This window comes from Kitasatospora sp. NPDC058184, assembly GCF_042883725.1.
Classification (GTDB): Bacteria; Actinomycetota; Actinomycetes; order Streptomycetales; family Streptomycetaceae; genus Kitasatospora.
On the sequence record NZ_JBHVVE010000008.1, the window covers coordinates 158953 to 213888 of the forward strand.

52 protein-coding genes are annotated in these 54936 nt (G+C 74.2%); 23 read left to right on the forward strand and 29 right to left on the reverse strand.

Features of this window, described 5'->3' with window-relative positions; genetic code table 11:
• Nucleotides 1–162: 162 nt before the first annotated feature.
• The 4 genes from ACFVXH_RS17660 to ACFVXH_RS17675 all read right to left on the reverse strand — a co-directional run bounded on the left by ACFVXH_RS17660 (nucleotide 163) and on the right by ACFVXH_RS17675 (nucleotide 3767).
• The gene (locus ACFVXH_RS17660; protein WP_387824973.1) at nucleotides 163–1152 is read right to left on the reverse strand and encodes a bile acid:sodium symporter family protein; all 990 of its coding nucleotides are present in this window, start codon (nucleotides 1150–1152) and stop codon (nucleotides 163–165) included.
• Nucleotides 1153–1304: 152 nt separating this feature from the next.
• Entirely contained in the window at nucleotides 1305–1655 is a 351-nt protein-coding gene (locus ACFVXH_RS17665) for a hypothetical protein (RefSeq protein WP_387824570.1), read from the reverse strand.
• Nucleotides 1652–2539, reverse strand: a complete 888-nt coding sequence (locus ACFVXH_RS17670; protein ID WP_049652485.1) for an oxaloacetate decarboxylase — start codon at nucleotides 2537–2539, stop codon at nucleotides 1652–1654. Before ACFVXH_RS17670 ends, ACFVXH_RS17665 begins: the two co-directional genes overlap by 4 nt.
• A gap of 271 nt (nucleotides 2540–2810) precedes the next feature.
• Nucleotides 2811–3767, reverse strand: a complete 957-nt coding sequence (locus tag ACFVXH_RS17675) for a PhzF family phenazine biosynthesis protein (RefSeq protein ID WP_387824573.1) — start codon at nucleotides 3765–3767, stop codon at nucleotides 2811–2813.
• 390 nt (nucleotides 3768–4157) lie between these two features.
• Here ACFVXH_RS17675 and ACFVXH_RS17680 point away from each other — a divergent pair, with 390 nt between their 5' ends.
• Nucleotides 4158–4463 carry a hypothetical protein gene (locus ACFVXH_RS17680; protein ID WP_387824576.1) on the forward strand — a complete coding sequence of 102 codons (306 nt, stop codon included), beginning with the start codon at nucleotides 4158–4160 and terminating at the stop codon, nucleotides 4461–4463.
• 112 nt (nucleotides 4464–4575) lie between these two features.
• Here ACFVXH_RS17680 and ACFVXH_RS17685 read toward each other — a convergent pair whose 3' ends face one another.
• Together ACFVXH_RS17685 and ACFVXH_RS17690 are read right to left on the reverse strand one after the other, a co-directional pair.
• Nucleotides 4576–5448, reverse strand: coding sequence for a class I SAM-dependent methyltransferase (locus ACFVXH_RS17685; protein ID WP_387824579.1), 873 nt, complete (start codon nucleotides 5446–5448; stop codon nucleotides 4576–4578).
• 365 nt (nucleotides 5449–5813) lie between these two features.
• A complete protein-coding gene (locus ACFVXH_RS17690) occupies nucleotides 5814–6368 on the reverse strand; it encodes a PadR family transcriptional regulator (RefSeq protein WP_387824582.1) in 555 nt (184 codons plus the stop codon).
• A 183-nt stretch (nucleotides 6369–6551) separates the two neighbouring features.
• On the opposite strand from ACFVXH_RS17690, the gene ACFVXH_RS17695 reads away from it, so the two are divergent.
• Nucleotides 6552–7958 (forward strand): MATE family efflux transporter, encoded by a 1407-nt coding sequence (locus ACFVXH_RS17695; protein ID WP_387824585.1) that lies wholly within the window; start codon nucleotides 6552–6554, stop codon nucleotides 7956–7958.
• On the forward strand, nucleotides 7909–8436 hold the full coding sequence (locus tag ACFVXH_RS17700) for a DinB family protein (RefSeq protein WP_074003529.1): 528 nt from the start codon (nucleotides 7909–7911) through the stop codon (nucleotides 8434–8436). Before ACFVXH_RS17695 ends, ACFVXH_RS17700 begins: the two co-directional genes overlap by 50 nt.
• A gap of 32 nt (nucleotides 8437–8468) precedes the next feature.
• On the opposite strand, the gene ACFVXH_RS17705 is transcribed toward ACFVXH_RS17700, so the two are convergent.
• Together ACFVXH_RS17705 and ACFVXH_RS17710 are read right to left on the reverse strand one after the other, a co-directional pair.
• Entirely contained in the window at nucleotides 8469–9983 is a 1515-nt protein-coding gene (locus ACFVXH_RS17705; protein ID WP_387824588.1) for an MFS transporter, read from the reverse strand.
• The gene (locus tag ACFVXH_RS17710; RefSeq protein WP_074003527.1) at nucleotides 9980–10570 is read right to left on the reverse strand and encodes a TetR/AcrR family transcriptional regulator; all 591 of its coding nucleotides are present in this window, start codon (nucleotides 10568–10570) and stop codon (nucleotides 9980–9982) included. The genes ACFVXH_RS17705 and ACFVXH_RS17710 overlap by 4 nt, the downstream gene beginning before the upstream one ends.
• Nucleotides 10571–10645: 75 nt before the next feature.
• Between ACFVXH_RS17710 and ACFVXH_RS17715 the strand changes: the two genes are divergently transcribed.
• Nucleotides 10646–10801 carry a hypothetical protein gene (locus ACFVXH_RS17715; protein ID WP_158077730.1) on the forward strand — a complete coding sequence of 52 codons (156 nt, stop codon included), beginning with the start codon at nucleotides 10646–10648 and terminating at the stop codon, nucleotides 10799–10801.
• Nucleotides 10802–10876: 75 nt separating this feature from the next.
• On the opposite strand, the gene ACFVXH_RS17720 is transcribed toward ACFVXH_RS17715, so the two are convergent.
• Complete coding sequence (locus ACFVXH_RS17720; RefSeq protein ID WP_049656309.1) at nucleotides 10877–11053, reverse strand: antitoxin; 177 nt, start codon at nucleotides 11051–11053, stop codon at nucleotides 10877–10879.
• A gap of 153 nt (nucleotides 11054–11206) precedes the next feature.
• Between ACFVXH_RS17720 and ACFVXH_RS17725 the strand changes: the two genes are divergently transcribed.
• Nucleotides 11207–12844 carry a M28 family peptidase gene (locus ACFVXH_RS17725; RefSeq protein WP_079272314.1) on the forward strand — a complete coding sequence of 546 codons (1638 nt, stop codon included), beginning with the start codon at nucleotides 11207–11209 and terminating at the stop codon, nucleotides 12842–12844.
• Between the two features lie 266 nt (nucleotides 12845–13110).
• Nucleotides 13111–14517, forward strand: a complete 1407-nt coding sequence (gene lpdA / locus ACFVXH_RS17730; RefSeq protein ID WP_074003526.1) for a dihydrolipoyl dehydrogenase — start codon at nucleotides 13111–13113, stop codon at nucleotides 14515–14517.
• Between the two features lie 106 nt (nucleotides 14518–14623).
• Here lpdA and ACFVXH_RS17735 read toward each other — a convergent pair whose 3' ends face one another.
• Both ACFVXH_RS17735 and ACFVXH_RS17740 read right to left on the reverse strand, forming a co-directional pair.
• Nucleotides 14624–15373 carry a sigma 54 modulation/S30EA ribosomal C-terminal domain-containing protein gene (locus ACFVXH_RS17735; RefSeq protein WP_387824594.1) on the reverse strand — a complete coding sequence of 250 codons (750 nt, stop codon included), beginning with the start codon at nucleotides 15371–15373 and terminating at the stop codon, nucleotides 14624–14626.
• 293 nt (nucleotides 15374–15666) lie between these two features.
• Entirely contained in the window at nucleotides 15667–16932 is a 1266-nt protein-coding gene (locus ACFVXH_RS17740; RefSeq protein ID WP_387824597.1) for an AI-2E family transporter, read from the reverse strand.
• Nucleotides 16933–17190: 258 nt separating this feature from the next.
• Here ACFVXH_RS17740 and ACFVXH_RS17745 point away from each other — a divergent pair, with 258 nt between their 5' ends.
• Nucleotides 17191–17427 (forward strand): DUF6296 family protein, encoded by a 237-nt coding sequence (locus ACFVXH_RS17745; protein ID WP_074003523.1) that lies wholly within the window; start codon nucleotides 17191–17193, stop codon nucleotides 17425–17427.
• Between the two features lie 109 nt (nucleotides 17428–17536).
• Here the strand turns inward: ACFVXH_RS17745 and ACFVXH_RS17750 are convergent, their stop codons facing one another.
• Both ACFVXH_RS17750 and ACFVXH_RS17755 read right to left on the reverse strand, forming a co-directional pair.
• On the reverse strand, nucleotides 17537–17761 hold the full coding sequence (locus ACFVXH_RS17750; RefSeq protein WP_049656887.1) for a hypothetical protein: 225 nt from the start codon (nucleotides 17759–17761) through the stop codon (nucleotides 17537–17539).
• Nucleotides 17762–17898: 137 nt separating this feature from the next.
• Nucleotides 17899–18384: a DUF6343 family protein gene (locus ACFVXH_RS17755; RefSeq protein WP_387824600.1), complete on the reverse strand. Its 486-nt coding sequence runs from the start codon at nucleotides 18382–18384 to the stop codon at nucleotides 17899–17901.
• Between the two features lie 260 nt (nucleotides 18385–18644).
• On the opposite strand from ACFVXH_RS17755, the gene ACFVXH_RS17760 reads away from it, so the two are divergent.
• Nucleotides 18645–20645, forward strand: coding sequence for a LamG-like jellyroll fold domain-containing protein (locus ACFVXH_RS17760; RefSeq protein WP_387824603.1), 2001 nt, complete (start codon nucleotides 18645–18647; stop codon nucleotides 20643–20645).
• 147 nt (nucleotides 20646–20792) lie between these two features.
• Here ACFVXH_RS17760 and ACFVXH_RS17765 read toward each other — a convergent pair whose 3' ends face one another.
• The gene (locus ACFVXH_RS17765) at nucleotides 20793–21503 is read right to left on the reverse strand and encodes a TetR/AcrR family transcriptional regulator C-terminal domain-containing protein (RefSeq protein ID WP_387824606.1); all 711 of its coding nucleotides are present in this window, start codon (nucleotides 21501–21503) and stop codon (nucleotides 20793–20795) included.
• An 85-nt stretch (nucleotides 21504–21588) separates the two neighbouring features.
• Here ACFVXH_RS17765 and ACFVXH_RS17770 point away from each other — a divergent pair, with 85 nt between their 5' ends.
• Nucleotides 21589–22992: an FAD-dependent oxidoreductase gene (locus ACFVXH_RS17770; RefSeq protein ID WP_387824976.1), complete on the forward strand. Its 1404-nt coding sequence runs from the start codon at nucleotides 21589–21591 to the stop codon at nucleotides 22990–22992.
• A 108-nt stretch (nucleotides 22993–23100) separates the two neighbouring features.
• On the opposite strand, the gene ACFVXH_RS17775 is transcribed toward ACFVXH_RS17770, so the two are convergent.
• Both ACFVXH_RS17775 and ACFVXH_RS17780 read right to left on the reverse strand, forming a co-directional pair.
• Nucleotides 23101–23274, reverse strand: a complete 174-nt coding sequence (locus ACFVXH_RS17775; RefSeq protein ID WP_082346046.1) for a CsbD family protein — start codon at nucleotides 23272–23274, stop codon at nucleotides 23101–23103.
• A 131-nt stretch (nucleotides 23275–23405) separates the two neighbouring features.
• The gene (locus ACFVXH_RS17780; protein ID WP_387824609.1) at nucleotides 23406–24044 is read right to left on the reverse strand and encodes an SRPBCC family protein; all 639 of its coding nucleotides are present in this window, start codon (nucleotides 24042–24044) and stop codon (nucleotides 23406–23408) included.
• A gap of 177 nt (nucleotides 24045–24221) precedes the next feature.
• Here ACFVXH_RS17780 and ACFVXH_RS17785 point away from each other — a divergent pair, with 177 nt between their 5' ends.
• The 3 genes from ACFVXH_RS17785 to ACFVXH_RS17795 all read left to right on the forward strand — a co-directional run bounded on the left by ACFVXH_RS17785 (nucleotide 24222) and on the right by ACFVXH_RS17795 (nucleotide 26981).
• Nucleotides 24222–24884: a TetR/AcrR family transcriptional regulator gene (locus ACFVXH_RS17785; RefSeq protein WP_387824612.1), complete on the forward strand. Its 663-nt coding sequence runs from the start codon at nucleotides 24222–24224 to the stop codon at nucleotides 24882–24884.
• 250 nt (nucleotides 24885–25134) lie between these two features.
• Nucleotides 25135–26658 carry a threonine/serine exporter ThrE family protein gene (locus tag ACFVXH_RS17790; protein WP_074003516.1) on the forward strand — a complete coding sequence of 508 codons (1524 nt, stop codon included), beginning with the start codon at nucleotides 25135–25137 and terminating at the stop codon, nucleotides 26656–26658.
• Nucleotides 26659–26825: 167 nt separating this feature from the next.
• Nucleotides 26826–26981, forward strand: a complete 156-nt coding sequence (locus ACFVXH_RS17795; RefSeq protein ID WP_143204583.1) for a DUF6131 family protein — start codon at nucleotides 26826–26828, stop codon at nucleotides 26979–26981.
• 75 nt (nucleotides 26982–27056) lie between these two features.
• Here ACFVXH_RS17795 and ACFVXH_RS17800 read toward each other — a convergent pair whose 3' ends face one another.
• Nucleotides 27057–27398, reverse strand: a complete 342-nt coding sequence (locus ACFVXH_RS17800) for a hypothetical protein (RefSeq protein WP_049660132.1) — start codon at nucleotides 27396–27398, stop codon at nucleotides 27057–27059.
• Nucleotides 27399–27627: 229 nt separating this feature from the next.
• On the opposite strand from ACFVXH_RS17800, the gene ACFVXH_RS17805 reads away from it, so the two are divergent.
• From ACFVXH_RS17805 to ACFVXH_RS17815, 3 genes are all read left to right on the forward strand, one after another.
• On the forward strand, nucleotides 27628–28269 hold the full coding sequence (locus ACFVXH_RS17805; protein ID WP_387824617.1) for an L-threonylcarbamoyladenylate synthase: 642 nt from the start codon (nucleotides 27628–27630) through the stop codon (nucleotides 28267–28269).
• A gap of 213 nt (nucleotides 28270–28482) precedes the next feature.
• Nucleotides 28483–30198 (forward strand): cytochrome c oxidase subunit I, encoded by a 1716-nt coding sequence (ctaD, locus tag ACFVXH_RS17810; protein ID WP_387824620.1) that lies wholly within the window; start codon nucleotides 28483–28485, stop codon nucleotides 30196–30198.
• Nucleotides 30195–30590, forward strand: coding sequence for a cytochrome c oxidase subunit 4 (locus ACFVXH_RS17815; protein WP_049660513.1), 396 nt, complete (start codon nucleotides 30195–30197; stop codon nucleotides 30588–30590). The genes ctaD and ACFVXH_RS17815 overlap by 4 nt, the downstream gene beginning before the upstream one ends.
• Here the strand turns inward: ACFVXH_RS17815 and ACFVXH_RS17820 are convergent.
• The gene (locus tag ACFVXH_RS17820; protein WP_387824623.1) at nucleotides 30556–32265 is read right to left on the reverse strand and encodes a cytochrome bc complex cytochrome b subunit; all 1710 of its coding nucleotides are present in this window, start codon (nucleotides 32263–32265) and stop codon (nucleotides 30556–30558) included. The two genes, ACFVXH_RS17815 and ACFVXH_RS17820, sit on opposite strands and share 35 nt — an antisense overlap.
• A 360-nt stretch (nucleotides 32266–32625) precedes the next feature.
• On the opposite strand from ACFVXH_RS17820, the gene ACFVXH_RS17825 reads away from it, so the two are divergent.
• Nucleotides 32626–33825 carry an enoyl-[acyl-carrier-protein] reductase FabV gene (locus tag ACFVXH_RS17825; RefSeq protein ID WP_387824626.1) on the forward strand — a complete coding sequence of 400 codons (1200 nt, stop codon included), beginning with the start codon at nucleotides 32626–32628 and terminating at the stop codon, nucleotides 33823–33825.
• Between the two features lie 41 nt (nucleotides 33826–33866).
• Here the strand turns inward: ACFVXH_RS17825 and ACFVXH_RS17830 are convergent, their stop codons facing one another.
• From ACFVXH_RS17830 to ACFVXH_RS17855, 6 genes are all read right to left on the reverse strand, one after another.
• A complete protein-coding gene (locus tag ACFVXH_RS17830) occupies nucleotides 33867–34316 on the reverse strand; it encodes a MarR family winged helix-turn-helix transcriptional regulator (protein WP_049659418.1) in 450 nt (149 codons plus the stop codon).
• Entirely contained in the window at nucleotides 34313–36100 is a 1788-nt protein-coding gene (locus ACFVXH_RS17835) for an MFS transporter (protein WP_387824978.1), read from the reverse strand. The genes ACFVXH_RS17830 and ACFVXH_RS17835 overlap by 4 nt, the downstream gene beginning before the upstream one ends.
• A gap of 221 nt (nucleotides 36101–36321) precedes the next feature.
• Entirely contained in the window at nucleotides 36322–36909 is a 588-nt protein-coding gene (locus tag ACFVXH_RS17840; RefSeq protein ID WP_387824629.1) for a hypothetical protein, read from the reverse strand.
• Nucleotides 36910–37086: 177 nt separating this feature from the next.
• On the reverse strand, nucleotides 37087–38295 hold the full coding sequence (locus tag ACFVXH_RS17845; RefSeq protein ID WP_387824632.1) for an NAD(P)/FAD-dependent oxidoreductase: 1209 nt from the start codon (nucleotides 38293–38295) through the stop codon (nucleotides 37087–37089).
• Nucleotides 38292–38489: a ferredoxin gene (locus ACFVXH_RS17850; RefSeq protein ID WP_049654383.1), complete on the reverse strand. Its 198-nt coding sequence runs from the start codon at nucleotides 38487–38489 to the stop codon at nucleotides 38292–38294. The genes ACFVXH_RS17845 and ACFVXH_RS17850 overlap by 4 nt, the downstream gene beginning before the upstream one ends.
• Before the next feature lie 94 nt (nucleotides 38490–38583).
• Nucleotides 38584–39783 (reverse strand): cytochrome P450, encoded by a 1200-nt coding sequence (locus ACFVXH_RS17855; RefSeq protein WP_387824635.1) that lies wholly within the window; start codon nucleotides 39781–39783, stop codon nucleotides 38584–38586.
• A gap of 190 nt (nucleotides 39784–39973) precedes the next feature.
• Here ACFVXH_RS17855 and ACFVXH_RS17860 point away from each other — a divergent pair, with 190 nt between their 5' ends.
• Together ACFVXH_RS17860 and ACFVXH_RS17865 are read left to right on the forward strand one after the other, a co-directional pair.
• On the forward strand, nucleotides 39974–40579 hold the full coding sequence (locus ACFVXH_RS17860) for a MarR family winged helix-turn-helix transcriptional regulator (protein ID WP_387824637.1): 606 nt from the start codon (nucleotides 39974–39976) through the stop codon (nucleotides 40577–40579).
• Nucleotides 40580–40610: 31 nt separating this feature from the next.
• Nucleotides 40611–42044 (forward strand): PTS transporter subunit EIIC, encoded by a 1434-nt coding sequence (locus tag ACFVXH_RS17865; RefSeq protein ID WP_387824640.1) that lies wholly within the window; start codon nucleotides 40611–40613, stop codon nucleotides 42042–42044.
• Between the two features lie 42 nt (nucleotides 42045–42086).
• Here ACFVXH_RS17865 and ACFVXH_RS17870 read toward each other — a convergent pair whose 3' ends face one another.
• On the reverse strand, nucleotides 42087–43103 hold the full coding sequence (locus ACFVXH_RS17870; protein WP_387824643.1) for an FAD-binding oxidoreductase: 1017 nt from the start codon (nucleotides 43101–43103) through the stop codon (nucleotides 42087–42089).
• Nucleotides 43100–44770 (reverse strand): hydroxylamine reductase, encoded by a 1671-nt coding sequence (gene hcp, locus ACFVXH_RS17875; protein WP_387824646.1) that lies wholly within the window; start codon nucleotides 44768–44770, stop codon nucleotides 43100–43102. The genes ACFVXH_RS17870 and hcp overlap by 4 nt, the downstream gene beginning before the upstream one ends.
• A gap of 331 nt (nucleotides 44771–45101) precedes the next feature.
• Between hcp and ACFVXH_RS17880 the strand changes: the two genes are divergently transcribed.
• The 4 genes from ACFVXH_RS17880 to ACFVXH_RS17895 all read left to right on the forward strand — a co-directional run bounded on the left by ACFVXH_RS17880 (nucleotide 45102) and on the right by ACFVXH_RS17895 (nucleotide 51926).
• Nucleotides 45102–48203 carry a SpaA isopeptide-forming pilin-related protein gene (locus ACFVXH_RS17880; protein ID WP_387824981.1) on the forward strand — a complete coding sequence of 1034 codons (3102 nt, stop codon included), beginning with the start codon at nucleotides 45102–45104 and terminating at the stop codon, nucleotides 48201–48203.
• Nucleotides 48204–48302: 99 nt separating this feature from the next.
• On the forward strand, nucleotides 48303–48659 hold the full coding sequence (locus ACFVXH_RS17885) for a metalloregulator ArsR/SmtB family transcription factor (RefSeq protein ID WP_049654374.1): 357 nt from the start codon (nucleotides 48303–48305) through the stop codon (nucleotides 48657–48659).
• Nucleotides 48660–48827: 168 nt separating this feature from the next.
• On the forward strand, nucleotides 48828–50117 hold the full coding sequence (locus tag ACFVXH_RS17890) for an MFS transporter (protein WP_387824649.1): 1290 nt from the start codon (nucleotides 48828–48830) through the stop codon (nucleotides 50115–50117).
• A 156-nt stretch (nucleotides 50118–50273) separates the two neighbouring features.
• Nucleotides 50274–51926, forward strand: a complete 1653-nt coding sequence (locus tag ACFVXH_RS17895; protein WP_387824652.1) for a phospholipase D-like domain-containing protein — start codon at nucleotides 50274–50276, stop codon at nucleotides 51924–51926.
• A 114-nt stretch (nucleotides 51927–52040) separates the two neighbouring features.
• Here ACFVXH_RS17895 and ACFVXH_RS17900 read toward each other — a convergent pair whose 3' ends face one another.
• The 3 genes from ACFVXH_RS17900 to ACFVXH_RS17910 form a co-directional block, all read right to left on the reverse strand.
• Nucleotides 52041–52394: an antibiotic biosynthesis monooxygenase family protein gene (locus ACFVXH_RS17900; RefSeq protein ID WP_387824655.1), complete on the reverse strand. Its 354-nt coding sequence runs from the start codon at nucleotides 52392–52394 to the stop codon at nucleotides 52041–52043.
• Nucleotides 52395–52525: 131 nt separating this feature from the next.
• The gene (locus tag ACFVXH_RS17905) at nucleotides 52526–52831 is read right to left on the reverse strand and encodes a GNAT family N-acetyltransferase (protein ID WP_049653355.1); all 306 of its coding nucleotides are present in this window, start codon (nucleotides 52829–52831) and stop codon (nucleotides 52526–52528) included.
• Between the two features lie 129 nt (nucleotides 52832–52960).
• On the reverse strand, nucleotides 52961–53905 hold the full coding sequence (locus ACFVXH_RS17910; RefSeq protein WP_387824658.1) for an alpha/beta fold hydrolase: 945 nt from the start codon (nucleotides 53903–53905) through the stop codon (nucleotides 52961–52963).
• A 144-nt stretch (nucleotides 53906–54049) separates the two neighbouring features.
• Here ACFVXH_RS17910 and ACFVXH_RS17915 point away from each other — a divergent pair, with 144 nt between their 5' ends.
• Complete coding sequence (locus tag ACFVXH_RS17915) at nucleotides 54050–54661, forward strand: TetR/AcrR family transcriptional regulator (protein WP_387824661.1); 612 nt, start codon at nucleotides 54050–54052, stop codon at nucleotides 54659–54661.
• Nucleotides 54662–54936: the final 275 nt, after the last annotated feature.

The window sequence follows — 54936 nt, forward strand, 5'->3', positions numbered from 1 at the left end:
CGGGGTGGGCGGGCGGGTTCGTTCGGGGGGGGGCCGGCGGGGGGGGGGGCCCCCGCCCGTCGGCGGCGGTCGGGGCGCGGCCCCCCCCCCCGGCGCGGGCGGCCGCGGGGGGCCCCCCGCGCGCCCGACAGCCCGGGGCCTCGGCCAGGCTGCGCCGGGGGATCACCCGGGCGCTGGCGGAGCGCCCGGACCGGTGAGCGCGGGCGGGACCGAGCCGGGCGCCGCGCCGCCCGCCGCCGCCCGCGACCAGCGACCGGCGAGGACGGTGCCGACGATCAGCTGGAGCTGGTGGTAGAGCATCAGCGGCAGCACCATCAGCCCGGCTTGCGCTCCGAACAGGACGGTGGCCATCGGCAGGCCGTTGGCCAGGCTCTTCTGCGAACCGCAGAGCACCGCCGCGACGGTGGCCGGCCGGTCGAGCCCCAGCAGCCGGGCACCGAGCCCGGTGGCCGCCAGGGCGGCGGCGAGCAGGGCGAGCAGCACCGCGAGGAGCCCGAGCAGTGCCAGCGGGGTGGCCAGGCCCCAGATGCCCTGGGACACCGCCGCGCTGAACGCCGTGTAGACGACCAGCAGGATCGAGCCGCGATCCACCGGCGTGAGCACCCGTTTGTGCCGGGACAGCGGACCGCCGAGCCACGGCCGCAGCACCTGCCCGAGCAGGAAGGGCGCGAGCAGCTGCAGCCCGATCCGCAGCAGCCCGTCGGCGGACAGCTCGGTGTGCGAACCCAGCAGCCAGGCCGCCAGCACCGGCGTCAGCACCAGGCCCGCCAGGCTGGAGTAGGTGCCGGCACAGATCGCCGCCGGGACGTTGCCCCCGGCGGCGCCGGTGAGCGCCACCGAGGACTGCACCGTCGAGGGCACCAGACAGAGGAACAGCACCCCGGTCTGCAACGGCCCGGTGAGCGGGACGGGCGTGAGCAGTGCCGTGGCCATGCCGAGCAGCGGGAAGAGGACGAAGGTGGTGGCCACCACCAGCCCGTGCAGCCGCAGGTGGCGCAGCCCGGCCAGCGTCTCGCGGGTGGAGAGCCGGGCGCCGTAGAGGAAGAACAGCAGTGCCACCGCGAGGTCGCAGGCCACTTCGGCGACCCGTGCCGAGGCGCCGGAGACCGGGAACAGCGCGGCCAGCCCGACCGTCCCGGCCAGCGCCGCCATGTACGGGTCCAGCCAGCGCGGCAGCAGTCTTCGGGAGCGGGGCCCGGAGCCGCGTCGCGTACGCGCCCGTACCTCCAGCGCCTTTGCCCCACGGGGCCGCTCCCCGCGCGCCCGGAGCCCTGGTGGCTGCTCCGGGCGCGCCAGGCCGTCGGTCACGGGCCGCCTCCCGTCACCGGGCGGAGGGCGGGCCCGGAGGAGGATCCCGGGCCGAGCAGGCCGCCCACCAGCGAGCCGGCGCCGTCGTGGTCGCTGCCCGCGGAGCCGCTGCCGTTCTGGAGGTTGGCCGTCCGGTCGATCTCCAGCCAGGAGTCGGCGTTCGAGTTGTCCACGACCGTGATCAGCCCGCGGCCGCCGGCGGCCGCGGGCGCCGCGGCCCCCGCGAGCAGGGCGCAGGCCCCGACCAGCCCCAGCGCGGTGGCCCGCAGGGCGGCGGCCGCCGAGGGCTGGGCCGACGAGGGCAGGGCGGGCGAGGGCCGGGCCGGCCTGAGCTGCCCGGCCCTCATGCCGTCACCGCCATCAGCCCCCTGGGGCGCGCGATGTTCCGCTCCAGCAGCTCGGTGGACTCCCGCACGCCGACCTGCTCACGCCCCCCGGACGGGGTGGGCAGCCGCCCGTCGGCGCTCTTCAGCTCGGACAGCGCCTCGTCCATCGCCCGGTGCGCGGCGAACAGGCACGGGGTGCTGTAGATGGCCACGTCCACCCCCAGGGCCGACAGCTCCGAGAGCGACAGCCGGGGCGACTTGCCGCCCGCGATCTGGTTGAACAGCAGCGGCTTGTCGCCGACCACCCGGCGGATCCGGCGGATCCACTCCTCGCTGCGCACGCCGTCCACGAGCACCACGTCGGCGTCGGTGGCGGCGAGCGCCCGGGCCCGCCGCAGGATGTCGGCCTCCTCGGTGGCGTCGGTGCGCGCGACCACCACCAAGTCCGTCCGGTTGGCGAGGACGAGCTCCAGCTTCTCCAGGTACTCCTCCAGCGGGAGCACCAGCTTGCCGTCCGCGTGCCCGCAGCGGCGCGGCCGCTTCTGGTCCTCCAGGATCACGCCCGACGCGCCGATCCGTTCGAGCTTGCGCACGACGTGGCAGGCCACCTCCGGATCGACGTAGCCGTCGTCGATGTCGACCAGCAGGTGGTGCCGGGGAAAGGCCCCGCGCAGCCGTTCGACGAAGCCCACCATGTCGGGCCAGGCGATGAAACCGATGTCCGGCAGCCCGTAGTAGGAGGCCGCGAAGCCGAAGCCGGAGACGAACATGCCGTCGTAGTGCTCGGCCGCGATGGAGGCCGAGTACATGTCGTAGACGCCGATCAGCGGCGTCGCCCCCGGGCCCGCGATCTCCGCGCGCAGCCGCTGCCCGGGGCTGTCCGTTGCCGTGTTTCCGTGGAACAAGGTCTTCTCCTCACTGGGGATGACTTTGCCTGAACTTGGTGCTTACCAGACCGAACTTAGGTGTCATCACTATGCGCTCTTTAAGGTTCCGTGGGCAAATCTTTAAGTGAGATTCACTCGCGAGAGTGAAGAAATGTCGAAGATATGGAAGATGCTGATATGCATATCGGCTAAATGCTGTGACGCTTCAGCAAGGTGGTCGGGGTCGGCGCCCCGGAGGCAGGGCTGTCGGAGTCGACTGCCGTCACGTGAATCGCCGGGCGAGCGGTTCTCAGGCCCGGTCGACCATTTTGCCCGTCATGAGCTGCCCTTTCAGCAAGGTGCGTACCCCGCCGCCGACGCTTGCGAATATGCCCCCATCGGCATTCCTGCGGACTTCCACCCGCAATCTGGAGAAGCCGAGTTCGGTGGTGCCCTGGACGATGTCGAACACCAGGGGCTTGTCGATCGGCCCCGTGTGCGCCAGCCATCCGGCCATTGCCAGTGCGGCCGAGCCTGTGGCGGGGTCTTCCGCGCAAACCGGCTCGGGAACGAAGACCCGAGCGCGGACTTCGGGCAGTTGCGGAACGAACACTGCCACCCCGAAGACGCCGGCCAGTCCGGGCACCCTCTCGGCGAGCGCCGCAACCCTGTGCGGCAGGGCCTCGGCCGACTCCAGATCGGCGGCGCTCACCGGGAGGCAGGCGAACCCGAGCCCGGCCGATGCCAATCTCACGGGCCCTGCTGCCGCGTCCGGAGCGAGCCCAACCGCTTCGCATACGAGATCCGGAACGACGGGCGGACCCACCTGGCAGGCCCGTTCCTCCAGTACGGCACTTTCCCCTGTCGGCCCCACCTGCGCGTGAACGATTCCGCCCCGAGTGCGCAGCGCCACCTGGCCGGGCTGGGCCAGGCCCTGCCGCACCGCCACTGCGGCTGCTCCCACGAGTGGATGACCTGCGAAGTCCAGCTCGACGTAGGGAGTGAAGATCCGCACCTCCACCTCTCCTTCGTCATCCCGGCGCAGGAAGACGGTTTCGGGCATGGCCAGGCGGGCCGCCAGGCGTTGCATCAGCGCATCGTCACATGAGGCAGCGCACGTGACCACTCCGAGTGGCCCTCCGGTCAGCGGCTCATTCCCGAATACTTCGACCAGTTCGAATTTCATGCACCCGTCATCGCCGGAGACGGTCGAGTTGTCGCTCGCGAGTGTGGGGAGCGCAGGGGTGCCGGCGGAGCGGGTCGTCATCGCGGTTCTCTTTTCGAGTGGCTCTGCTGTCGTCGGCTGGGCTGTCGTCCGTGGCTGCCGGGGTCGACATTGAGCATGGTGATCATCGGACTGGCGGGGTCGGTTCGTGGAGGACGGCCGAGGCGAGTGCCGAGTCCAGGGCGCCCAGGTCTGCACGCGCGGATCCGTGCGGGCGTCAGGGCTCCTCATGAGTTGGACGTTATATCCAGCCTGGACTAAGTGTCCACCAGGGGTGCCTTCTCGCGAACGGTCCAGTGCGAGAGCAAGATCGATCACGGGGTGCCGGACCCCTGCCGGCAAGCCCCTCCGAAGTGCGCCGACCGATCCGGACCCGCCGAGCGCGGACGTCCGCACCGCCCACTCCGCGCGTCCACCCTCGAAGGGCACACCGTGGCCCGCAAGGGCAAGGAGAGCGGTCGACCGCCCGTCATCACCGGCGACACGGTGCACATCGTCCTGCGGCACCCGCGCGGGCGGCGGTCGGTCGAACAGATCCAGCCCGGCCTGATCATCCCCGCCGGCAAGCGGAAGGGGCGGAACCCCTCCGTCGCGAGCATCTACCGGGCGCCGGCCGAGCACGCCAAGCGCGAGGTGTGCCCCGAAGCCGTCGAACAGGCCCACATCGACTTCGCCGTCCTCCAGGTCGGCCAAGTCCCCGGTGCCCGCCTGGCTGTCCCGGGCCGAGTGCCGCTCTGACCGCAGAGCACTGTCTCTCGCTTCGCCGTGGCTTCGGGGGAACAGGGCCGTGTACGGGGCGAAGCCGGCGCCGGGGCCCGGCCGGTGAGGTGCGGGCCCCGGTGTGCGAGGGTCAGGCGTGCGGGAGCGGGGGTGCGGCGCGGCGTTCGCGCAGTGTCCGGAGCATCCGGCGGGTGGCCTTGGTCGCGACCGGGGGCAGGAGCTCCAGGGCGAGCCGCCGTGAGGTGGAGCGCTGGATCGGGCCCTTGACCTGGTAGTTGAGGCGCATCACCCGGGCGCCGGCGATGGTGTCCTCGTCGACGGTGTACCCCTCGGCCGGCCAGTCGCGCTCCCGCAGGACGGCCTGGGCGGCCGCCGCGTCGCCCCAGGTGCCGTAGAACTTCATCGGGGTGAGCAGGACCGGCCGCAGTCCGCCGGTGAAGACCGCCTCCCAGACCGCGGCGGAGACGCCCGGGGTGTGCTCGGAGCGGTAGTCGTCCAGGGCGACCGCGCCGTTCTCGCCGAGCGCGGCCCGGGCGACCGCGATGTCCCCGGCGACGTGCTCGTAGAGGTGGGAGGCGTCGACGTGGACGAAGCGGCAGCTGTCCGCCCGGACGCGGCCGTCGGCCAGCACCGAGGTCGGGGCCTGCACTATCTCGGGCAGCTCGCCGTGGAAGGCGAGGTAGTTGGCCTCGAAGGCGCTGCGGGTGAGGGTCTTGCGGTAGGACATGTTCATCTCGGCGGCGTTGTCGGCGTCGCCCGCCTCGGAGTCGAACAAGTCGCAGACCGTCAGCCGCTCACCCGGCTGCAGGTGGTCGCCGAGCAGGACGGCGCTGCGGCCGAGGTAGCTGCCGAGCTCCAGGATGTCGCCGGTGACGCCGGCCGCGGTCTGGGCGGACAGCAGGTGGCTGAAGGCGGCCCGGTCGAGGCTGAAGAACCAGCCGGGAATGTCGTCCCGCTTCAGCGGCGCGGAGTGGACTGCGGCCTCGACCGCGGTCTCGGACATGGGCACGGCGGCCTCCAGGGGGACGGCGGGGCGCGGTGGCGGGTCACGCCCGCGGAGGGGGACGCCGAGGACGTGAGGCGGATCATCATAGCGACGCCGGGGCGGGGGAGAGCCAGATGCGGAACGGCCTAAATCCGGCTCTTCGCTCTGCCGTTCGGCAGGGGTTCACGCCTTCGTTTTCGCTCCCGAATCGCCTGGTCGGCCTGGGCCCTCTCTTTCGGATCATGCCGGGCGCACGACGCCGGAGCACGCACCTCGCCGCGTTGTCGTCGGTCGCCGATGCTCCGCATGGACTCCCTCCTCCGCCTTGCGATGCACGCACTCCGACGCCGCACGCTGATCCGACGTGATCCGAAAGAGAGGACCTAGCCTTCCGAGAGCTCCGCCCCGCCCGGTCGTTCCAGCTCCGCGACGGTCTCGGACAGCCAGGCCCGCTCGGCCGCCGTGGAGGCCCGGGCGACGAGGAGCATCCCGCGCCGGAAGGGGTTCGGCTCGCGCTCGGCGGTCACCGGCTGCCCCGTCCCGTCGTAGAAGAAGCTGCTCGGAGCGTCCAGGAAGGCCAGTCGGCGGCGGAGCACGGCGGCCTGCCGGGTCGGGTCGGCGAGATGGTGCAGGAACGTGGTGACGGTGAAGAAGCGGATCTGGTCGGTGATCTCGGCCTGCTCCGGGTCGGCCAGGCGGCGCAGCAGGTCGGCCCGCCCCTGCGCCGTCAGCTCCAGCGTCTGCCGCGGTGCGGCGCCGCTGCCCGGTTCGGTGCGACGGTGCAGCAGTCCGGCCTTCTCCAGCCGGGCGATGGCGGGGTAGAGCGCGCCGTCGCTCACCGGTCGGACATGACCGGTCAGTCCGGTGATCCGGGACTTGAGCTCGTAGCCGTGAAGCGGCTGGTCGTACAGGAAACCGAGGATCGCGAGCGTCAACACGGCTGGAGCCCTTCGGTCGGAGTGCGCCCTGTGGAGTCGTCATGTTACCTCTTGTCGATGTGCCTCGAAACGATGTATCTCTATTCGAGGCAGGTCGAGAGGGCCGCAGCCGATCGAGGAGAGCCGAGGTGGGCCGGGGCCCGCCCGGTCACGTACGAGCACCACAGGGGAAGGGGAAAGGGCATGCGCGGCCAGTTGCGCCGACTCACGGCATTGGCGGTACCCGTCTACGCGGAGCTGCTGTCCGGGGTGATCGCCTCGGTGATCGGGGCCCTCTGGGTGGCCGGTCTCGGCGGGGCCGCGGTCGCCGCCGTCACCCTGGCCGGCACCGTCGAGAACCTGCTGCTCGGCCTGGTCCTGGTGGTCGCCTCCGGTACCAGCGTCAGGCTCTCCCACGCCCTCGGTGCCGGCGACCACGCCGAAGCCGCCCGGACCACCCGCGCGGCCTGGCGGCTCTGTGCCGCCGTCAGCGCGGCGCTCGCCGTCCCCGGCTTCCTGCTGCGCGACCGGCTGGCAGGCGCCTTCCTGGACGGCGAAGCCGCCGAACAGGCCGCCGGTTACCTCGCCGTCGCGTTCCCGGCCTTCGCGCTCTTCGTCGGCCAGCGCGTCGCCGACGAGCTGTTCAAGGGCGCGGGCGACACCCGCACCCCGATGCGGATCGCCCTGCTCTCCAACGCGCTGCTGCTCCTCCTCGACCCCCTGCTGATCCTCGGCCCGGGGCCGCTGCCCGCCCTCGGCGTGCCGGGCGCCGCCCTGGCCCTGGTCCTCTCCCGGGCGATCGCCCTCGCCGTCACCCTGCGAGTGCGGCGAGGGCGGCGACTGCGGCAGCCGGTGAGACGCGAGGAGCCGCAGCCGCAGGACCCCGGCGGCACCGGGGGAGCGGGCGCGGCGGCGGTACGGATCCTGCGCGCGGGCGCACCGTTCGGTCTGGACTTCACCGCCCGGATGGCCGTCGGAACCGCCCAACTCGGCCTGGTCGCGGGCTTCGGCGTCGCGGCGGTGGCCGGCTACGGCCTCGGCTACCGCGTCCTGCTCGTCGCCACCATGGCCTTCTACGCGCTGCGCCAGGCCGCCGCGATCGAGGCGGCACGGCTGACCGGCGCGGGAGAGGTCGCCGCGCTGCACACCCTGCGCCGCGCCACCGGACGCCTCGCCGCGCTGCTCGGTGGGGTGGCGGCGGTGCTCGCCGTCACGCTCGCCGTGCCGCTGACCGCGCTCTTCACCGAGGACCGGGCGGTGGCCGCGCAGTCCGTCGGCTTCCTGCGCTCGGCAGCTCTCTACCTGCTGCCGTACGCGCTGGTGGTGGCGGTCGGCGGAGTGCACCAGGCGGCGGGCGCCGGGCGCCCGCTGGTGGTCTCCGTCCTGCTCGGTCTCGGGACCCAACTCGCCGCCTCGGCGGCCCTGTCCGGGCCGCTGGGGGTGTCGGGGGTGTGGCTCGGGCCTGCGGTGGGCGCGGCCGTGCAGCTCGCGCTGCTCGCCACACTGACACGGTCGCGGAGTCCGCGCGGGACTGTCGGTGGTGTGTGCCAGGGTGGGGGCCATGGCACACACCCCGGACGGGCGGCCGATCCCGCCCCCGCACACCGATGAACGCACCACGCTGGAGAACTGGTTGGACTTCCAGCGGGCCACGCTCGCCCGGAAGGCCGACGGCCTCGACGACCACCAGGTGCGGCTGGCGTCCGTCCCACCGTCCACGATGACGCTGCTGGGCCTGGTTCAGCACCTCGCCGAGGTCGAACGCACCTGGTACCAGCGGGTGTTCGCCGGGCAGGACGTCCCGCCGGTGTACGGCGCGGACAACGCCGACGGCTACGGGCTGGCCCCGGAGCGCGGGATGGCCGAGGCGCTGCGGGACTGGCAGACGGAGGTCGACCGGGGCCGGGAGCTGACCGCGGACAAGCCGCTGGAGGCGGCCGGCCCGCTCTCCCCGCAGGTCGCCGCGGTGATCGGCGCGGACAGCGTCTCGCTGCGCTGGATCCTGGTGCACCTGATCGAGGAGTACGCCCGCCACAACGGCCACGCCGACCTGCTCCGGGAGTCCGTCGACGGAGCCACCGGGGTGTGAACCAAACCGGGGTCTGACGGCACGGGCGCTGTTCACCGCCGGCCGGCGGGCTCCGGCCGCGCGCCCGACGCCGGACCGGCGGCCCGGTCGGCAGCCCCACCGGCCGTCGGTTCCCCCGCCCGTCCGGTCAGCCGCGCGGCGACCAGCGTCCCCGCGCCGGCCACTGCCGCCATGGTCAGCGCGGACGGCGCGAGCGCAGCGCCGGGGTCCGTACGGCCGGCGGCGGCGGTGGCCAGGGCGATGCCCAGCGCCGGGCCGATGTTCAGCACGGTCTGCTGCAGGCCGCCCGCGACCCCGGCCCGGGCGGCGGACGCGCCCCGGACCACCATCGTGGTGGCGGTGGCCATCACCGCACCGAAGCCGGTGCCGAGCAGCGCGAAGCAGCCGCCGATCGCGAGCGTCCCGGTGCCGGTGCCGGTGCCGGTGCCGGTGCCGGTGCTGGTGCCGAGAAGTGCCGTGAACAGCGCCCCCGTGGTGATCAGGGCCATTCCCGGCAGCACCACCGCCCGCTCGCCGTGACGTTTCGCCAGCCAGGCGGAACCGGGCGCCGCGAGGATCATCGTCACCGCGAGCGGCACCGCCCGCAGGGCGCTCCGCAGGGGGTCGAGCCCGAGCACGTCCTGGAGGTAGTAGGTGGCCGGGAAGAGCGTTCCCTGGAGCGCGGCGGAGGCGGCGAGCAGGACGACGAGGGGCGGCGCGACGGCCGTGGAGCGGAGCAGCGCGGGCGGCAGCAGGGGGTCGGCGGTCCGGCGTTCGTGGCGTACCAGGACGAGGGCGAGGACTCCGGCCGCGGTGAGGCCGAGCAGTGGAACGGCCGGTCGGCCGGTGTCCGGCAGCGTCACCAGGCTCTGCACCAGGAGGGCCAGCGCGAGTGCGAGCAGGGCCGCGCCGGGCAGGTCGAGCCCGCTGCCGTGACGGCCGTCGTGCTCGCTGCTGTGCCGGTTGCCGCGCCCGGCGGCCGGGGATCGGGTGTCGGGCGATCCGGCTCCGGCCGGTACCGCGAGGGCCGCCAGGAGGGCGGCCGCGGCGGGCAGCAGGCCCAGCAGGAAGACCGACCGCCAGCCGAGGTGCGTGGTCAGTGCGCCGCCGACCAGCGGTCCGGCCGCCGCCGCGAGCCCGATGGCGGCGGTGCGGATCGCGATCGGGCCGGCCAGGCGGTCGGCGGGCCAGGCGGCCCGCAGCATGCCCAGGGTGGCCGGTTGCAACAGCGCGCCGGCCGCGCCCTGCAGGACGCGCAGCGCGACGACCCAGCCGATGCCGGGTGCGACGGCGATCCCGAGCGAGGCGGCGGCGAAGCCGGTCACGCCGAGCGCGAAGACCCGCCGGTGCCCGTACCGGTCGCCGAGGCGGCCGGCGAAGACCAGCAGGGCGGCGACGGTGACCAGGTAGCCGGTACTGGCCCACTGGACGGCGGCGACGGAGGCGTGCAGGTCGTGCTGGAGGGCCGGCCGGGCGACGGTCAGCGCGGTGCCGTCGACGGCGACCAGGACGGCGCCGGTGATGCTCGCGGCCAGGACGAGCCCCCGGTGGTGCCGTGGCGGGTTCATCGGGCCGAGGGGCCGAGGTGGGCGTCCAGCGTGGCGCGCAGCAGTGGCTCGACGGAGTCGTCGCCGGTGATGAGGCGCAGGCTGCCCCAGGTGCGCAGTTGGGCGAGGCCGTGCAGGTTGGACCAGAGGGCGGCGGTGGCGGCGGCCGGATCGTCGGACTGCGGGTGCACCTCGGTGACCAGGCCGACGAAGGTGAGGAACAGCGGCAGGGTGGTGCGGCGAAGTTCGATGCCGCTGCCCTCCAGCAGGTCGTGACGGAACATCAGCTCGAACATGCCGGGGTTGGCGGCCGCGAAGCCGAGGTAGGCGCGGGCGAGCGCGTCGAGGCGGGTGCGCGCGTCGGCGCCGGTGGCGGCGGTGAGGGCGTCGGCGCCCGCGAGGGTGTCGGTGAGCCTGCCGAAGCCCTGCTGGGCGATGGCGGCGAGGAGTTCGCGGTGGGTGGGGAAGTGGCGGCGGGGCGCGCCGTGCGAGACCCCGGCGCGGCGGGCGATCTCGCGCAGGCCGAGCGCCTGGACGCCGCCCTCGGCCACCAACTCGACGCCGGCGGCCACCAGTCGGGCCCGCAGGTCCTGCTCCTGTTCGGTCATGAGGACACTGTCTACCAGCTGCGCGTAGACAGTGTCTACTCGCGGCCGCACCGATGCCCGGGCAGAATCGATCGCGTGACCGATCACGTGGACGAAGGCGGCGAGCCGGCCTGCTGGCTGGACCGGGTGTGCCCCGAGTGCGGACGGTTGCGCGAGCGGACCGGCCCGGGCAGCTGCGAGAACTGCGGCGCGGACGGCACGGACGGTGCGGACGCGCAGGACGACGCGTAGGGCGACGGGTCAGGCGACTGAGACCGACCCCGGCCCGGCCGGGGTCAGCCGGGCCGGCGCCCCGCGGAGCCGCCGCTACTGGGGCGGCTGGTCGCGGAACTGGTTCTTGAGCTGCTCCTGGGCGGCGTCGACCTGCCCGCTGTACTTGCCCTCGGTGCGCTGGTCGACGGCGTCGCCCGCCTTGTCGACGGCCTTGTCGGCCTGGTCCTCGTGGCCCTTCAGCAGGCTCTTGAGCTTATCCATCATGGACATCTGGTCACACTCCTGGATGAGACGCCCCCACCCCTCCAATATCGCCGCGTGCGCTGCGGTCCGCATCCCGCAAGGTGTGCGTAAAGGCTTGGCAACGGGATTCCGATCATGTCCAATCATGACCCTCACGGCCCGTCGGAAGGAGTCGCCCTGATGCTGCGCACCCGTCGCTCCACCTCGCCGCTCGACCGTTCCACCCCGTACGACCGCACCACCTCTCCAGGACGCCCGCGAACCGCCGCCACCCGGCGGAGCGCGGGCGCCGCCCTGACCGTCGCTGCCCTGGTCGCCCCGCTGCTGCTGGCCGGCGCCGGCAGCGCCTCGGCCGACCCGGACCCGGCGCGCAAGGGCGCCAAGCTGGCCTCCCGGCTGGTCGAGGCGAGCAGCGCCCGGGATGCCCGGGCCACGCTGGCCGCGCTCCAGCTGATCGCGGACCGCAACGGCGGTACCCGGCCGGCCGGTTCGAAGGGGCACGACCAGTCCGCGCAGTACGTCTACGAGCAGGCGCGGCGGGCCGGACTCAACGTGTCCAAGCAGGAGTTCGTCTACACCTACTTCGAGGCCCGCTCCGAGCACCTCGACGTGGTCTCCCCGAAGGCCGAGTCGGTGCCGGTGATCGCCATGACGTACTCGGTGAGCGGTCCGGAGGCGGGCCTGACCGCGGACCTGGCGGTCGCTCCGGTCGGTGCCACCACCGGCTGCACGCCCGCCGACTACCCGGCGGGCGCCTTCACCGGCAAGATCGCCCTGATCCGGCGCGGCGGGTGCAGCTTCGCCGAGAAGCAGGCCGCCGCGGCCGGCGCGGGGGCGGCCGGGGCGATCATCTACAACAACACCGAGGGCAGCCTCAACGGGACGCTCAGCGAGCCGACGGCGGGGAGGATCCCGACCGGCGGGATCACCGAGGCCGCGGGCGCGGCGCTGGCCGCCCAGGCCGCCGCCGGGCCCGTCCGGGTGACCCTGGACATCCGCACCTTCATGGAGCAGCGCAAGACCTGGAACGTCATCGCCGAGACCCGCGGCGGCGACCCGAACCACACCGTGATGGTCGGCGCGCACCTCGACTCCGTCCCCGAGGGGCCGGGCATCAACGACAACGGCTCCGGCACGGCCGGAATCCTGGAGGTCGCGAAGAACCTCAGCGTCCACCCGGTGAAGAACAAGGTCAGGTTCGCCTGGTGGTCGGCCGAGGAGTTCGGCCTCAAGGGCGCCGAGAAGTACGTGACCTCCCTCTCCGACGCGGAGAAGAAGAAGATCAGCCTCTACCTCAACTTCGACATGATCGCTTCCCCCAACTACGCGCAGTTCGTCTACAACGGCTCCGGCAGCGCCGGCGGGGACGCGGGCCCCGAGGGCTCGGCCCAGCTGGAGCGGGACATCAACGGCTACCTGGAGGGCCGGGGCCTGCCGCACGACCCGACCGCCTTCGACGGCCGCTCCGACTACGGTCCGTTCATCGACGCGGGCATCCCGGCCGGCGGCACCGACACCGGTGCCGAGAAGGTCAAGTCCCCGGAGCAGGCGGCCCGTTACGGCGGCACGGCCGGCGTCGCGTACGACCCGTGCTACCACAAGGCCTGCGACAACCTGGGCAACATCGACATGGGCGCCTTCGACGTCAACATCGACGTGATCGCGAACGCCATCGGCACCTACGCCTGGGACCTCTCCTCGCTGCACCGGCCCGTCCCGGCCCAGCGCCCGGCCGCGAAGGCGGCGCCCGGCGCCGGCGCGGGCGCGACGGGTATCGGCGGCACCAACGGCGACCGCTCCCACGGCGTGGCGGCCTGACGCCCGGGTGGGCCCACCGCCGCCCCCGGCCGGCGGGCCCACCCGACCGCCGTACGCGACTGCTCCATCCGGGACCTCCCTCCGTCATCGGCCCTGGTGGCCACGGGTGCCGTCACCGTAGCGGAGAGCACTGACAAATCCGGCCGCGGGCCGGTACGGTGCCGCGCGGGGCGCATCCGCCGAGACCCGGTGGGTGCGCCGAGCACGGTCCTGACACCATGGGACCGAGATCACGACACCGTGACACCCTCGGAGGAGTCAGCAACATGAGCACGCACTACGACGTCGTCGTCCTCGGCGCGGGCCCGGGCGGCTACACCGCCGCCGTCCGTTCGGCCCAGCTGGGGCTGAAGGTCGCGGTCATCGAGGCCAAGTACTGGGGCGGCGTCTGCCTCAACGTCGGCTGCATCCCCTCCAAGGCCCTGCTGCGCAACGCCGAGCTCGCCCACATCTTCACCAAGGAGGCCAAGACCTTCGGCATCAAGGTCGAGGGCCAGGTGACCTTCGACTTCGGCGAGGCCTTCCGGCGCAGCCGGTCGGTGGCCGACGGCCGGGTCAAGGGCGTCCACTACCTGATGAAGAAGAACGGCATCACCGAGTACGACGGCTGGGGCACCTTCGTCGACGATCACACCCTCCAGGTGGCGCTCAGCGGCGGCGGCTTCGACGTCGTCACCTTCGACCACTGCGTCATCGCCGCCGGTGCCACCACCCGCCTGCTGCCCGGCACCAGCCTGAGCGACCGCGTGGTCACCTACGAGGAGCAGATCCTCACCGAGCAGCTGCCGGAGAGCATCATCATCGCGGGCGCCGGCGCGATCGGCGTCGAGTTCGCCTACGTGCTGCACAACTACGGCGTGAAGGTCACCATCGTCGAGTTCCTGGACCGCGTGGTGCCGCTGGAGGACGTCGAGGTCTCCACCGAACTCGCCAAGCAGTACCGCAAGCTGGGCATCGAGGTGCTGACCTCCACCCGGGTCGAGTCGATCGACGACAGCGACCCGAACGCCAAGGTCCGGGTCACCGTCACCAAGGACGGCCAGCAGCAGGTGCTGGAGGCCGACAAGGTGCTCCAGGCGATCGGCTTCGCGCCGCGGGTCAACGGCTACGGCCTGGAGAACACCGGGGTCAAGCTCACCGACCGCAACGCCATCGCGGTGGACGGCCGCGGCCGCACCAGCGTCGAGCACATCTTCGCGATCGGCGACGTGACCGCCAAGCTGATGCTCGCGCACGCCGCCGAGACGATGGCCGTGATCGCCGCCGAGACCATCGGCGGGGCGGAGACCATGGAGGTCGACTTCGCCATGATCCCGCGCGCCACCTACTGCCAGCCGCAGATCGCCTCCTTCGGCTACACCGAGGCGCAGGCCCGCGACCTGGGCTACGACGTCAAGGTCGCCAAGTTCCCGTTCACCGCCAACGGCAAGGCGCACGGGCTCGGCCACCCGATCGGCTTCGTCAAGGTCATCAGCGACAGCACCCACGGCGAGCTGCTCGGCGCCCATCTGATCGGCCCCGAGGTCACGGAGCTGCTGCCGGAGCTGACGCTGGCCCAGCAGTGGGACCTGACCGTCCACGAGGTCGCCCGCAACGTGCACGCCCACCCGACCCTGGGCGAGGCGGTCAAGGAGGCCATCCACGGCCTCGCCGGTCACATGATCAACATGTGACGCGCCCTCCCCGAGCGCACGCCGCGCCCCGTCGAGCGACCGCTCGGCGGGGGCGCGGCGCGGTTCCGCCCAAGGGCCAGGGGTGCTGGAAAGGGCCCCGCGGCCGTCAGGCGTGCCCGGCGATCAGGCCGAGCCGGCCGTCGAAGCGGCGGTAGAGCACCCGGCCCCGGCCGCTGACCGGGTGGGCGAAGAACAGGAACGGCAGCTCCGCGCCCGTCAGCCGGTCGACGGCCTGCGCCTCCGTCAGCCGGGGCGCGCCGTACGGGCTGAGGGTGATCGGCGAGGTCCGGCGGCCGGGCGGTCCGGCGGGGACGGTACGGGCGAGGCGGTAGCCGGTCGGGCCGACCCGGTAGACCACGGCGTCGGTCTCGGTCGCCGGATCGGTGAACAGGTGGATGTCGTAGTCCATCGCGTCCATGGTCCGGGCGGCGGCCGCCGGCGAGCACCACACCAGCGAGGGCTCCTTGCGGCGGACCACCCGGAGCTCGCGGAAGGCTCCGCCGCCCGGCCCGTCGGAGGCCGGCCCACCGGAGTCCGGCGCACGGTGGCCCGGCCAGGGGCGCGGCGCCCAGGCCCCGGTGACGGCCCTGATCCTGCCGCGGAGCGCGTCGCTCACCCGGTCGATCGAGTCGCCCAGCCCGGCCGCGGCCTCCTGGACGCGGATCCGCCGACCGTCCACCTCGGCGTTCACCTGCGCCAGCACGCCCCCGGCGACGGCCGCGAGCCGGACCCGCAAGGCCTCCACCAGCGTCCCGACCCCCGGAGCCGCCGCCGCGGCGGCCACCCGGGCCCGCGTCTCGGCCAGGACCTCGCCGGTCAGCCCCTCGAACGCCCTCACCGTGACCAACTCGCCCATCCCCAGGCCCTTCCACTCCCAGCCGGCGCATACCGGCGACCAGGATCCCGGGCCCCCGGCCGCGCGGCCAGGGCCCAACGGCCCCACTGCGGGGGCCGGGCGGACCAGCCGGGCCGTGGGGAGGGCGACCCGTGCCGCCGGAGTACGCGCCGGTGAACGGGACGGGAGAGGCACCGAGCCCCGGCCGGTGGGCGCCGCTACGGGGGAGCGCGGCGCGCTGCCGGTGGCGGCTGCCGACGGCGGACCGGGAGCCCGACGACGAGCCGGGTCTGTGACGAACAGGCGCCGCGCCCTCACCCGCCGGGCCGGCCGCCCCCGCCCGGTTCCGGGCGCCGACCCCGGTCCGCTCCGCGGCCGGGCCGGTCGCCCGCCGCAGCGGCCTGCACGCCCGGGAGGCCGGGCGTGCCGCGGGTGCGCAGCTCGCCGAGCACCGCCCAGCCGACCGACACCACCGGCACCGCCACCACCGCGCCCAGGACCCCCGCCAGCACCGCGCCGCCGGCCACCGACACCGCGATCACCACCGGGTGGATGCGGACGGACCAGCTGAGCACCAGCGGATGCAGCAGATGCCCCTCGATCTGGCCGATGACCACGATCAGCGCGAGCACCAGCAGCGCGATCACCGGCCCCCGGGCGGCGAGCGCGACCACGGCGGCGACCGCCAGGGCGATCGGGGAACCGATCAGCGGGATGAGGGTCGCCGCGAACTCCAGCACCATCAGCGGCAGGACCAGCGGCACCCGCAGGATCGCCAGCGCGATGCCCACCAGCACCGCGTTGGAGGCCGCCACGATCAGCACGCCCCGGGTGTAGCCCGCGAAGGTGAGCCAGGCGGCGCGACCGGCGCGGTCCCAGGCCGAACGGCTCCGGCCCGGCAGCTGCCGCTGCGCCCAGGTCCACATCCGGTCGCCGGAGTGCAGGAAGAACACCGAGCAGAACACCGCGAGCGCCAGCCCGGTGACCAGCTCGACGATCCGGCCGGCGCCGCTCAGCGCGGTGCTGAGCAGGGTGGAGCGGTGGGCCGAGACGAACGCGCCGATCTTGGCCCGCAGGTCGGTGACGGTGCCGGGCCGCAGGTGGAAGGGGGCGCCGGTGAGCCAGTGGTCGATCCGGGAGAGGCCGCCGCGCAGCTCGTTGCCCAGCCGGCCCCACTCGTCGGCTACGGTGGTGCCGACCAGCGCCAGCACCCCGCCGACGGCCGCGAGGGCGCAGAGGAGGACGACCAGGACGGCGAGCGAGCGCGGCATGCCGCGGGCCAGCAGGTCGACCGGCGGGCGCAGCACGGAGGTGATCACCAGCGCCACGAACAGTGCGACGACCGGCAGTTCGAGCCGGGCGAGGACGTCGACGACCAGGTAGGCGGCGAGCCCGAGCAGCACCAGCCGCCAGGTGTACCCGGCCGTCGTCCGCAGTCCGGAGGGGACGTGCTCCCCGGACGGATACGGGTCGGGGCCCGGGCCCGGAGCCCCCGCCCGGATCCGGCGCGCCGACACCCGGGGGCGGCGGCTGCCCAGCGGCACGGGCCGCCGGTCCGGTCCGGCGCCGTTCACTCCCACGGGCGGTCTCCTCGGGCTCGGCCGGGTGTCGTCCTCTCACGTCACGATGACCCATACCGCGACGGTTCGCCCTGCGGCGCCGCCGGGTCCCGTCACCCGGACAGCGGCATGCCGGCCGCGTCGGTGTGCGGGCGCACCGGGCCCGGGCAGACACGGGAACGGCGCCGGTCGCCCCGGGAAGGGCAATGGTCCTCCGTGTACAAGCGGCCGGATGAGGGGAGAATCCATGGCGCAGGGAGGGGGGAGAAGGAGGCCGAGATGAAAAGCCTCACCCGCCGCTACGCGGTGACGCTCCCCGGCCCGATCGGCGGGCACGCTCCACCGTCCGTCGTCGTCGTGTATGAGACGCAGGCCGTCGGTCCCGGCGGGGGCCTGGTCTGGGAGAGCTCGGACGGCGACCTTCGGGTGGAGATCACCGGCGGGGTGGCCACCGTCCTGGCGGCTCCCGCGATCGGCAGTCGGCACCCGTGCCTGATGGCGGTGCCGCTGCCGTGAGCACCTCGTCGTGAGCCGTGAGCACGTCGTCGTGAACACGTGGGCCGTGAGCGCGTGGTCGTGGGCAGGAAGAGGAAGGCGACGGAGGGCGGAGGTCGCAACGACAAGGTCACCGAGCGCTGGCGGCCAAGGCCTCGCGCACGGTGACCAGGCAGGGGTCGCAGTACCGGTCCGGCCCGGCCGCACCGGCGCCGTCGCCCACCGGGACGACGCGCTGGGAGGGCTCCAGGAACCGCCCGCACAGCGAGGAGCTCGCGTCGTCCTTGGCCACCACGTGCCACACCACGGCGGGTGGGGAGACCGCCGGGTCGTGCTCGGCCCACATCTCGTACACGGCGCTACCTCCGGATCGCTGGGGGCTCGGTGACTCCATGCAAACCCGCGGTCTGCCGAACGGCCACCGGGCCAGACCCGGTGGGATGGTTGAGGCGCCGGTGACGGTTGGGCGGGCGACGGTCGGGGGCCGCACGCTCAGTCCCGCCGGTCGGGGCGGGGGTGTCCTGGAGGCCCGGGAGGCCTGATTCCTGAGGCCGTGGTCCCCGAGTCTGTGCTCCCCGGGCCGCCCGCCCGGTCGCGGCCCTGGCCGGCGGCCAGGCGGCGCCGGATCACCAGCAGGTCGAGCGCGGTGATGCCGGCGAACCCGGCGCACAGGGCGGCGAAGAAGGCGTAGGTCCCCTGGTTGGGTGCGGGGCCCGGGCCGGCCAGCGCGGCCAGCACGGCGAACGCCACCGCCCCGCCGAGGAACAGGACGAGGAAGACCCGGGAGAGCACCCGCCGCAGCTCCAGGTCCGAGCGGGCGGTCACCGGCTCGGTGCCCCGGCGCACCGTCTCCTGCGGCCGGAGCTGGGGCATCGTCCGGCCGGGGCCCTGCGGGGTGTGCGGGAAGTCGTGGCGCTCGCCGCTCCGGCGGCGGGCCCCGCCCGCGTGCGGCAGGTCTGGGCTGGGTCGTACGGCCATGACGGCCCCCGAACGGATTCGGCCGGTTGTGTTCCGTCGGCGCGCCTACCCGGTTCCGGCACCGGCACACGCGCGCGGGGCTCCCGCCCGCTCCCGCCCGCACCGGCCCGCCGATGCCCACCGTCGCCCACCGCCGCCCGCCGCCCGGGCCCCGAAGCCCGGCGGATTCGGCCGCTGTTCACCGGGGCATGGCCCGCCCGATGATCTCCGACCAGTCCCGGTCCCTACCGTCAGGGCCCACACCACTTCCGGGAGCGAACATGCACGACAACCAGGCGACCGAGCACGAGTGCGGCTGCCCGCGGACGGCCGACCTCGACGGGGAGGGGCCGGCCGCGGACAGTCGGCGCCGGTTCCTGCGCGGGGCCGGTCTGCTGGGCGCGGGGGTCGGCACCGCCGGGCTCGGTCTGCTCGGCGCGGTGCCGGCGCAGGCGGCCGGGCCCGAGGCGGCGGGCGCGGCGGGCGCGGCGGGTGCGGCCGTGAAGGCGCCCAGGAAGGGCAAGGGGAAGGGGCGGTGGCAGCCCGACCCGGACGCCCGGCAGTTCACCGTCGTGGTCATGCCGGACACCCAGTACCTGTTCGACCAGGACCGGATCCACCCGGCGCCGCTGGAGGCCTCGGTCCGCTACGTGCTGGACGGCGGGGTCAACCGGGAGGACGGGACGGACGACAACATCGTCTTCCTGGCCCACCTCGGCGACGTCACCGAGAACGGCCTGGCCGTCGAGTACGCCGCCGTCACCAAGGTGTTCGGCCTGCTGGACGACGCGGGCGCCGCCTACGGCGTGCTCGCGGGCAACCACGACGTCCGCTCCTCGACCGACGACCAGCGCGGCACCACCCCGTACCTGGAGACCTTCAGCAAGGCCAGGGCCGCCCGCACCTCCGGCTACCGCGGCTCCAGCCCGGACGGCTACAACACCTGCCACGTGTTCCGGGCGGCGGGCCGCGACTGGATGGTGCTCTCGCTGGACTGGCGGCTCTCCGACGCGGGCTTCGCCTGGGCGAACGGGGTGATCGCGGCGAACCCCAAGCTTCCGGTGATCCTGACCACCCACGACCTGGCGCACGCCGACGACGGCGGCCGCGCCGAGCTGTCCGACAACGGGAAGCGGCTCTGGGAGCGGCTGATCGACGGCAACGACCAGATCTTCCTGACCGTCAACGGGCACTACTGGCCGCCCGGGCGCACCGTACTGCGGAACAGGGCCGGCCACGACGTGCACGTCCACATCACCAACTACCAGGACCGCTACTACGGCGGCGCGGCGATGATCCGGGCGTACCGCTTCGACCTCGACCGCGGCACCGTCGACGTGTCGACCTTCTCGCCGTGGATCCAGCAGATCGCGGCCGAGGAGCGCAACGCGCTGGCGGCCCAGCACGTCGAGCTGACCTCGGACGTGGACCGCTTCTCGCTCGCGATCGACTTCGAGCGCCGCTTCGCCGGCTTCGCGCCCGTCCCGCAGCGCCCGGCGCGCCGGGCGGGGGAGCTGCTGGTCCGCGACACGGTGGCCTACTGGCGGTTCGACAACGGCGGCGCGGACGGTGCGGCCGTCACCCCGCAGCAGGTCGTCAAGGACCTGAGCGGGCAGGGCAACGACCTGCTCTGGCAGAGCGCCCCCGGCACGCCCGACGGCGCGCTCAGCTGGTCCGCCGAGCACCACCCGGACCAGCCGGGCCACGGCAGCCTGCTGTTCAGGGGCACCCGCTCGCCGGTCCGCGGCGGCTACCTGCAGACGGTGCCCACCGCGCCGGTGAACCGGGAGACCTTCGAGCGCGGGTTCACCGTCGAGGCCTTCTTCAAGCTGCCCGCCGACTGGGACTCCGCGCAGAGCCGCTGGTCCGCCCTGCTCAGCCGCTGGGGGACGAGCGCCGAGGCGGGCAGGAGCGGGCCCGGGACGGACGCCGACGAGCCGGTCGTGACGCTCAGCGTCTCCGAGGCGCCGGCCCTCCAGTGGTGCGTCTACCCGCTCAACCAGACCGGGGCGTCCACCTGTTGGGGCCACCAGCTGCCGCTGGACCACTGGTGGCACGTCGCGGTGGTCAACGACGGGAAGCTCAGCCGGATGTACGTCGACGGCTGCGAGGTGGCGCGCAACCCGGCGACGCCCGCGGTCGGGCTGACCACGCTGGGACGGCCGTGGATGCTGGGCGGCTACGCGTACGCGGGGGTGCTGGACAAGGTCTTCCACGGGTACATCGGGGACGTCCGGATCGTGAAGCGGGCGCTGCGGGTGGGCGAGTTCATGACCGCCTGACCCGCGCTCCCGCGCGGCACGGACACCGCCGGGCCCTGGTACGGGCCCGGCGGTGCGGTCGTTTCCGGGACGGCGAACGGTGAACCGGTGAAACGGCGAACCGGTGAACCGGCGAACGGCCGACGGCGGACGACCGCGCCGGAGCCGTCAGCCGAGCAGGGTGGCCTCGACCCCGGCGAGCACCGCCGCCAGGCCCTGCTCGAAGCCCTCGTCGAAGTCCTGGAACATCACCCGGCCCGATTCGGCGGCCAGCGGGTGGGCGGCCAGGCGCTCGGCGCGGGCGTCCAGGTCGTAGCCCTCCTCGCCGTCGAAGGGGTTGGGGCCCATCGCCTGCTCCTCGATGACGTAGCCGATGGTGTAGCTGTAGGCGGTCTGCCAGGCGCGGGCGGCGGCCACCGGGGTGAACCCGGACTCGACCAGCAGGCGCAGCCAGGTGTCCAGTTCGGCCGCGTAGCCGGTGTCGGTGAACCGGGAGCCGCTGTAGACCTTCGCGCCGTCGCGGTAGCGCAGCAGCTCGGCGCGCAGGGTGCGCATGGTCCTCAGGTAGGTCTCCCGCCAGTCGCCCGGGGCCGGGGCGCGACCGGCCCCGTCGGCCCCGCTGGCCGCGTCGGCCCCGTCCGCCCCGGCGCCCGCGTCCGCCGCCGCCCGGGCCGTCATGCGGCGCATCATCTCGGTCGCCATCTCGTCCAGCAGCGCCTGCTTGTCCTTGAAGTGCCAGTACAGCGCGGGCGCCTTGACGTCGAGCCGGGCGGCGATGGCGCGCAGCGTCAGGCCGTCCAGGCCGGCCTCGTTCAGCAGGTCCAGCGCGGTGCCGACGACCTGGCCGCGGTCGAGCTTGGGGGTTCTCTGGGGGGTCACGGTTGACAGTTTAACGCCGTTAAGTGCACGCTGTCGGCAACGGCTACTTAACAACGTTAAGGAGGTTGTCGTGGCTTCTCACGGCATGCACACGGACGTCCTGGTCATCGGCGCCGGGCCCACCGGACTGGCCCTGGCGCTCGACCTCGCCCGGCACGGCGTCGCCGCGCTGGTGGTCGAGCGCGGCGCCGAACTCTTCCCCGGCTCGCGCGGCAAGGGCCTCCAGCCCCGCACGCTGGAGGTGCTCGACGACTTCGGCGTGCTCGACCGGGTCCGCGCGGTCGCCGGGCACTACCCGCCCAACCTGTTCTGGCGGGACGGCGAACCGCAGGGCGAGCGCCGGATGTTCGACCCGACCGAGCCCTCCGAGGCCGAGCCGTACACCGAGGCGCTGATGCTGCCCCAGTGGCGCACCCAGCAGGTGCTGTACGGGCGGCTGCGCGAGCTGGGCGGCGAGGTCGCGTTCGGCCGGGAGCTGGTCGGCCTGGCGCAGGACGAGGAGGGCGTGACCGCCGAGTTCGTTGCCGGCGGCCCGGTCCGGGCGCGGTACGTCGTCGCGGCGGACGGCGGCCGCTCGACGGTGCGGCGACTGCTCGGCATCGGGATGACCGGCGAGACCGTCGACCCGGACCCGATGCTGGTCGCGGACGTCCGGATCGACGGGCTGGACCGCGAGCACTGGCACGTGTTCGGCTCCGAGGAGGGGATGCTGGCGATCTGCCCGCTCGGCGGCACCGAGGACTTTCAGCTGGTCGCCCAGTTCCCGGAGGGGACGGCCGTCGACCTCACCCTCGACGGGCTGCGCACGGTGGTCGCGGCCCGCTCCCACCTGGCCGCCGAGCAGGTCACCGAACTGCGCTGGATCTCCGAGTTCCGCCCGCGCGCCGCGCTCGCCGACCGCTTCCGCGCGGGCCGGGTCTTCCTGGCGGGCGACGCCGCGCACGTCCACTCGCCGGCCGGCGGGCAGGGCCTGAACACCAGCGTCCAGGACGCCTACAACCTGGGCTGGAAGCTGGCCGCGGTGCTGACCGGGCGAGCGGGGGAGGGACTGCTCGACAGCTACGAGGAGGAGCGCCGCGGCAACGCGGCCGCGATGCTGGAACTGTCCACCAGGGTCCACCGCGGCGAGCAGCGCCGCGGCCGGGCGACCCAGCAACTCGACCTCGGCTACCGGGAGTCCGCGCTCTCGGTGGAGACCCGCCAGGACCTCCCGGCGGACGCGCTGCGGGCCGGCGACCGCGCCCCGGACGGCCGCCGGGGCGGCACCCGGCTGTTCGACGCCTTCCGCGGCCCGCACTGGACGCTGCTCACCGTCGGCACGGACACCCCGCTGCCCGCCGTCACCGCCCCGGTGGTCCGCATCCCGGCCTATGAGGCGTACGGCACCGGGGTGTTCCTGGTCCGGCCGGACGGCTACCTCGGGTGGGCCGGCGCCACGGCCGACGGCCTCGCGGCCTACGCGGGGCGGCAGGGGCTGCTCGCCCCCTGAGGGGCTCCGGGGGTCCGTGCCCGGGCCGGCCGGCGACGCCGGTGCGCCGGGCGCGGTGGAAGCGCGGACACCCGGCGGCCGTCCGGGGACGACCGGCCGGGTGCCGGATCAGTGCTTGCCCGCGTCCTTGACCTTCTCCACGGCCTGTTTCAGGTCGCTCTTCGCCTGCTCGGCCTTGCCCTTGAGCTCGGTCGAACGGTCGCCGGTGGCCTTCCCGGCCGCTTCCTTGGCCTTGCCGCCGGCCTTCTCCGCCATGTTGCGCAGCTTCTCCTCGGTACCCACGGCGGGTGCCTCCTCTCGTCGACGGGGCGAAGGTCCGCCCCGGGCGGCGTCTGCCCGGGGCGCGGGCTTCCATGCGCGGGGTCCGCGAGTCGGTCCGTCGGGACAGGTCCGGCGAGTCGGTCCGGCCGGTCCTACCGGGTGCGGGCCTCGGCGGCGGTCTTCAGGTCGTGCAGCCAGCCTTCGAGGCCCTGGCGGAGGATGTCGGTGGCGGCGGGGACGTTCGCGTCGACCTGGGGGCCGGTGTGGGTCTCCTCGGTGCGCACCAGGACGCCGCCGGGGACCTCGGTGAAGTTCCACACGTGGACGCCGTCGATCCGCAGCCCGGTCGCGACCGCCGGGCCGGTCCAGCGGATGCAGGTGCCGGGCCGCAGCTGCCGGACGGTGGAGGTGATCTCCAGGACGGGGTCGGCCGAGGCGGGGTTCGGGGGCAGCGGGGTGGTCCAGTGGAACGCCGACCCCGGGCGCAGCGGGCCGCCGTCGAGGCGCTCCGCGTTCCGCACCGGCGCCTGCCAGTCGGGCCAGCGCGCCACGTCGGTCTGGAGCCGCCAGACCGTCCGCAGCGGTGCGTGGATCACCGCCTCCGTCCGGTAGCGGACGCGGGCGTCGGGGTCGACGCCCGCCCCGCCGCAGGTGAGCGAGGAGCCGGGGCGGTGGGCGGTGGCGGCCCCGGCCGGTGCGGCGGCGGCGCCGAGCAGCCCGAGGGCGAGCGGGAGGGTCAGCAGGGCGGTGCGGATGCCGGTGCCGCGGGTGGAGCTGCGCGTGGCGGACATGGAACTCCCCATTCACTGGTCGGCCGTCGGGACGGCTCGGACGCCTTGCGAGCTAGATGCTCACGCCTTCGTTAGAAGTTGTAACTCCATGAGGGCCGGGGCGTCAACAGGTTCCGTGATACCTTCTAACGGAAGCGTGAACATGTAGTCGGGCGATACGGGGAGCGGGCGAGGGCCATGGCGAGGACGGGCGCGGACACCCCGCGCGAGCGCTACCGGGCCCAGGTGCGCGAAGAGGTCAAGGCGCACGCCTGGGAGCAGATCGCCACGGCCGGCGCCTCGGCGCTCTCCGTCAACGCGATCGCCAAGCGGATGGGCATGAGCGGCCCCGCGCTCTACCGCTACTTCGCCGGCCGCGACGAGCTGATCACCGAGCTCGTCCGGGACGCGTACCGCAGCCTCGCCGACACCCTCGGCGCGGCCGCCGCCGAGGGCGCCGACCTGGCCGGGCTCGCCCACGCCCTGCGCGACTGGGCGCTGGCCGACCCCCAGCGGTACTTCCTGATCTACGGCACCCCCGTGCCCGGCTACCGCGCGCCCGAGGACACCACCGCCATCGCCGACGAGGTCATGCGGACCCTGGTCGACGCCTGCGCGGCGCTCGCCCCGGCCGGAGCGGACACCCCGGAGGCGCCGTTCACCACCCACCTGCTGGGCCACCGGGACTGGGCGGGCGAGCAGCCGGCCCCGCCCGAGGTGCTCCACCGCTTCCTGGCCTTCTGGACCCGTCTGCACGGCGTGCTGTCCCTGGAGCTCGCCGGACACTTCACCGGCATGGGCTTCCGTCCCGGGCTGCTCTTCGAGGCCGAGCTGGCGAGCCTGCTGACGCCGCGGTTCTGACCCGGCCGCCTCCCGGTCGCCGCCTGTCCGCCGTCGTCGAGCAGCCACGCCCCGTCGGTGCCACCGGGGCCCCGGCGCCCGGCCGGCCCCAGCCCCCGAGGTCGGCACGCGCGGGGTGCTGGGGCGTGTACGGCCGGTCGTGCTCCGGTTCGTACGGGTGTGCCGGGTGTGGCGCGTTCGCCGCAGCGTCACTCCGGGTAGTTGAAGGGCTGCACGGTGTTGGCGGAGGGGGTGGGGTCAGGGAGTCGCGATGACGGAACACGAGCAGCTCGGTGCGCCCGCCGGCCCGGAAGGACACCCCACCCGGCCCGAACGGGTGCCGCCCCAGGCCCCCGCGTCCGGGAAGCGCGGGGCGGGCGCCCGGCCCGGACCGGACGGTGACGGCACCGCGGTCCCCTGGCCCGACCTGATGCTGCCGCTGCTACGCACCCCCACGGCCGACCGCCGGCCCGCGCCGGAGGGGGCCGGCGCGGACCCGCCGACGGGCGTCGAGCCGGCCCGGGTGCTGGACCTCGCGCTGCTGGTCGGCGAGCTGCTGCTGGCCAGCGGCGAGGCGGCGGAGGACGTCGAGGCCGCGATGCTCGCCGTCGCCCACGCCTACCGGGTCCAGCCCTGCGACCCGCAGGTGACCTTCACCCGGGTGGCGATCTCCTACCAGCCCGGCCCGTCGGAGCCCTCGCTGACCGCCGAGTGCTCGGTGCGCCGCCCGGCCGTCGACTACGCGCGGCTGGCCCTGGTGTTCCGGCTGGTCACCGAGATCGCCGTGGGCGGGATGGCCGTCCCCGAGGCGCACGGCCGCCTGGTGGCGGCCCGCCGTCGCCGCCGCCGGTACTCCGGCCGGCTGTTCGTGCTCTCCTGCGGCGGGATGGCCGGGGCCGCCACGCTGCTGATCGGCGGCCGGGCCGACGCCCGGGCCTGGCTGGTGTTCGCCAGCGCCGTCGTCGCCGCGCTGGTGGGCGAGCGCTTCTCGGCCCTGGTGGCGCGCCACGACCTCCCGGCGTTCTACCAGTTCGTGGTGGCGGCGGTGCCCGCCGCAGTGATCGGCATCCTGCTCTCGTTCAACGGTCTGCACCTGCGCGGATCGGTGGTGATCACCGGCGGGCTGTTCGCCGTGCTGCCGGGGTGGCCCATGGTGGCGGCGGCCCAGGACGGCCTGGCGGGCTTCTACCTCACCGCCGCCGCCCGGCTGCTCGAAGCGCTCTACCTGATGACCGGCGTGGTGGTCGGGGTGATGACGGTGCTCTACGTCGGCGTCAACAACGGTGCCGACCTCGCCGCCCAGGACGTCCCGCCCGGGGCGGTCAACCCCCCGCTGCAACTCGCCGCCGCGGTGCTGCTCACCCTGGCGTTCGCGGTGCTGCTGAACACCGAGCCGGCCACGCTGCCGGCGGTCCTGCTGAACAGCGCGGCCGGCTGGACCACGTACGGGGTGCTGGTGAACGCGGGCGGCGAGCCGATCCTGGCCACCGGTCTCGCCGCCGGGCTGGTGGGCCTGTCCGGCCAGCTCATGGCGCGCTGCCGGGGCAGCTCGGCGCTGCCGCACATCACCGCCGCCCTGGGGCCGCTGCTGCCCGGCTCGGTGCTGTACTTCGGGATGCTGGCCTTCGTCCGGGGCGAACCCGAGATCGGGCTGAGCGGCATCGGGCGGGCCGCCGCGATGGCGATGGCCCTCGCCATCGGCGTCAACCTGGGCCGCGAGCTGGCCCGGCTCTTCCTGCCCGCGCCCCGGGTGGCCGCGCCGCCCCGCCGGCAGGGCGGCCGCCACCGGCGCTGACGGGGGAGCGGCGGGGCGGTTTGCCCGGGCCGTGGCGCGGTAGACGCGGGGGGTGTGGAGACGGGCCGGGCAGGACAGGCCCCGATCCCCGGGGACGACCGCTGCGGCCGGTTCGAGCCGACCGGGCCGCCCCCGCCGACAGCCACCCACCAACCCGGGAGACCCTCGTGATACTCCTCGGCGTCATCCTGCTCATCATCGGCTTCGTCACCGGTATCTCGATCCTGTGGACCATCGGCATCGTGCTGGCCGTCGTCGGCCTGGTCCTGTGGCTCGCCGGAACGCTCGGGCACGCCGTCGGCGGCCGCCGCCACTACTACTGACCGGGCCCGGGCCCTGTTCACCGCCGTGCGCCACCCGTTCGACGCCCCGGGCCCGGCGGGCTCGGGGACGGTCGTTCAGGGACGGTCCTCGTGCAGCCCGCAGAGCCAGGCCAGTGCACGGTGGACGCCGAGGACGTAGGTGTGGTCCGCCCCCTGGGTGCGGACGAGGTGGAGGCGGACGGCGGCGGCCTGGCACTCGGCCAGCAGCTGGGCGAGGCACGGGCCGATGGAGCCGGCCGTGGCGGCGGCGGTGACCGGGGCCGCGACCTGGGCGCCGGCGGCCCACCGGTAGGCGCCGAGCACGCCGTGCTCGAAGCCGGTCCAGGGCCGGGGCCGCCGGTTGACCTTGTCGATCGCGGCGAACACCTCGTCCAGCGGACGCACTCCCACGGCCGGGACCGTCTCGTCACTGGTCATGTGCGCAACCTACGTCCGCCCGCCACCGGCCGCCCCCGGGGAAGGCGGCCCGGTACGGCGGCACTGTCCCGAGCCACCCGGGCGGCCGAGGAGCCCCGCACACCGCGACCCCGGGGCGTGGCCGGGCGGCGGGAGCGGGACGGGTAGGCTGACCAGGTCGTGTCCGGCCGGAGAGGTGGCCGGGCCGGAGGAACGGGGCGGGCCGGCGGCCCGCCGGTGGAGACCCCTGATGACTCGTCGTTTTGACTGTTCGGACCCGTCGGAGCGCGCGGCCGGGCTGCGCGAGGCCGTGGCCGCGGTGCGCCGCGGTGAACTCGTCGTCCTGCCCACGGACACCGTGTACGGCGTGGGCGCGGACGCCTTCGCACCGCAGGCCGTCGACCGCCTGCTGCGTGCCAAGGGCCGGGGACGGAACATGCCCTCGCCGGTGCTGGTCGGCTCCCCGGAGGCGCTGGACGGGCTGGTCGAGGTGACGGAGCGCGCGCGGGACCTGGTCAAGGAGTTCTGGCCAGGCGGGCTGACCGTGGTCGCCCGCCACCTGGACTCGGTCGAGCTGGACCTCGGCGAGACCAACGGGACGGTCGCGGTGCGGATGCCCGCGCACCCGGTCGCCATCGAACTGCTCAACGCCACCGGGCCGTTGGCCGTCTCCAGCGCGAACCTGACCGGGCACGACTCGCCGCAGGACTGCGACGCCGCCCAGGGCATGCTCGGCGACTCGGTGGCCGTCTACCTCGACGGAGGCCCGACCGCGGCCGCCGTGCCCTCCTCGATCGTGGACATCACCGGCGAGGTGCCGGTCCTGCTGCGGGCGGGCGCGATCGGCGCCGAGCGCCTGCGCGAGGTGGTCCCCGACCTGCGGGAGCGCTGAGCCCGGACGCCCCGGAGCCCCGGCCCGCGTAAGCGAAGCCCCGGTCCGCGGGAGCGCCGCGCCCGGTCGACGGGCCGTACCGCGTGGCGCCCCGGCGGCCCGGGCCGCCGCCGCTAGGGTCGGCGATGGCGTGCGAGGGCGGGCCCTCCGCCGGGCCGGGGAGGGGGTCGGCGCCGCGACCGGGGGCGTCACCGGCTCCGCTGCGGAGGTTCCATGAACGCTTCGTCCACCGCGCCGCCCCCCGCGCGGGACCGCACCCGGGTGAGGGTCCGGCAGGGCAGCACGCTGCTGCGCTGGCTGTTCACCACGGACCACAAGGTCATCGGGAACCTCTACCTGGCGACGGCCTTCGGCTTCTTCCTGGTCGGGGGCGTGCTCGCGCTGCTGATGCGGGCCCAGCTGCTGGGGCCGGACACCGGGCTGCTGTCGAACGAGCGCTACAACCAGCTGTTCACCATGCACGGCACGATCATGCTGCTGCTGTTCGCCACCCCGACCTTCGCCGGGTTCGCCAACGCGATCATGCCCCTGCAGATCGGCTCGCCGGACGTCGCCTTCCCCCGGCTGAACGCCTTCACCTACTGGGCGTTCCTGCTGGGCGGGCTGACGGTGCTGAGCGGCTTCCTCACCACCGGGGGCGCGCCCTCCTTCGGCTGGTTCGCCTACGCGCCGCTGAACGGCCCGCTGTTCTCGCCGGGGGCGGGCGGGGACCTGTGGGCGTTCGGCCTGGTGGTGGCCGGCCTCGGCACCATCCTGGGCGCGGTCAACTTCATCACCACCATCACCTGCCTGCGGGCGCCGGGCATGACGCTGTTCCGGATGCCGGTCTTCACCTGGAACGTGCTGTTCACCTCGGTCATGGTGCTGCTGGCCTTCCCGGTGCTGACCGCGGCGCTGCTCTGCCTGGAGGCGGACCGCAAGTTCGGCGCGCACGCCTTCGACGCGGCGAACGGCGGGGCGCTGCTGTGGCAGCACCTGTTCTGGTTCTTCGGCCACCCGGAGGTGTACATCGTCGCGCTGCCGTTCTTCGGCGTCATCAGCGAGATCATCCCGGTGTTCAGCCGCAAACCGCTGTTCGGCTACCACGGGATGATCGGCGCGACCATCGCCATCACGGCGCTGTCCATGTCGGTGTGGGCGCACCACATGTTCGCCACCGGCCAGGTGCTGCTGCCGTTCTTCGCGATGATGTCCTTCCTCATCGCGGTGCCCACCGGGGTGAAGTTCTTCAACTGGGTCGGGACGATGTGGAACGGCTCGCTCTCCTTCGAGACCCCGATGCTCTGGTCGGTCGGCTTCCTGGTGACCTTCCTGTTCGGCGGGCTGAGCGGGGTGCTGCTGGCGGCGCCGCCGATCGACTTCCACGTCACCGACAGCTACTTCGTGGTGGCCCACCTGCACTACGTGCTGTTCGGGACGGTCGTCTTCGCCACCTTCGCGGGCTTCTACTTCTGGTGGCCGAAGCTCACCGGGAAGATGCTCGACGAGAAGCTGGGGAAGGCGCACTTCTGGATCCTGTTCACCGGGTTCCAGACCACCTTCCTGGTGATGCACTGGCTGGGCGCCCAGGGGATGCCGCGCCGCTACGCGAGCTACCTGGCGGTGGACGACTTCACGGCCCTGAACGTGTGCGCCTCGATCGGCTCGTTCCTGCTCGGGGTCTCCAACCTGCCGTTCTTCTACAACGTCTGGCGGACCACCAGGTACGGCGAGAAGGTCGCCGAGGACGACCCGTGGGGCTGGGGCCGGTCGCTGGAGTGGGCCACCTCCAGCCCGCCGCCGCCGCACAACTTCCACGCGCTGCCCCGGATCCGCTCGGAGTCGCCGGCCTTCGACCTGCACCACCCGGAGGTGTCCGCGGCGGAGTCGCCGACCGGCGACTCCGGTGTGCCGTACGGCCGTACCGGCGGACGGGGGAGCGGGCGGTGAAGGCGGAGGGGTGGCTGTTCGCGGTGATGACCGCGTTCTTCGCGGTGACCGGGCTGGTCTACGGCCTCTGGGCCCGGGAGCCGGCCGGCAAGGCGATCCTGACGGTGGCGTTCCTGATGTCCGGTCTGGTCGCGCTGTTCTGGTTCGTCCAGTACCGGCGGTCGGGCGGCGGCCGGGCGCAGGACCGCGAGGAGGCCGAGATCGCGGAGGCCGCCGGGCCAGTGGGGTTCTTCCCGGCCCGCAGCGGCTACCCGGTCCTCGCGGCGGTCGGTGTGACGGTCTTCGCCCTGGGGCTGGTGTTCGCCCGCTGGCTGATCGTCGTCGGCGCCCTGGTGCTCGCGCTCGCCGTCGCCGGCTTCATCTTCCAGTACCGCGACCACGGCGCGGGCTGAGCCGGCGCAGCAGCCGCCGGAGCGGGCCGCCCGGGCCCGCCCCGGGCGCCGGGACGGCCGGGGGAGCGGGGTGCGCCGGGGCGGTCAGGACGTCCGCCATCCGCTCCGACTCCCTTGCGGTGGAGGGCAGTTCGACCCGGTCGCGGTGGAACCAGGAGCTCGCGGCGGCGCGCACCCGCTCGTGCCGCGGCGCCCCCTGCGGGGCGGTGACCGGCTCGGCCTCGGCGCGCGCCAGCAGCACGTACCGCTCGGCCTCGGGCAGCGGGCGGTGGTGGCCGGAGAAGCCGCCGTCGTGCGCCTGGTCGATCCGGCCGGTCTCGTCGCCGTCCAGCAGCCGGTCGCGGTCCCGGGCCTGGAGGGCCAGGCAGAGGCGCCGGGTGAGCAGGAAGACCACCGGCGGCAGCACGACCAGCGCCGTCCGCAGCACCACGGTGAGCGCGTTGACGTCGAGCCCGAAGGCGTACGCGATCACGTCGTTGCCGCCGGCGACCAGCAGCACCGCGTAGACGGTGATCCCGGCGGTGCCCAGCGCGGTGCGGGTGGGCCTGTTGCGCGGGCGGTCGCACAGGTGGTGCTCGCCGGTGCCGGGGTCGAGCCACCGTTCCACGAAGGGGTAGGCGTACAGCGCCGCGAACAGCAGGCCGGGCACCACCAGGGCGGGCAGCAGCACGTTCCAGGACAGGGTGTGCCCGAGCACCCTGGTCTCCGCGGCCGGCATCAGCCGCAACGCCCCCTCGATGAAGCCGATGTACCAGTCCGGCTGCGCGCCCGTGCCGACCACGTCGGGGCGGTAGGAGCCGTACCGCCAGATGGGGTTGACCTCGGCGAGGAACGCCGAGAGCGCCATCACGCCGCCCACCGCGAACAGCAGGCCCGTCGTGCGGGTCAGGAACTGGGGGAAGAACGGCATCCCCACCACGTTGCGGTTGGTACGGCCGGGGGCGGCCCAGTGGGTGTGCTTCAGTACCACCACCAGCGTCAGGTGCGCCCCGACCAGGGCCAGCAGCAGGCCGGGGACCAGCAGGACGTGCACGGTGAACAGCCGGGGGATGACGTCGTGCCCGGGGAACTCGCCGCCGAAGGCGAACAGGGTGAGGTACGTGCCGACCAGCGGCACCGAGAGCAGCACGCCCTCGGCGATCCGCAGGCCGGTGCCGGAGAGGGTGTCGTCGGGCAGCGAGTAGCCGGAGAACCCCTCCAGCAGCGCGAGGTTGAACAGCGTCACCCCGATCACCCAGTTGAGCTCGCGCGGGCGGCGGAACGCCCCGGTGAAGAACACCCGCAGCAGGTGCGCGCCGATCGCCGAGGCGAACAACAGGGCCGACCAGTGGTGGATCTGACGAATCATCAGTCCGCCCCGCACCTCGAAGCTGATCCGCAGGGTCGACGCGTACGCCTCGGACACCCGGACGCCGTCGAGCGGCAGGTAGGCGCCCTGGTAGACGACCTCGTTCATGCTCGGCCGGAAGAAGAAGGTCAGGTAGACGCCGGTCAGCAGCAGCACCACGAAGCTGTACAGCGCGAGTTCGCCGAGCAGGAACGACCAGTGGTCCGGGAAGACCTTGCGCAGCAGCTCCCGGCCCGCCTCCGTGACCGGCAGCCGCCCGTCCAGGCGGGCCGTGACGCGCTCGCCGGCGGACGGCTGGTGCCCGTCCGAAGCCCTGGTTTCGTCCACGGCAGGAACCTAGTGGGCCGTACGGCACGCGGGGCGGCCGAGCGCGGTCGGCGGCGGCAGAGCACTCCAACGGCGGAACGGGCGGCCGTTGCGGTGAGCCGCCCGGGACAGCAGCACGGCCGGCACGGTGCGACCAGGGAACGTCACCGACCGGAGGGACCTCGTGGAGATCGACCGGGGGACCTCGTGGACCGCCCAGCGGGATAGCCCAAGCGGGACGCCCGCCGCAATGACGACCCCCGACAACCGCGGGCCGCAACTTCCGTGACGGCATGGCAAGGGCGGCGCCCGCCGGCGCGGATAGGCTCCGGACGACCGACACCTTGATCACGATCTCCGGATCGGAGAGGGCGCCACCGCGTGAGCATCCAGCAGATCACCCCCAAGCAGCGGGGCTACCTGATCGTCAACTCCCACCCGGCCGGCAGCGAGGCCACCGTCGACCGCCAGTGGCGGCGCATCGAGCCCGCGACCGCGACCGGACGGGCCCCGGTCGTCCTGGTCCTCGGCGCCAGCGCCGGGTACGGCCAGGCGATCCTGCTCGCCGGGCTGCGCCGCCACGGCGTCCGCGGGATCGGCGTCGCCTACGAGGGCGCCGCCACCGAGCGGCGCACCGCCACCGCCGGCTGGTACCGCACCGCCGCGACCTCCGCCCTGGCCGAGGACAGCGGGGGAGACGTCACCTTCGTCAACGCCGACGCCTACGCCGACGCCACCCGCGCCGAGGTGCTCAAGCTGCTCGCCGAGCGGTACGGCCCGGTCGACCACCTCGTCTACTCGCTGGCCTCGCCCCGGCGCACCGACCCGGCCACCGGCGAGGTCCACCACTCGGTGATCAAGCCGATCGGCTCCCCGTACACCTCGCCGTCCCTGCTCTTCGACGACGGGGCCCCGCAGGTCGGCACCGTCGACCTCGCCCCGGCCGACGAGGCCGAGCGGGCGGCGACCGTCAAGGTGATGGGCGGCGAGGACTGGGGGCTGTGGGTGCGGGCGCTGGCCGAGGCGGACCTGCTCGCCCCCGGCTTCACCACCGTGGCCCTGTCCTACGTCGGCTCCGAGATCACCGCGCCGGTCTACCGGCAGGGCACGATCGGCGCCGCCAAGGAGCACCTGGAGGCCACCGCCCGGGAGCTGCAGACCGGGGTGCTCGCCGACCGCGGCCGGGCGTTCACCGTCGTCGCCGGTGCGGCCGTCACCCAGGCGTCCACCGCCATCCCCTCCATCGCCCTCTACACCTCGCTGCTGCGCAACGTCCTCGGCGAGGACGGCTGGCGCACGACCGACGACCAGGCCGTGGACCTGTGGGAGCAGCTGACCGGCGCGAAGGAACCCGCCCTGGACGACCGGGGCCGCATCCGCCTGGACGGCTGGGAGCTCGACCCCGCCGTGCAGGACCGGGTGCGGGAGCTGTGGGCCGACCCGGCGGCCGCGCTGGCCGCCGACCCGGCCGGGGCCGCCTGGTTCTACAACCAGTTCCGGCAGCTGTACGGCTGGGACGTCCCCGGCGTCGACTACACCGTCGGGGTGGAGACCTCGGTGCCCTGGCCGGGGCAGCGGTAGCGGTCCTGCCGTCGGCGGACCGGGGCCGTCACGGACCCGGGTCAGGGGGTGCCGGGTTCGTCGAGCAGCAGCTCCAGGAGGGGCAGCGCCGCCTCCAGGGCGCGGCACTGCTCGGGGCTGAGCCGGGCGCTGCGGCGGGCCAGCAGGGCGGTGCGCTCGCGGCGGATCCGGGCCAGCGTCTCCAGCCCGAGCGGGGTGGGGGCGAGCAGCTGGGAGCGTCCGTCCTGCGGGTCGGGGGTCTTGGCGACCAGCCCGTCGGCGACCAGCGGGGTGACCGTACGGACCATGGACGGCACCGCTACGCCCTCGCGTGCGGCGAGTTCGCCGAGCCGCAGCGGCCCGTGCTGCTCCACCCGGGCCAGGGCGGAGAGCTGGGCGGCGGTGAGGTCCTGGTCGCCGGAGGCGCGGACCAGCTGGCGGTTGAGCCGGCCGATCGCCAGCCGGAGCCGGACGACGGCCTCGGCGGACAGGCCGCCGCCGTCCGCGCTCACGGCCCGGGCTCCTTCGTCGGCGGGGCGGCGGGCCGCGCGGGGGCGGGCGCGGTGGTGGCCGGTGAGGCACCGGAGGGTGAGGCGCCGGACGGTACGGAGCCGGACGGTGCGGAGGCCGGACGCGCGGTGGCGGGCCGGGTCCGCTCGCGCACCAGCGAGGCGGCCGCGGCGACCAGCGACATCGCGATCGCCAGCCAGAACACCACCACCAGCCCGTCGTGGAAGGGCCCCGAGATCAGCTGGGGGAAGAACTCCCGACCGGTCAGCGTCCGGACGTTGTCCGCCGGCAGCTGCCCGAGCACCTGCGGGCCCAGCAGCTGCTGGATCGGGTTGTACCCGAGGAAGGCCGCGAACAGGGTGCCCACCGGCGGCAGCGAGGCGATGGCGTGCGCGTCGGCGGCGGGCACGCCCTGGGCGGTCAGTCCGGCGGTGAGCGTGTGCGGCAGCGAGCCCGCCAGGCCGGCCACCATCAGGGAGAAGAAGACGCCGATCGACAGCACCATGCCGGCGTTCTGGAAGGTGGCCCGCATGCCGGAGGCCGCGCCGCGGGCGGCGGCCGGCACGCTGGACATGATCAGCGAGGTGTTGGGGGCGGCGAACAGGCCGCCGCCCAGGCCGTTGACGAACACCAGCAGGGCGAACCACGGGTAGCCGAAGTCGGTGGGCAGCAGGAGCAGCCCGGCGAAGGACAGCGCCATCACCACCAGTCCGCCGGCGGCGAAGAGCCGGGCCCCGGCGCGGTCGGACAGGTAGCCGGCGACCGGTCCGGCGGCCAGGAAGCCGACGGTCAGCGGGACGAGGTAGATCCCGGCCCACAGCGGGGTGTCGGCGTAGTCGTAGCCGTGCAGCGGCAGCCAGATGCCCTGCAGCCAGATGATCAGCATGAACTGCAGCCCGCCGCGGGCGATCGAGCCCAGCAGGGTGGCCGCGTTGCCGCCCGCGAAGACCGGGTCGCGGAAGAGCGAGAGCGGGAACATCGGCTCGGCGGTGCGGGACTCGACCAGGCAGAAGACGGCGAGCAGCGCCACCCCGCCGAACAGTCCGGCCAGCACCCAGGGGTTGGTCCAGCCCATGGTGTGGCCGCCGTACGGCTGGATGCCGTAGGTGATCGCGGCGAGCAGGGCGGTCAGGCCGACGCCGAAGGTGATGTTGCCCCACCAGTCGATCCGGGCGGGCTTGCGCACCCCGGTCTCGCGCAGCGACCGGTAGGCCCAGACCGTGCCGAGGATGCCGATCGGCACATTGACCCAGAAGATCGACCGCCAGTTCCACTCGGCCAGCAGTCCGCCCAGGACCAGGCCGATGAAGGACCCGGCGATGCCCGCGACGATGTTCACCCCCAGGGCCGTGCCGCGTTGGCGGGCCGGGAAGGCGTCGGTGATGATCGCCGCCGAGTTGGCCATCAGCATCGACCCGCCGACCGCCTGCACGACCCGCCAGCCGATCAGCCACAGGGCCCCGGGCCCGCCGTGCAGCGGGTCGAGGGAGAGCGCCACCGAGGTGAGGGTGAAGATCAGGAAGCCCGCGTTGTAGATCCGCACCCGGCCGTGGATGTCGCCCAGTCTGCCGAGGGTGACCACCAGCACGGCGGTGACCAGCATGTAGCCCATCAGCATCCACAGCAGGTAGCTGACGTTGCCGGGGCGGAGCGGGTCCAGGCCGATGCCGTTGAAGATCGCGGGCAGCGAGATCAGCACGATCGAGGCGTTGACGGTGGCGATCAGGGTGCCGAGCGTGGTGTTGGACAGCGCCACCCACTTGTACCGGGGGTGCTCCGGTGCCACACCGTGGCCGGCCGGGCGTGGCCGCCCCGTCCTGCCGCCGTCGGAGAGTCGTGTCGCCACCGCTGCCTCCTGCTGGCCGGCCGGCGGGTCGGCGTGGGGAATTCGATAGCTTCCGCCAACTAACGATAGTCCGGCGGATGTTCGACCGGTAGACCCGGCCGGGGCACGGGGAGCGCGGGGGAGTGCCCGGGGCGCGCCGCCCGTCCGCCCTCCGTCGCCCCTCAGCCCTCGACGGACCGGGAGGGTCCCCGGCGGCCGCCCCGGTCCAGCAGTCGGACGGCGAGCGCGGCCAGCAGCGCGGCGGCCAGCGCGTACACGGGCAGCCAGAGCGTGGTCGTCGCGGACAGGCAGTCGGCGACGGCGTGCCCGGCCTGTTCGCCCTGGGCGGCGGCGAGCGCGGCGCCGTCCCGGGCGGCCAGGTCGCCGAGGGAGGCCTGGGCCTGCAGCCGGGCGTAGTCGCCCAGGCGGGGGCAGTCGCGGCGGGTGCCCGGCATCGGGAACAGCCAGGACCAGCGCTGCATCGCCGGGGCCAGGGCGAGGGCCACGCACAGTCCGATGACGAGCGTGTAGGCGGCCAGGCTCCGGGCGTAGCCGTCCCCGGTGTCGGTCGCGCGGCTCGGCGGGCGGGTGGAGGAGAGGACCACCGCGAGGAGGGTCAGTCCGAGGTAGGTGGAGAACCACTGCCAGGAGCCGGAGGAGAGCGAGAAGGCGAGGACGGCGGCCAGCGCGGTGCCCAGGACCCCGGCTCGTGAGGTCGTCCCGGGGGCGGGGGCGGGCCCCCGGGCGGCTCGGTGGCTGCGGTCGTCCATGCGCTCTCTCCCCTGGCCGGCGGCGGGCCACCAGTCTCCGGGCGGGGCCGTGCCGGGGGCCTCGCACCATGCCGGTCCGCCCGCCGCCTCGCCCGGTTGGCGGGCGGGGACGGCGGGCGGCACTGGCAGGGCGACGGCGGCGGGGCTACGGCGGCGGGGCGGCAGCGGCGGGGCGGCTCAGGCCTGCTCGGCCTGCTCGGGCGGCCACGGGCCGTGCGCCGCGACCTGGGCGCGCAGCCCGCGCAGCGCCCGGGCGGAGGCGATCCCGACCGCGCCGGTGACCAGGCCGTCCCGGACGCAGACGGCGGCGAAGCGGTGCTCCGCCAGGCTGCCGTCGACCACCTCGAACCGCTCGGCGCCGCCGGGCCGGCCGAACACCTGGACCCGCAGCCCGTACTGGTCGGTCCACAGGTACGGGACCGGCCGGTAGGCCTGCCGTTCGCCGTCGGGGCCGGCCAGCAGGTTCCGGGCCGCGTGCATGGCCTGCTCGGTGGCGTTGGTGCGCTGTTCGAGGCGGTGGTGGCGGCCGGTGCGCGGGTCGGGCCAGGAGGCGGCGTCCCCGGCCGCCCAGACGCCGGGGCCGGCGGCGCAGTAGGCGTCGCAGACCACGCCGTCGTCCAGCGGGACGCCGCTGCCGGCCAGCCACTCGGTGGCCGGTTCGGAGCCGACGGCCATCAGCACGGCGTCGGCGGCCAGTTCGGAGCCGTCGGCGAGCCGGACGCCGACGGCCCGGCCGCGCCGTTCGAGCAGTCCGGTGGCCACGCCCCGGTGCAGCCGCACCCCGTGCTCGCGGTGCAGGCCGGCCAGCAGCGCGGCCGTCTCGGTGCCCAGGACGGCGGCCAGCGGCGTGGCGGTGGAGGTCAGCCAGGTCACCTCGGCGCCGAGCCCGACGGCGGTGGCCGCCGCCTCGGCGCCGAGCAGCCCGCCGCCGACCACCAACAGCCGTACGCCCGCGCGTAGTTCCTCGCGCAGGGTGAGGGCGTCGGCGAGGGTGCGCAGCACGTGCGCCCCGGGCCGGGGACCGTCGGCGCCCGGGAGCCGGCGCGGGCGCACCCCGGTGGCCACGATGACGGCCTCGCAGCGCACCCGCCCGCCGTCGGAGAGCCGGACGGTCCGCTCCCGGCGGTCCAGCCGCTCGGCCCGGACCCCGAGGCGCAGGTCGAGCCGGAGCTCCTCCAGCGCCTCGGGGCCGCGCAGGGCCAGGCGGTCGGGCTGCCACTCCCCGCCGAGCAGGTGCTTGGACAGCGGCGGCCGGTCGTACGGCGGTTCGGGCTCGGCCCCGATCAGGGTGAGGCGGCCGTCGTAGCCGGCCCGGCGCAGCGCCTCGGCGGCGTGCAGCCCGGCCGCGCCGGCGCCGACCACGGCCACGTCCCGCAGTGCGGTCACGCCTGGTCCAGGGTGATGGCCGAGGCCGGGCAGACCGCGGCGGCGTCCCGGACGGCCTGGTGGAGCTCGGCGGGCGGTCGGGCGTCGAGCAGGACGACGATGCCGTCCTCGTCGCGCTGGTCGAAGACGTCGGGGGCGGCGAGCACGCAGTGCCCGGCGCCGCAGCACTTCTCCTGGTCGATCCGGACGAGCATGGTCTTCCTTTCGGAACGGGCGCCCCGGCGGTGTGGACTCCGGTGCGGGGCAGGTGGGTTGGTGTGGTTCTGCGGGCTCCCGGGGGAGCCCGGGTCACCAGGCGATCGGCAGCTCGTGGACGCCGTAGATGAGCATCTCGCCGCGGAAGCGGACCTCCTCGAACGGAACGGTCAGGCGCAGTCCGGGCAGTCTGCGCAGGATGGTGGCCAGCGCGATCTGCAACTCCAGCCGGGCGAGCGGCTGTCCCAGGCACTGGTGGGCGCCGAAGCCGAAAGCCAGGTGGCGGCGGGCGTCGCGGGTCAGGTCGAGCTCGTCGCCGTCGGGGAACTCCCGCTCGTCCCGGTTGGCGGTGTTGACCATGCAGATGACGCCTTCGCCCGCCGCGATCCGCACGTCGCCCAGGTCGACGTCCTCGGTGGCGACCCGGGTCACGCCGGAGTGCACGATGGTCAGGTAGCGCAGCAGCTCCTCGACCGCGCCGGGCACGGACTCGGGGTGCTCGCGCAGGTGGGCGAGCTGGTCGGGGTTGCGCAGCAGGGCGAGCACGGAGAGCGCGGTCATGTTCGCCGTGGTCTCGTGTCCGGCGATCAGCAGCAGCCGGCCCATGTCGCCGATCTGCTGGGTGCTCAGCTCGCCGCGCTCCACCAGGCGGCTGAGGATGCCGTCGTCGGGGTGGGTGCGCTTGGTCTCGGTGAGCCCGATCAGGTAGTCGACCAGCTTGGCCTGGGCGTCGGCGACGTCCTCGGCGGCGGAGTCGCGGCGCAGCAGGACGCGGCTGCACTCCTGGAAGAAGTCGTGGTCCTGGTAGGGGACGCCGAGCAGCAGGCAGATGACCAGGGACGGCAGCGGCAGGGCGAACTCGTGGACGAGGTCGGCGCCGGAGCGTCCGTCGGTCATCCGGTCCAGCAGGTCGTCGGCGATCCGCTGGATCTCCGGGCGCAGCGCCTCGACCTTCTTGATCATGAACTCGCCGGTCAGCATCCGGCGGAAGTGGGTGTGCTCCGGGGCGTCCATCCGGATGATGGTCGGCCGTCCGGTGTTCAGCTGCCGGGCGCCCGCGCTGATGAACGGGTAGCCGGGCCGGGTGGAGTCGGAGCTGAACCGGGCGTCGGAGAGGACGGCCTTGACGTCCTCGTGACGGGTGACCAGCCAGCTGGTGGAGCCGTCCCACAGGGTGACGCGGCTGACCGGCTCCTCCTGCCGGGCCTGCTCGTACGCGGGCGGCGGGGCGAACGGGCAGGTGCCGCGGGCGGCGGGGTGGGTGAATCGGGGGGTCTTCTCGGCGGTGGCCATCGGTGGATCCCCTTCCGGGAGTCGAGCCGTGGGCACCTAGTTACGTGCCCAAAGCAACTAACTGAAAGTCACGCTAACTCGCGTTCCGTGGTGGCGAAAGGGCGGATCGGGTGACGGCCGAAACTGTCCGAAACCCGGCGCCGCCTCCCCGTCCCGGCCGCCGCCCGGACCGGATCGCTACAGTTCCCCCATGTCGGACGAAGAAGACGCCGAAGACGACCGGACCACCACCTGCCGGCCGCAGGGCCCGAACGGCCTGGACGGCCTGGAGGACGTCCTGGCCACCCTGGCCTACCTGCTGACACGGTCACAGGAGCACGAGCGCCGCACCGCCAAGGCCGGCATCACCGCCGCCCGCTCGGACGTCTACCTGCTGCGCGCGCTCGCCGAGCGCGCGGAGGCCAGCCGGGTGAGCGACCTGGCCGACCGCCTGATGGTCAAGCCCTCCCACGTCACCCGCCAGATCGACCGCCTCCAGGGCCAGCAGCTGGTGGAACGCAGCCAGGACACGCAGGACCGGCGGGCCCGCCAGGTGGCCATCACCCGCGGCGGACGGGAAGTGCTGGACCGCCTGAAACAGGCCAACATCATCGGGCTCGCCGACGCGCTGGACGGCATCCCCGAGGCGGACGTCGTCACCACCGCCACCGTGCTGCGCCACCTCATCGACCGGTACGTGCACCGGGTGCGCGCCACGGGGGCCGACGACGACCCGCTCCCGGACCGGACGGACGGCGCCGCCGGCGCACCGGCTCCGGCCACGGGGCCCAGAACGGCCGCGTACCAAGGCGGTTGAGCCGGGGGAGCGCCCGGGTACGTCCTCCGGCATGTCGGACGAGAAGAACCGCGCCGTGGCCGAGGCGATCCTCCCGCTGGTCGGCGGCGCCGCCAACATCCGCTCGGTCGCCCACTGCATGACCCGGCTGCGGCTGGGCCTGGCGGACCGCGCCCTGGTCGACACCGAGGCGCTCCGGGCGCTGCCGGAGGTCCTGGGCACGGTCGAGGACGACACCTACCAGATCGTGCTCGGGCCCGCCGTCGTCGCCGGGGTCACCGCGTGGCTGCGCCAGCTCCTGGAGCCCCCCGGCCCGGCGGCTGCCCCCACCGCCGAGGACCTCGCCGGGCGCGGCGAGCGCATCCGGGCCCAGGGCCGGGTGCGCAACGCGACCCCGGTGAAGCTGGCGCTGCGCCGGATCGCGAACATCTTCGTCCCGCTGATCCCCGCCCTGATCGGCTGCGGGATCGTCGCCGGCCTCTCCGGGGCCCTCGCCAACCTCGGCTGGGCACCGGCGCTGGTCACCGCCCTGGGCCCGGTCTCCTCCGGGTTCATGTCGCTGATCGCGGTCTTCGTCGGCTACAACACGGCGAAGGAGTTCGGCGGCACGCCCGTGCTCGGCGGCGCGGTGGCCAGCGTGATCGTCTACGCCGGGGTCGCCAAGGTCGAGGCCTTCGGCCACCACCTCACGCCCGGCCAGGGCGGCGTGGTCGGCGCGCTCGGCGCCGCACTGCTGGCCGTCCACCTGGAGCGCTGGACCCGTCGCCTGGTGCCCGCAGCCCTGGACGTCCTGGTCACCCCCACCGTCACCGTCCTGCTCGGCGGGCTCGCCGCGCTGTTCGGCCTGATGTACCTCGCCGGGGAGGTCTCCACCGCCATCGGCCACGCCGCCACCTGGCTGCTCGCCCACGGCGGCCTGCTCGCCGGACTCGTGCTCGGCGGCCTCTTCCTGCCGCTGGTGATGCTCGGCCTGCACCAGGCGCTGATCCCGATCCACACCACCCTGATCCAGCAGCAGGGCTCCACCGTCCTGCTGCCGATCCTCGCCATGGCCGGCGCCGGACAGGTCGGCTGCGCGGTGGCGGTCTACCTGCGGCTGCGCCACAACGCCTCGATCCGGGCCACCATCAGGTCCGCGCTCCCGGCCGGCCTGCTCGGCGTCGGCGAGCCCCTGGTCTACGGCGTCACCCTGCCGCTGGGGCGCCCCTTCGTCACCGCCTGCGTCGGCGGCGCGGCCGGCGGCGCCTTCATCGGGGTGGCCGGACAGCTCGGCGACGCCGTCGGCTCCACCGCCATCGGCCCCTCCGGCTGGGCCCTCTTCCCGCTCCTGGCCGGCCCGCACGGGCTCCTCGCGAGCGCCGCCGTGTACGGCGGCGGGCTGCTGACCGGCTACCTCGCGGGCTTCCTCGCCACCTGGTTCTTCGGCTTCACCCGCGAGACCCTCGCCGAGTACAACGCCGTTGCCCCGGAGGGGGGTTCGGAATAGCCGCCGGGTCGCCGCCGAAGCGGATCGGCGGCGGTCCGGCGGTCAGGTGGCCAGGAAGCGCTCCCGGTGGACCTGTTCGGCCGGCACCCCTGCCGAAGCGGCGGTGCGCAGCACGGCGTCGACCAGGGGCGGCGGGCCGCAGACGTACAGGTCCGGTGCGGCGCCGCCGAGTCCGGGCAGGGCGGCGGCGAGCAGGTCGGCCGGGGTGCCGGTCGGGCCGGACCAGTCGGGGCCGGGCCAGCGGACGCAGACCTCGTACCGGAAGCCGGGCAACTCGGCGGATACGGCGGCGAGTTGGTCCAGTCCGAAGACGTCCCGCGGCTCGTTGACGCCGAGGAACAGCCGGGCGGGTTGCGGATCCTGCCACTCGGTCATCCGGCGGACCATCGCCAGCAGCGGGGCCAGGCCGGTGCCGCCGGCCAGGAACCAGCGCGGCCGCAGGCCGGTCTCGTGCAGGCCGAAGGCGCCCTGCGGGCCGTGCACGGTGAGCCGGTCGCCCGGGCGGGCCCGGTCGGCGAGGTAGGAGGAGAAGTGCCCGCCCTCCCGCAGTCGGACGTAGAACTCCAGCCGGCCCTCCCAGTTGCCGGTGTTGGCGGGGGAGTAGGCGCGCTTCACCTCGCTGCCGGGTGTCTGGAGCTCCATGAACTGCCCCGGGTCGAACTGGCAGTCCGGGTCGTCGAGGCGCAGCTCCAGCCGCACGGTGTCCGGGGTGACCTGGTCCACCGCTGTGACGGTGGCCGCGCGGACCGGGACGGCGCCGTACAGGACGCGGGCCTGCTCGTACGGCAGGGCGGCGGTCAGCGGGCCGCGCGGGAAGGTGCGGCAGAGCAGCACCTCGCCGCGCTCGCGCCCGTCCGGCGGGAGGGCCTGTTCGCTGTGCGGCCCGAGGTTGTACGGCCCGTCGGTGACGGAGGCGTGGCAGGAGCCGCAGGTGCCCCGGCGGCAGGAGGCGGGCAGGGCGGCGCCGGCCTCCGCCGCGGCCTCCAGGACGCTGCGGCCGGGGGCGCAGTCGAACTCCAGCCGGCCGCCGTCGCTGGTGGTGAGGGTGACTGCGCTCACGACGCCGTCCGTTCGAGCGCGGCGGCCAGGTCGGCCGCCGGGTCGCCGGCCACCCGCAGGCCGAACCGCTTCACCAGTTCCTCGACCAGGGCGGGGGTCAGGAAGCCGGGCAGCGAGGGGCCGAGGTGGATGTCGCGGATGCCCAGCGCGAGCAGGGTGAGCAGCACCGCGACGGCCTTCTGCTCGGTCCAGGACAGTGCCAGGGTGAGCGGCAGGTCGTTGATGTCGCACTCGAAGGCGTCGGCGAGCGCGGTGGCGATCCGGATGGCGGAGTAGGTGTCGTTGCACTGGCCGAGGTCGAGCAGCCGGGGCAGGCCCGCGATCTCGCCGAAGTCGTGCCGGTTGAAGCGGTACTTGGCGCAGCCGAGGGTGAGTACCACGCTGTCGCGGGGCGCGCCGAGGGCGAGGTCGGTGTAGTAGTCGCGGCCGGGGGTGGGGCCGTCGCAGCCGCCGATCAGGAAGAAGTGCCGGATGTCGCCCTGCCGCACCGCGTGGACGACTTGGTCGGCGACCGCGAGCACGGCGTCCCGGCCGAAGCCGACGGTGACGGCCTCCTCCTCGGCGGCGGTCTCCGGGAAGCCGGGCAGGGCGTGGGCGGCCTGGATCAACGGGCGGAAGTCGTGGTCGGCGAGGTGCCGGACGCCGGGCCAGCCGACCGGTCCGGCGGTGAAGATCCGGCGGCGGTAGGCGGCGTGCGGCTCGATGACGCAGTTGGAGGTCATCAGGACCGGGCCGGGGAAGGCGGCGAAGTCCCGCTGCTGGTCCTGCCAGGCGCCGCCGTAGTTGCCGGCCAGGTGCGGGTGGGCCTTGAGCAGCGGGTAGGCGTGGGCGGGGAGCATCTCGCCGTGGGTGTAGACGTTGATGCCCTGGCCCCTGGTCTGCACCAGGAGGGCCTCCAGGTCCCGCAGGTCGTGGCCGCTGACCAGGACGGCCTTTCCGGCGACCGGGGTGGTGCGGACGGCGGTGGGCCGCTGGGGCCCGTAGGTGCCGGTGTTGGCGGCGTCCAGCAGTTCGATCGCCGCGAGGTTGAGCCGGCCGAGGCCGACGGCGCGCTCCAGCAGCTCGGCGGGGTCGGTCGGCTCGCCGGCCAGGTAGGCGAGGGCGTCCTCGACGCCGCCGAGCACCTCGGCGCTGCGGCGGCCGAGCACGTCGGCGTGGTGGGCGTAGGCGCAGATGCCCTTGAGCGCGTAGAGGTGGAGCGCGCGGAGCCCGACCACCTCGGGCCCGACCAGGGGGAGCCCGATGTCCACCCGGACGCCCGACGCCTGGCCGACCAGGGCGCCAGGGTCCGCGGCCGGGGTCCAGGCGGCCGGGCCGGTGAGCGTCTCCGGCTGCTGCCCGGCGGCGCGCGCGGCCCGCTCGTACCGGTCCCTGGTCCGGTTCCGGACGCCGACGGCCAGCTGGATCAGGGCGGCGAAGCGGGTGGGGTTGAAGTTGACGTTGGTGAGCGTGGTGAAGAGCGCGTACAGGACGAAGGCCGCCGCCTCGTCGTCCGGGTCGCCGAGGGCGCGCGCCTTGGCGGCGTACTGGGAGATGCCCTTGACCGCGTGGATCAGCAGGTCCTGGAGGTCCGAGGTGGGGGAGTCCTTGCCGCAGTTGCCGATCGGACCGGCGCAGCCGGGGGTGGCGCCGGTGCGGTCGGTCTGTTCGCACTGGTAGCAGAACATGCGGGTCCTCCGGGGACTGGTGGTGTCGTTCGGTGGCGGCGGGCGGACGGGGCCTCGACGAGTCCAGGATGGGGCCGCCGTTGACGGCGCGTCAGGGCCGGAGGGCCCCAATCCGGGGTCGGGAGACCCAGTCGCCCCGGCGTCCGCCGCGTCCGATCGGGTGTACGTGTCGCGGCGTTCAGACGAAACGGCTGGCGGGTCGCCGCTGCTCGGGGCTCCGACGAGAACACTCCGAGGGCTGTTGTTCGGTTCATATGAGGAAAGGACTGTGGTGAAGCCCAGTCAGAATCAGGCGACCGCCGTCGGCTGGAGACGAAGGCTCGGCAGGGTGATGGGATCCGCCCTGGCCCTGACGCTCGTCCCCTTCGGCATGTCGCTCATCGCACCGTCGGCCGCCCAGGCGGCCGGCCTGCCGGGCGGCCTGGGGCCCTGCCTGGGCGCGGACTGTCCGGCGACGTTCCCCCCGGTCAACAACGGTCCCTTCGCGGGCCGCGACGCCGGGGTGAACGTCTTCGTCGGCGGCGACTTCAACGTCCGGGGCTCGGCCGCCGAGGCCGAGGGGCACGTGGTGACCCTCGGCAACTTCGACATGAGCAAGGCCGCCGGGGTCAGCTCCGTGTACAACATCGGCATCGTCGGCGTCGGCTCGCGCGTCCCCCCGCCGAACGGCGCGGACTTCCTCACCGCCGGCGGCAACGTCACCGTGGCCCCGGGGCAGTCGCTCCTGGCCGAGGGCGGCGTCGTCCGCTACGCGGGCGCCACCACGGGAACCGTCACCGGCACGAAGGTCCACGACCCGCAGGCCGTGGCCGCGTACGCGCCGCTGCGCGGCGAGCTGCAGACGGCCAGCGCGTGCTACGCCGGGACCGGCACCCCCCGCCCGGCCACCGGAACCGCCGTCAACCAGGGGTACCAGACCCTGTTCACCGGCGACGGCACCTCCGCCCTCCAGGTCTTCAACGTCGACTTCGACATCGTCGGCCGCGGCGGCGGGACCCAGGGGGTCACCTTCGCCGGCATCCCCGCGAACGCGACCGTCCTGGTCAACCTCGTCGGCGACGCCCGCACCATCAACACGTACAGCGGCAGCCTCGCGGACACCGACCCGTGGAACCAGCTGCGCGAGCGCCTGCTGTGGAACTTCCCCACCGCGACGACCGTCACCCTGACCGGCTCGGGGCAGTTCCAGGGCAGCGTGCTGGTCGGCAACCCGGCCAGCACCGCCACGATGAACCTGCCCGGTCTGAACGGACGGTTCTTCACCACCGGCTCGCTGCTGCACAACTCCGGTCTGGGCATGACCGGGACCGAGTTCCACGCCTACCCCTTCAACGGCGACCTCCCGGAGTGCGGCAACCCGCCGGCCCCCACCGGCTCGACCAGCGTGACCAAGGTCGACTCGGCCACCGGGCAGACCCTGGCGGGCGCCACCTTCCAGCTGTGGAAGGAGAGCAACGGCGTCGCCGGCCTGCAGACCACGGGAACCACCCCGGACACCAAGGTCGGCGCCCCCTGCACCACCGGGCGCAACGGTGTCTGCTCCACGGCCGACCTCCCGCTGGGCACCTACTACTGGGAGGAGACGACGCCGCCGCCCGGGTACGACCTGCCCCAGCCGCCGGTGACGACCGTGGTCCTCGGCACGAACGGGCAGACCGTCCCGGTCACCGTCCAGGACACCACGAGCCCGGTCGTCGAGACCGGGTCCACCAGCGTGACCAAGGTCGACTCCGCCACCTCGCGGCCGCTGGCGGGGGCGACCTTCCAGCTGTGGCACGAGACCAACGGCGTTCCGGGGCTGCAGACCTCCGGGGCGAATCCGGACACGGCCGTGGGCTCCCCGTGCGTCACGCCCGCGTCGGGCGTCTGCTCGGCGTCCGGCCTCCCGCTGGGTACGTACTACTGGCAGGAGACGGCGGCGCCGCCCGGGTACGACCTGCCCGGGCTCAACGTGACCACGGTCGTGCTGAACACCAACGGGCAGAGCGCCCCGGTCACCGTCGCCGACACCCCGGCCGCCGCTCCGACCGCCTCGACCAGCGTGACCAAGACCGACTCCGACAGCGGGCAGCCCCTGGCGGGGGCGACCTTCCAGTTGTGGCGTGAGACCAACGGCGTCGCCGGTCTGCAGACGTCCGGGGCGACCCCGGACACGGCGGTCGGCTCCCCGTGCGTGACCCCGGCGTCCGGTGTCTGCTCGGCGTCGGGCCTCCCGCTGGACACGTACTACTGGCAGGAGGTCTCGGCGCCCGACGGGTACGACCTGCCCGACCTCAACGTGAACACCGTGGTGCTGGACGCGAACGGGAAGAACGTCATGGTCACCGTCGCCGACGCCAAGACCATCGCTCCCACCGGGTCCACCTCCGTCACCAAGACCGACGCGGCCACCGGACAGCCGCTGGCGGGGGCGACCTTCCAGCTGTGGCACGAGACCAACGGCGTGGCCGGTCTGCAGACCACGGGGGCCAACCCCGACACGGCGGTCGGCTCCCCGTGCGTCACGCCCGCGTCGGGCGTCTGCTCGGCGTCCGGGCTCCCGCTGGGTACGTACTACTGGCAGGAGACGGCGCCGCCGCCCGGGTACGACCTGCCGCAGTCCGCGGTGACGACCGTCGTCCTCGACACCAACGGGCAGGACATCCAGCTCCCCGTCCAGGACACCCACTCGACCGCCCCCACCGGGTCCACCTCCGTCAAGAAGACCGACGCCGCCACCGGACAGCCCCTGGCGGGCGCCACCTTCCAGCTCTGGCACGAGACCAACGGCGTTCCGGGGCTGCAGGCCACCGGCCCGAATCCGGACACGGCCGTGGGCTCCCCGTGCGTCACGCCCGCGTCGGGTGTCTGCTCGGCGTCCGGGCTCCCGCTGGGTACGTACTACTGGCAGGAGACGGTGCCGCCGCCCGGGTACGACCTGCCGCAGTCCCCGGTGACGACCGTCGTCATCGACCTGGGCCGGCCGAACGTCCAGGTCCCCGTCCAGGACACGCAGACGCCGACCGCCCCGAGCGGGTCCACCTCCGTCAGGAAGGTCGACGCCGACAGCGGGCAGCCGCTGGCGGGCGCCGTGTTCCAGCTGTGGCGGGAGAGCAACGGCGTGGCCGGTCTGCAGACCACGGGGGACAACCCCGACACCGCCGTCGGCCCGCCGTGCACGACCCCCGCGTCGGGCGTCTGCTCGGCGGACCACCTCCCGCCGGGCACCTACTACTGGCAGGAGGTCTCCGCACCCGAGGGCTACAACCTGTCGCGGCCCTCGGTGACCAGGGTCGAGCTGACCGGGGACCACGCGTGCGTGACGGTCACGGTCGAGGACAGCAAGTGTCCGCCGCCGCCGTGCCCGCCCACCCCCTGCCCGCCGGGCGACGAGTGGAGCCCGTACGTGCGCTTCACGCCCGTGCCGGGCTTCCTCTGGGGCGCGGACGCCTGACCGCATGACCGGCCCGTGCCCGCCGAAGCCTCCGCGCTTCGGCGGGCACGGGCCCGCCCGGACGGCGCCCCGGACGGCCCAGGGCCCTACGATGGCGCCATGAGCGGGAGCCTTCAGGTGTCAGGTGCGCACCATGCGCAGGAGCGACGGGACGACGAGCGGCTGGAGGCCGCGGCCGGCATCCTGGCGCTGCTCGCGGACCGCACCCGGCTCGCGCTGCTCCAGCGGCTGAGCGCCGGCGAGGCCGACGTGACCACGCTCACCGAGGCGGCCGGAGCCCCCCGGACGTCGGTCAGCCAGCACCTCGGCAAGCTCCGGCTGGCGGGCCTGGTCACCACCCGCAAGGACGGCCGGCGCGTCGTGTACGCGCTGCGCCACGGCCATCTGCGCCGGCTGGTCGACGAGGCGCTGAGCGTCGCCGACCACCAGATCGGCGAGCTCCCGCCGCACGACTGAGCGGATCCGTGCCGGCCCGTGCCCTCCGGGGTGCGGGCCGCTTTTCCGGCGCCGCTTTCCCCTCGCCGCCTTCCGGGCCGCTTTCCCGGTCAACATGTGCACATGCGTGCACATGTTGACCTATCCTGGACGTGTCGTCCTACCGCGTCCAGTCCGAGCGGGGTCCTCATGCTCTCCGTGCTGCGCAACCGCACCTATCTGCACCTGTTCGCCGCCCAGATCGTCGCCCTGGTGGGCACCGGCCTCGCCACCGTCGCGCTCGGCCTCCTCGCCTACGACCTCGCCGGGGCGGGCGCCGGATCGGTGCTCGGCACCGCGCTGGCGATCAAGATGCTCGCGTACGTCGGCATCGCCCCGGTGGTCACCGCGCTGGCCCACCGCATCCCGCGCCGGCGGCTGATGGCCGCCTCCGACCTCACCCGGGCCGCCGTCGCCCTCACCCTGCCCTTCGTCACCGAGGTGTGGCAGGTCTACGTCCTGATCTTCGTCCTGCAGTCCGCCTCGGCGGCCTTCACCCCGGCCTTCCAGTCGGTGATCCCCGAGGTGCTGCCCGAGGAGCGCGAGTACACCCGCGCCCTGTCGCTGTCCCGGCTCGCCTACGACACCGAGAGCCTGGTCAGCCCGGTACTGGCGGGCGCCCTGCTCGCGCTGATCAGCTACAACTGGCTGTTCTGGGGCACCGCCGCCGGGTTCCTCGCCTCCGCCGCCCTGGTGCTCTCGGCCGTGCTGCCCAAGCCGCTGCGGCCGGAGCCGCTTCGGTCGGTGCGGGAGGGGACCGGCGACGGCGTCCTCGCCAGGTCCGTCCGCGGCACCCGGCTGTTCCTCGCCGTGCCCCGGCTGCGGGCGATGCTCGCCCTGGACCTCGCGGCGGCCGCCGCCAGCGCCATGGTGATCGTCAACACCGTCGTCTACGTCCGCGGCCAGCTCGGCCGCCCCGCCACCGACGTCCCGATCGCGCTCGGCGCCTACGGGGCCGGGTCGATGGCCGTGGCGCTGCTGCTGCCCCGGGTGCTGGACCGGGTGCCGGACCGGATCGTCATGCTCCCGGCGGCCTTCGGCATCGTCGGGCTCTTCGCCCTGCTCGCCGTGCTCACGGCCGCCGGGCCGGGCGCCTGGCGCTGGCCCGTCCTGCTCGCCGTCTGGGCCGTCCTCGGCGCGGCCGGCTCGCTGATCCTCACCCCCACCGGCCGCGTCCTGCGCGACTCGGTGGCCGCCGAGGACCTGCCCGCCGTCTTCTCCGCCCAGTTCTCCCTCTCGCACGGCTGCTGGCTGCTCACCTACCCCCTGGCCGGCTGGCTCGGTGCCACCCTGGGCCTCACCGCGGCCGCCGTCGCCCTCGGTGCCGTCGCCCTCGCCTCCGGCCTGCTGGCCGCCCGCGCCTGGCGCGGGGTGCCGGGGGCGGCGGCCGCGGCCACGGTCGCGGCGAGCGGGAAGCGGGGCGTCGCCGTCACCCGCTGACCGGACGGGCAGCCAGGGGCCGGGGTTCGCCGGGGCCGGTCGAGCCCCCGCGCGCTTTTGTCATGCGCAAGTTTGACGGGGTGTTACCAGCAGGTAGTCTCTGGGTGTCTCGTAGGCGAACAGCACGACGCCTGCCACGTTCTGAAGGATCCTCACGTGTACCGACCCGGCTCCCGCCGACCCCGCCGCGCCCTGCGCGGCGCCCTCGCCGCCGTCGCGGCCAGCACCCTGATCAGCGTCCTGTCGGCCGCGCCGTCCCACGCCGCCCCCGCCCCCGCACAGGGCGCGGACACCACCCACATCGACGCCGTCGAGCAGGTGCTGCGCCAGGTGTCGCCCGGCCTGGAGGGCACCGTCTGGCAGCGCACCGACGGCAACGCCCTGGCCGGCGCCGACCAGGCCGGCGGCCCCGCGAACTGGCTGTTCCAGACGCCCGGTTGCTGGGGCGACGCCACCTGCGCCGACCGGCCCGGCACCCGCGCGCTGCTCGCGAAGATGACCGCCGACGTCTCCGCCGCCACCCGGACCGTCGACGTCTCCAGCCTCGCGCCGTTCCCCGACGGCGGGTTCGAGGACGCCCTGGTCGCCGGGCTCAAGGCCTCGGTCGCCGCCGGGCACCGCCCGGTGGTGCGCATCCTGGTCGGTGCGGCGCCGCTGTACAACGCCAACGTGCTGCCGTCGCGGTACCGGGACGACCTGGTCGCGAAGCTCGGACCGGCCGCCTCGTCGGTCAGCCTCAACATCGCCTCGATGACCTCCTCGCGCACCGCCTTCTCCTGGAACCACTCCAAGCTCCTGGTGGTCGACGGACGCACCGTCCTCACCGGCGGCATCAACGGCTGGAGCAAGGACTACCTCGACACCTCGAACCCCGTCTCGGACGTCGACCTCGCGCTCACCGGCCCCGCCGCGACCTCCGCCGGCCGCTACCTGGACACCCTCTGGGAGTGGACCTGCGGCCGGACCGGCCTCCTCGACAACGCGTGGTTCGCCTCCTCGGACGGCGGCGCCTGCCGCCCGTCGATCGAACGCGAGCTCAACCCGTCCGCCCCCGCCGCCGGGAACGTCCCGGTGATAGCCGTCGGCGGCCTCGGCGTCGGCATCAAGGACGCGGACCCCTCCTCCGGGTACCGGCCCGGCCCCGTCCCCGGGGCGGCGGACGCCAAGTGCGGCCCGCTGACCCTGCACGACAACACCAACGCCGACCGCGACTACGAGACCGTCAACCCCGAGGAGAACGCCCTGCGCGCCCTGGTCGGCAGCGCCCAGCGGCACATCGAGATCTCCCAGCAGGACCTGAACGGCACCTGCCCGCCGATCTCGCACTACGACTCCCGGCTCTACGACACGCTGGCCGCCAAGCTGGCCGCCGGGGTCAAGGTGCGGATCGTGGTCAGCGACCCGGCCAACCGGGGCACCGTGGGCAGCGGGGGCTACTCGCAGATGAAGTCCCTCGCCGAGATCAGCGACGTCCTGAAGGCCCGGCTCACCGCGCTCACCGGCGACCGGGGCAAGGCCGACGCGGCCCTCTGCGGCAACCTCCAGCTCGCCTCCTTCCGTGCGGCCCCCACCGCCACCTGGGCCGACGGGCACCCGTACGCGCTGCACCACAAGCTGGTCGCGGTCGACGACTCGGCCTTCTACATCGGCTCGAAGAACCTGTACCCGGCCTGGCTGCAGGACTTCGGCTACATCGTCGAGAACCGTAACGCGGCCGCACAGCTCGACCGCGACCTGCTCGGCCCCGAGTGGAAGTACTCGCAGGCCGCCGCGACCGTCGACTGGTCCACCGGGACCTGCCGCGCCTGAGGTCGAGGCCTGAGGTCCGACGCCTGATGGCCGGCCGGCGGGTTCCCTGCTCAGGCCGCCCGGGGCGGGCGCTGCTCACTGCGGCGCCCGCCCCGCTCTGCTCTCACCCGGGGGTTACGCCCGCACGAACCCGTGGCTGCGCTCCACCTTCGCCACGTGCAGTGTGTAGCTCTCGTACCAGTCGGCCCGCCCGCGCTTCTGCGCGGCGCGGTGCTCGGCGTTGGTCCGCCACTGAGTGAGGGCGTCGGCGTCGCGGAAGTACCCGACGGTGATGCCCAGTCCGCCGGGCGTCTGCGCGTGGTCCATCCCCAGGTACCCGGGGATGTCGTTCACCAGCTCTTCCATGCGGGCGTTGGTCTCGCTGTAGTCGCTCTGGTCCTGCGTCCGGACCGTGGTGAAGACGGCGACGTAGTACGGGGGTTCAAAGGCCTGGACGGGTGCGACGGGTGCTTCGGAGTGATCACTCATGCCGCCACCGTAGGGCGGCACGCGTCCGGTGATCCAGTGTCTTTACCGAACGGTGGAACAAGGGTTCGGGATCTTGACCGAAGCCGTCCGGGCCCTCCCGCGGCGGCCCGGACGGCGCGGTACGCGGCTGCTCAGAGGCCGAAGCGGGCCCGGTGGGTGGCGGGGACCAGGTCGGCGTACTCGGGGTGCTTGGTGATCCAGCCGCGGATGAAGGGGCAGTAGGGGAGGACGGCGAGGTGCTGGTCGCGGGCCGTGTCCAGGGCGGCGCGGGCCAGTCGGCCGGCGAGGCCTCGGCCCTCGAAGCGGGGGTCGATCTCGGTGTGGATGAAGGCGATCTCGTCGCCGGAGCGGTGGTACTCGGCGAAGCCGGCGAGTTCGCCGCCGTCGTGGATCTCGAAGCGGGACTTCTCGGTGTTGTCGGTGACGGTCTGCTCCACGGTTCCTCCTCGGGTGCGGCGGGTCGCCTCGGCGGACGACCGCTGGTGGCCGGCGCCGCTGTCAGCAGCATAGTTGAATGCTCAACATTTGTCTCCCGCGACGCGCGGGGCGGGTGGGTGTGGACGGTCTCAGCCCGAGACGGTCCGCCCGGTGCGGTACGGCGCCAGGAACGCGGTCAGGGCGGAGAGCATCGCCTCCGGGGACTCCTCGGCGGGGTAGTGGCCGCACTCGGGGAGGACCAGGGTCTCCACGTCGTCGGCGGCCAGCCGCATCGTCGCGCCGACCGAGGCGCCGAGGTTCGCCGCTCCGCCGATCGCCAGGACGGGGAGGGAGAGCCGTCGGGCCGCGCGCTGCCGGTTCTGGGCGATGGTGGTGTCCAGTGCCCGGTAGAACTCGAAGCTGCAGCGCAGGGCCTGCGGATCGGCGGCGAGGGTGTCGACGTAGTGCCGGACGGCGTGGTCGGGCAGGGGCTTCGCGGCCTTCGTGGCGAACTGGTGGCCGAAGTAGAGGTGCTCCCGCCCGGCGACCAGCTGCTCGTTGACGCCGGCGAGGCGGTTGAAGGCGAAGTGCCAGAGTCGGTCGTTGGCCTCCTGGCTGCCGAAGAGCGGCGGCGTGGGGGAGAGCCCGGGGATCGCGGCCTCGGCGACGGCCAGGCGTTCGAGCCGGTCGGGGTGGTCCGCGGCCAGGGCGTAGCCGGTCCACATGCCGACGTCGTGTCCGACCATGGCGAACCGGTGGTGCCCGAGCGTGTCCATGAGCGCCACCAGGTCGCGGGCGAGCGTGCCGGTGTCGTACCCGTCCAGGGGCTTGTCGGACAGTCCGACGCCGCGCGGATCGACGGCGACGACCTGGAAGTCCCGTGCCAGCGCGGGCATCAGGAGGCGCCAGGCGTACCAGGTCTGCGGCCAGCCGGCGAGCAGCAGCAGCGGCGGGCCCTCGCCGCCGGTGACGGTGTGCAGGCGCAGGTGCCCGGTGTCGACGTACCGGCTGGTGAAGGTCCGCGCGAATCCGGCCGGGAGGTTCGGCGCCCCGGCGACGGAGCCGGGGCCTTCGGGCGTGGGTGACTGGCTCATGATCTTTCCTTTCGCGGTGCCGGCTGATCTGGCCACTGGCCGTCACGGTAGCCATCCTGGACCGATCGGTCAAAGATTGTTTGACCGATCGGTCCAGGACGCGGGTAGGCTCATGGCAGACGGGTGAAACGGGAGGTTTGTGCGGTGTCCGGCCGGAAGCAGTTCGACGTCGGGGAGGCCCTCGACCGGGCCATGCGGGTGTTCTGGCAGCGCGGGTACGCGGACGCCTCGCTGGACGCCCTCGGCTCCGCCACCGGCCTCGGCCGGGGCTCCCTCTACGGCACCTTCGGCAGCAAGGACGCCCTGTTCCACCAGTGCCTCGACCGCTACGCGGCGGTCTACGGCGCCCGGTACGAGCAGGCGTTCGCCGCTCACCCCGGTGACCCGGTGCGCGCCGTCGAGGCGTTCTTCGATGTCGTCCTGGAGCGCATCGCCGACCCGTCGGTGCCCGCCGGGTGCCTCGTCGCCCAGTCCGCCGCGCAGTCGCCGACGCTGACGGAGGAGAGCGGCGCGCGGGTGCGCGGCCTCCTCGACCTGCAGCACCGACGGGTCCGCGCCGCGCTGGCGGACTCCCCGGCCGACGCCCGGACGCTCGACGAGCTCGCCACCTTCGTCGTCGCCGTCAACCAGTCGCTGGCCGTCCTGAGCCGGGCCGGCACCCCGGACACCGAGCTGCGCTCCGTGGCCCGGCTGGCCTGTGCGACGGTGGCGGACTCCCTCGCCCGGGCGGCCGCCGAGGGCGACGCCGCGAGCTGACGGGTATCCGGGCCCGGCCTGGTCCCCTGGCACCCGTTGGGGAAGGGCCGGCTCGACTCGGTGCGGTAGCACGGGAGAAGAGGGGCCGGCGGAGGGTGGCCCGGCGGTGCGGAGTCCCGGCCGCGGTGGGTGTCACGTGACCCAGGTACCGCCGTTCCGGCACCGGGTCTTCGTGACTTTCCGTGACCATCGCGGCTCGGCAGGATCTACCTCACCGAACGGAACGCCGGCAGGAAGGCGGACCGGACAGGCGGTGGCGGTGACGCCCCCCCCTG

What these genes read in the sequence shown, in the direction of transcription:
- ACFVXH_RS17660 (WP_387824973.1), bottom strand. Translation starts at nt 1,152, where the DNA reads ATGGCGGCGCTGGCCGGGACGGTCGGGCTGGCCGCGCTGTTCCCGGTC.
- ACFVXH_RS17665 (WP_387824570.1), bottom strand. Translation starts at nt 1,655, where the DNA reads ATGAGGGCCGGGCAGCTCAGGCCGGCCCGGCCCTCGCCCGCCCTGCCC.
- ACFVXH_RS17675 (WP_387824573.1), bottom strand. Translation starts at nt 3,767, where the DNA reads ATGACGACCCGCTCCGCCGGCACCCCTGCGCTCCCCACACTCGCGAGC.
- ACFVXH_RS17685 (WP_387824579.1), bottom strand. Translation starts at nt 5,448, where the DNA reads ATGTCCGAGACCGCGGTCGAGGCCGCAGTCCACTCCGCGCCGCTGAAG.
- ACFVXH_RS17695 (WP_387824585.1), top strand. Translation starts at nt 6,552, where the DNA reads ATGCGCGGCCAGTTGCGCCGACTCACGGCATTGGCGGTACCCGTCTAC.
- ACFVXH_RS17700 (WP_074003529.1), top strand. Translation starts at nt 7,909, where the DNA reads ATGGCACACACCCCGGACGGGCGGCCGATCCCGCCCCCGCACACCGAT.
- ACFVXH_RS17705 (WP_387824588.1), bottom strand. Translation starts at nt 9,983, where the DNA reads ATGAACCCGCCACGGCACCACCGGGGGCTCGTCCTGGCCGCGAGCATC.
- ACFVXH_RS17710 (WP_074003527.1), bottom strand. Translation starts at nt 10,570, where the DNA reads ATGACCGAACAGGAGCAGGACCTGCGGGCCCGACTGGTGGCCGCCGGC.
- ACFVXH_RS17720 (WP_049656309.1), bottom strand. Translation starts at nt 11,053, where the DNA reads ATGTCCATGATGGATAAGCTCAAGAGCCTGCTGAAGGGCCACGAGGAC.
- ACFVXH_RS17725 (WP_079272314.1), top strand. Translation starts at nt 11,207, where the DNA reads ATGCTGCGCACCCGTCGCTCCACCTCGCCGCTCGACCGTTCCACCCCG.
- lpdA (WP_074003526.1), top strand. Translation starts at nt 13,111, where the DNA reads ATGAGCACGCACTACGACGTCGTCGTCCTCGGCGCGGGCCCGGGCGGC.
- ACFVXH_RS17735 (WP_387824594.1), bottom strand. Translation starts at nt 15,373, where the DNA reads ATGGGCGAGTTGGTCACGGTGAGGGCGTTCGAGGGGCTGACCGGCGAG.
- ACFVXH_RS17745 (WP_074003523.1), top strand. Translation starts at nt 17,191, where the DNA reads ATGAAAAGCCTCACCCGCCGCTACGCGGTGACGCTCCCCGGCCCGATC.
- ACFVXH_RS17755 (WP_387824600.1), bottom strand. Translation starts at nt 18,384, where the DNA reads ATGGCCGTACGACCCAGCCCAGACCTGCCGCACGCGGGCGGGGCCCGC.
- ACFVXH_RS17760 (WP_387824603.1), top strand. Translation starts at nt 18,645, where the DNA reads ATGCACGACAACCAGGCGACCGAGCACGAGTGCGGCTGCCCGCGGACG.
- ACFVXH_RS17770 (WP_387824976.1), top strand. Translation starts at nt 21,589, where the DNA reads ATGCACACGGACGTCCTGGTCATCGGCGCCGGGCCCACCGGACTGGCC.
- ACFVXH_RS17780 (WP_387824609.1), bottom strand. Translation starts at nt 24,044, where the DNA reads ATGTCCGCCACGCGCAGCTCCACCCGCGGCACCGGCATCCGCACCGCC.
- ACFVXH_RS17785 (WP_387824612.1), top strand. Translation starts at nt 24,222, where the DNA reads ATGGCGAGGACGGGCGCGGACACCCCGCGCGAGCGCTACCGGGCCCAG.
- ACFVXH_RS17790 (WP_074003516.1), top strand. Translation starts at nt 25,135, where the DNA reads ATGACGGAACACGAGCAGCTCGGTGCGCCCGCCGGCCCGGAAGGACAC.
- ACFVXH_RS17800 (WP_049660132.1), bottom strand. Translation starts at nt 27,398, where the DNA reads ATGACCAGTGACGAGACGGTCCCGGCCGTGGGAGTGCGTCCGCTGGAC.
- ACFVXH_RS17805 (WP_387824617.1), top strand. Translation starts at nt 27,628, where the DNA reads ATGACTCGTCGTTTTGACTGTTCGGACCCGTCGGAGCGCGCGGCCGGG.
- ctaD (WP_387824620.1), top strand. Translation starts at nt 28,483, where the DNA reads ATGAACGCTTCGTCCACCGCGCCGCCCCCCGCGCGGGACCGCACCCGG.
- ACFVXH_RS17840 (WP_387824629.1), bottom strand. Translation starts at nt 36,909, where the DNA reads ATGGACGACCGCAGCCACCGAGCCGCCCGGGGGCCCGCCCCCGCCCCC.
- ACFVXH_RS17850 (WP_049654383.1), bottom strand. Translation starts at nt 38,489, where the DNA reads ATGCTCGTCCGGATCGACCAGGAGAAGTGCTGCGGCGCCGGGCACTGC.
- ACFVXH_RS17855 (WP_387824635.1), bottom strand. Translation starts at nt 39,783, where the DNA reads ATGGCCACCGCCGAGAAGACCCCCCGATTCACCCACCCCGCCGCCCGC.
- ACFVXH_RS17860 (WP_387824637.1), top strand. Translation starts at nt 39,974, where the DNA reads ATGTCGGACGAAGAAGACGCCGAAGACGACCGGACCACCACCTGCCGG.
- ACFVXH_RS17865 (WP_387824640.1), top strand. Translation starts at nt 40,611, where the DNA reads ATGTCGGACGAGAAGAACCGCGCCGTGGCCGAGGCGATCCTCCCGCTG.
- hcp (WP_387824646.1), bottom strand. Translation starts at nt 44,770, where the DNA reads ATGTTCTGCTACCAGTGCGAACAGACCGACCGCACCGGCGCCACCCCC.
- ACFVXH_RS17880 (WP_387824981.1), top strand. Translation starts at nt 45,102, where the DNA reads ATGGGATCCGCCCTGGCCCTGACGCTCGTCCCCTTCGGCATGTCGCTC.
- ACFVXH_RS17885 (WP_049654374.1), top strand. Translation starts at nt 48,303, where the DNA reads ATGAGCGGGAGCCTTCAGGTGTCAGGTGCGCACCATGCGCAGGAGCGA.
- ACFVXH_RS17890 (WP_387824649.1), top strand. Translation starts at nt 48,828, where the DNA reads ATGCTCTCCGTGCTGCGCAACCGCACCTATCTGCACCTGTTCGCCGCC.
- ACFVXH_RS17900 (WP_387824655.1), bottom strand. Translation starts at nt 52,394, where the DNA reads ATGAGTGATCACTCCGAAGCACCCGTCGCACCCGTCCAGGCCTTTGAA.
- ACFVXH_RS17910 (WP_387824658.1), bottom strand. Translation starts at nt 53,905, where the DNA reads ATGAGCCAGTCACCCACGCCCGAAGGCCCCGGCTCCGTCGCCGGGGCG.